Consider the following 54,338-nt stretch of genomic DNA (forward strand, 5'->3'; position numbering starts at 1 on the left):
CTTCGACTTTCAGCTTTTGGGCGGACTCATAGGAAACATACAGTTCTGGGATCGGAGCCAGGTTACTCAACATCGTCATCGCAATACTCTTGAGGCAGTGTGGTCAGTCAGTGATTCAGGTGCATTTCCGGGCCATGTGCCCCGGTCGTCAGTCGAAGTCCATATACATTCATGAAACAAAGGAGGATATGCGCGGTTTTTCCCCGGAATGGAAGGTTTTTCCGGGCCGGAACCGAAAAAGCGACGAAAATCCCGCCGGATGGGGACAATATCGTCAACCGGCGACGATCTGTTCTGGTGAGGTCAGAAGTTGGTCCAGATCCAGAGCGCGCTCGACGGGCAGGGCAGGGACGGGCTCGGTTACGCCCCGCAGCTGGAATAGACGCAGGTCAAGGCCATCGGTCTCAAACCCGGCCGCGCGCAGCACGGCTTCCGAGACCAACAGCTCGGCCCCGAGCGCCTTGGTTTCTCCTTCCAGCCGACTGGCGACGTTCACGGCGTCACCGATGATGGTCCGCGCGGCGTGGCCGGCAGCGCCGATTTCTCCCAACACAAGGTCGCCCAGGTGCAGGCCCATGCCGATGCGGATCTCGGGGCTGTTTTCCTGGGACAGCTGCTGGTTGAACTGCGCAAGCGCATGACTGATGTCGATCGCAGCTTTCAGGGCAGAACGGGCCGAGCTGGACGTGTCGGGTGTTTCGAACACGGCCAAAAGGCCATCGCCCATGTATTTGTCGACGACCCCGCCGTCTGCGGTAATGGCTGGAACAATGGCGTCAAAGAACCGGTTCAGCAGGAACACGATGTCATAGGGCAGTTGCCCCGTTGTGCGCGCAGTAAACCCGCGCATGTCCAGAAAAAGCACGGCCAGTTTTCGCTCTTGCCCCTGACTGGCATGTGCCCGCTGACGTCCACCATCCGGCCGGAAAACACGGAAAACCGTCAATGGGCTAGAGGGGCGGACCTGGCAGGCAAGGCGCGTGCGCTGTGTGGCCCCCACGGCTTTCAGGCTGCGGGCTTCGACCTCGCTGGGCGGTGGCAGTGACTCGGCGCCATCCTCGACGATGACACGGCAGGTGGTGCAGCGCCCCCGGCCGCCGCACAGTGCAGTATGCGGAATACCGTTGGCTTGTGACATCTCAAGCAGCGTCATGCCTTTCTCTGAGGTCACTTCTGGCCCATCGACATATCTGACGCGCACCGAGTGTCGTCTGCGCCAAAGCTTGCCTCCGAAATGGAACGCAAGAGCTGCAGCAAGCGCGATCCAGAAGGCCATCAAGGCGTTGTCCTTGACGCTGAACAAAACCTGGAACTCTTCGGGGCCGGGCCAGTTGTAATGCTCGATATACTGTTCGCGTAGATCCGGATCCGCAAAATCCATCCAGATGCGCCGCCCTTCGGTCAGCAAACCGGCCAGGGCAAAGCTTGGGATGAAGACGGCAACTCCGATCAGATAGGGTACGGTTTGGCGCCACCACGAAGTCAGTCGCAGCCAGATATGCAGTCCGATGCACCCGTGTATCCAGACGATCAGCATCAGCAGACTTTGCATCCAGATGGCCGAATTTGGCCACATCAGAATGATGATGTAGCCCATCTCGTCATTCACGTCGAAAACCTGATGCGCATAGCGTGTTTGGACGATGTGCGAGATCAGTTGCAGCGGAATGAGAAGGCCAAGAACGATCTGCAGGCCCGTATGAAAAGGCATTCGCAGGGTTCGGCGCTGGGCGATCGACACCAATGCCAGACCTGCATGTACGATCAGGGCAAGATACAGGACAGCGCTGCCAATCGAATGGCGCGTGACCGTTTTCCGAGAGTTCTGCATGTCATGCAGGTAGTCGGTGTGAAACAGCCCCAGCCCGATATTGATGAAGTGGAAGAAAGCAAAGACAAACAGCACAAGACCACTGATGATCCTGAGACGGGTCGCCCAACTGCCCTGCCAAAGGGGGGTGTTCAAAAGATCACCTGAAATCTGCCGCGCTCGGGGCAAGTCTGCTTTGCTGCGCGGTGCGGGTCAAGGTGCCAGAGGAGGGCGGTACGCAGCGCCGAAGACGCTGCGCGTCGCGGTCATTCCTGTTCGGCAAGGAACCGTTCGGCATCCAACGCCGCCATGCAGCCCATTCCGGCCGAGGTCACCGCCTGCCGGTACACATGGTCGGTCAAGTCGCCGGCCGCGAACACGCCGGGGATCGAGGTCTGCGTGGTGCCGGGCTTGGTTTTGACATACCCGCCCATATGGGTTTCCAGCACGTCCTTGACCAGTTCGTTGGCAGGTGCGTGGCCGATGGCGACGAACACGCCCTTGCAGGGGATCTCGGTGATTTCGCCCGTCTTGACGTTCTTCACCCGCACGCCTTCGACGCCCAGCGGGTTATCGGTGCCAATCACTTCCTCCAGCTGGTGGAACCACAGCGGCTCGATCTTGTCGTTCTTGAACAGGCGCTCCTGCAGGATCTTCTCGGCCCGCAGCTCGTCCCGGCGGTGGATCAGTGTGACCTTGCTGGCGAAATTGGTCAGGAACAGCGCTTCTTCCACGGCGGTGTTGCCGCCGCCGATTACCACGATCTCCTGTCCGCGATAGAAGAACCCGTCACAGGTGGCGCAGGCCGAAACACCGAAGCCCTTGAATTTCTCTTCCGACGGCAACCCCAGCCATTTGGCCCGTGCGCCGGTCGCCAGGATGACCGCGTCCGCAGTGTAGACAGTGCCGCTGTCGCCCTTGGCGGTGAAAGGACGCTTGGACAGGTCCAGGTCGTTGATGATGTCGCCGATCACCTCGCAACCCATGGCCTTGGCGTGATCCTGCATGCGCACCATCAGGTCGGGGCCTTGAACTTCGGTGTCGCCCGGCCAGTTTTCGACCTCGGTGGTGGTGGTCAGCTGGCCGCCCGGTTCGATGCCCTGCACCAGAATCGGGTTCAACATCGCGCGGCTGGCATAGACGCCCGCAGTGTATCCGGCAGGCCCCGATCCGATGATCAGAACCTTGGTGTGTCGTGTCTCGGCCATGGAACCCCCACTCGATTATTGCCTGAGCGCCGTCGTGGGCGCCGGGCTTCGATATAGCGACAGCATCGGTCGGCTTAAAGCCCCTTCGTCTCACGCGTACGTCATGTGGTTGCAAGGTGCCGGCTTGCCTGATCGACAGACAAAGATTATTGCGCTGGTGCGAAAGAATATTGCGCATGGCACCTACGCTGATATAAGAACCGAAAATTTCAGGAGCACCGCATGGTCACCACACGGCTGGACGAGATCGACCGAAAGATCCTTGCAGAACTGCAGGCAGACGGACGAATGACCAATGTCGAGCTCGCAAAACGTGTCGGAATCTCGGCCCCACCCTGCCTGCGGCGCGTCCGCACGCTGGAGGAGGCCGGCTTTATCCGAGGATACCACGCCGAGGTCAACGCCCGGGAACTGGGGTTCGAAGTTCAGGTCTTTGCGATGGTAGGCCTTGAAAGCCAGGCCGAGGCGGAATTGCGGGCGTTCGAAGACCGCTGCCGAGACTGGCCGCTGGTCCGGGAATGCCACATGCTGAACGGCGAGGTCGACTTCATCCTGAAATGCGTGGCCCCCGACCTCAGCAGTTTTCAACAGTTCCTGACGGGTGAGTTGCTGACCACGCCGAACGTGGCCAGCGTCAAGACTTCGCTTGTCATCCGCGGTGCAAAAGGCGAACCCGGCGTGCCGTTCGACGTATTGGAAGAACGGATGAACCGGACGGCGTAAAGCCGGCGCGTCTGGTTTGCGATGCGCATGGCGGCAGCACCGCCACGATGGCCAGAGAAATGGCCCAACTCAATAAAATCTGCATGTTGCCCCCCAAAATGCAGTGGTGATGGTAAAAGCTGTCACGCCGTGATGGCGTCGATCTCGCCCTCCCCGGCGCGCGCCATTAGCAGCGGACCGAAATCGTGCAAGGAATGGATATGCGCGAACAGGTTCAGGTAGATCGAGCGCAGCGAGTGGCTCATCATCCGGACCGCGTTCACGCCGGGATGATAGGTTTCGAACTGCAGCCCATCGACATTGATGACCGCGTGGCGCTCCAGGCAGATATGGAACAGCTCGACCGGAGTGGGCGGCTGCGTTTCGATCACGGACATGCCGTCCTGAAATTCGGCAACGGGTGTCAACATCGGCTGGCCACCTCCGAGATGCCTTAGATGCGCCGGCGTCGCCAGCAAGCGGGCTGCGGGGCCGGCAATGACGCCGGACAATGGTTTTTGCATGCCGAACGTGTCTGCCATGATGCGGGTCAAAGGGCGTGTCCGCCCGCGCGAGTCTTCGCGGCCAGGTACCAAAGTGACCGAGCCTTTCCACAACACCTTTTCGGATGCGCCGGTCTGGGTCAGGACCGTGTCGCCCGGCATCAAGTCCTCGATGGCGACCGGGCCGTGTTCCGTCTCGACCAGAGACCCACGTGAAAAGGCGCAGAACGCGTCTTCGAAAACGGGCAGCGCCGGTGCGATGTGGCGTGTCTGCGAAACTTCCCCGTTTTTCAGCAGTGCACTCACCTCGTATCGACGCAGTTGCGCCTTCTGTTTGGTGCCCGGACGCGGTGCTTCGCGCAGCAATGCCGAAGTGTCGACGGCATTCTGCGCGGCACGCGCCAGTGAATTTGGAATAGTCATATTATTCCGTTCCTTCCAATACGCCGAACAGGCGGGAAACATCCCCGTGCAGGCCCGCCTGACGGCTTGATTCTTTGTCTTGAAAAAAGTGCGCCACCTCCATGCGGGTACCGACATGGCCGCGCATGGCGAATGGATTTCGCATTCGTTTGGTCAACACAATGACCCCCCAGACAAACTCGTACACTGCGAACCTAATTGTCCGCACACAAACGCCCTGAAAAAACGTCGGCTGCGAATACCAGCCTCGGTTCACGCACCGGCCCAGAGCAGCGTCCGGCGCGCGTCTTGCCCTGTTGAGGCCGGCAGCTGGCCCCAGAGGGATTTCGTATCAGCGTCGCGCGGCCAACCGGCGCACAACCCTTGCAGAGTGACTGGAAACCCGCTTCCAGGGCATTTCCGGTTGTTGGTCCCTGGTGGCCGCGACAACGGCGCGAAGAAAGCGAGATTTCAACTTCATATTCATGTCCTGCTCGATGTTCGGGCCTAAGCCCTTTTCCCTTTGTAAAGCCAATGTGACGCGTCTTTGCGGCAGCGATGTGGCTGTTCCGGGATCAATTGAGGACAATGATGAAGTCTTGCGGCACCCCCTGAGTTCGGATGCCAGAAATCAGACGTTCGGAGAACGGATAACCATCTGAGCACTGGCAAAAATTAACAACGATTCTGATGACAGATAGACACAATAAATGTGGCGGAAAAGTGGCGCTTTCGCCTTAATTCGGTCGATCTTTACAATCGTATGGCGGAAATCAGGCGGCCGTAATCCGCCTCGCCGGCGTGGGTCGCGCGCCGGTAGGAATAGAACTTGTCGGGATCCGAATAGGTGCAATGCCGCGTCCATTCTGCCTGCCCGACGCCGGCCTGACGCAGCTTGTGAAGGCCAAAGGCCGGCAGGTCGAAATGCATCCGGTCGCCTTGCCCATTTGCAAAGAAACGCGCGTTGTCCTGGCTTTCCAAAAGGAAGTCTTCCAGAAACTCCGGGCCAACCTCGTAGGCGCGCTGCGAGATCGTCGGGCCGATGACGGCGATGATGTTTTTGCGATGCGCGCCCAGCGCCTCCATGGCGTCCAGCGTCGCCTCGAGGACACCGTCCAGAGCACCGCGCCATCCCGCATGTGCTGCCCCGATCACTTTCGCTTGAGGATCCGCAAACAGCACCGGCTGGCAGTCTGCCGTCAGGATCGTCAGCGCGAGGCCCGGCGTTGCGGTAACGATGGCATCGGCCCTTGGCTTCTCGCCTGCAATCGGCTTGTCGACGGTTATCACGTGCGGGGAATGTACCTGATGCACACCGACCAATGCATCCAGTTCAACGCCCATGGCCTCGGCTACTCTGCTCCGGTTCAGCGCGACCGCCTCGCTTTGGTCGGACGAGCCCGTGCCGCAATTCAGCCCGCTGAAGATACCGGACGAGGCGCCGCCTTTACGGCTGAAGAACCCGTGTCGAATCGGTGACAACAAATCCGAGGTCAGAATTTCCAGAGTCATGTCCCAAGTCCCGATGGTGGCATCGCAGTTTTCGGGTAGAGGCCCAGCACCTTGAGCAGGTTTCCCATTTCCTCTGGGTGCGTCAACCGCCGATGTGCACGAACCAGCGTTTCCAGTTTTGATCCGGTCAACGCGCTGGCCAGAGACTGTGCGCGTTGGGTGATGCCCAGACGCTCAAGAAACACACCCTGAGGCGTCAGCCGCGTATGGGCGCAGCCCGTCGCGCCCGCCGCTAATGCCAGCGTTTCAAAATCCACATGTGCAGTCAGGTCGGCCTGACCCGGTGTGGCGAGCGGATCGACGTATTCGTGCCCCTTGACGGCCTGCAACGTGTCGCCCAGCGAACGCCAGTCGCCATAGTCGATAACGAGAGCCATACCACCGTGGTTGCGGATGATGCGGGCTGTTTCGGTCACGATGGGAACCGCCGCGGCGCACAGCTCGACCAGATCACCGTCCCGTGTATCCTTGAGGCGCGTCGCCAAGGCCGCTTGCGTCGCCCTCGGGCCAAGGCCGAATGCCAGCTGATCGCTCTGCAGGCCCACAAGACGTTCGCACCAGCCGTCGCCGTCGCGCAGAAACTGGCGGATGGGCAACGCGTCGAAAAATTCATTGGCCACAAGAAACAGCGGAAGCTCTGGCAGATCGCCCACCGAAACGATCCAGTTCGGTGCGTGCGCATCCAGGGCCTCGGCCTGAAGTCCGCGCAGAACGGGCGAGGCTTCGAGCAATACCACCTGCGCGGCGTTGTGAAACCCGGGCACGCCCCGGGTGGCCCGCAGAATATCGGCCATGAGTGTTCCGCGCCCTGGGCCTAGCTCGGCCAGCGCAAACCGGTCGGGTCTGCCTTGATCAATCCAGCCCTGCGCGAGACAAAGACCAATCACTTCGCCGAACATTTGGCTGATTTCCGGAGCGGTGACAAAGTCTCCATGTGTGCCCAACGGGTCGCGGGTAGTGTAGTAGCCGTGCGTTGGATGCAGAAGGCATTCGGCCATGTAGTCCGCCACGCTCATCGGCCCGTCTTGCCGGATGCGGTCGGTCAGATGGCCAAGCAGGCTCATGCCACCCGCCGTGCCCGTAGGGCGAACCACAAGCCGACTGCGATCATCGGTACAGATAGGATCTGGCCCATCGTCAGGCCGTAGCCGCCCACATGCCACGCAAGTCCCAGCGGGTTTCCGGCCGAGACGAATTGCGCGTCGGGTTGACGAAAGAACTCGACGATGAAGCGCGAAGCGCCGTAGCCCGCCAGAAATACGCCCATGATGCGGCCGGGCCAATGAAATGCGCCGCGCCGATAGACCAGCCACAACAAAAGCAGGCCCAACAGCACGCCTTCCAGTGCAGCCTCGTACAACTGCGACGGGTGGCGGGCGCAAAGTCCGGCAGCGACATTTGCGCAATCCTGAGCTGCCGCGCCGGGAAAGATCACCGCCCAGGGCAGTTCGCTGGGTCGGCCCCACAGCTCGGCATTGACGAAATTGGCCAAACGGCCAAGCAACAGGCCGGGGGGGACCGTATGGGCGATCAGGTCGGCCAGCGAAAGCAAGGGGGCCGAATTGCGTCGCGCGAAGACCAGCGATGCGATCACCACACCCAGAAGGCCGCCGTGAAAGGACATGCCACCCTGCCAGACCTTAAGGATCTCAAGCGGGTGGGACAGGTAGTATTCGGGCTGATAGAACAGAACAAAGCCCAATCGCCCGCCGATGATGACCCCAAGGATGATCCAGGTGATCAGGTCCTCTAACTGGTCCGGTCTCAGGGGCGGGGATTGATCCGGCCACAAAGCGGGACGGCGCACCGCCATCACCGCCATGCGCCACGCGATCAGGATGCCCGTGATATAGGCCAGCGCATACCACCGCAGCGCGAACTCGATCCCGAAGGCGGAAATCGAGAACAGCTCGGGTGACAGATCGGGGAAATTCAAAACAGCTTGCATGTGCGTCTCATTGCCCGGGGTTGGCTGACCAAGTCAACCTTGAGACTGGGCTCTCTATCCCCCATATAGAAGGCATTCGCGATTCCGGAGTAGACACATGCAAACCCGCAACAAGTTTCTGGACGATATGTCCCAGTTGATGACCAACGCAATGGGCGTGGCGCAGGGTGCGCGGGAAGAGGCTGAAACGGCGATGAAGTCCTTGGTCGACCGCTGGCTGGCGGATCGCGACTTTGTAACGCGAGAAGAGTTCGATGCCGTCCGCGCGATGGCCCAGAAAGCGCGCGAAGAAAACGCGGCGCTGGAAGCGCGGATCGCCGCGCTTGAAACCAAGCTGGACAAATAAGCCCAGCCGCAGATCGGCATTTCAGAATTTTTGGCAAGACCCTACACCGCTCAACCCGCGCTGGGTTTTGCAGTGTGCAGAGTCTTGCCGCATTGCAAAAATAAATCAAGGCAAAGCTGCAGGGTGCGCCAATATTTTGGTGGCCGTTGCCAGCTGTCCACAACTTATTGCTGTTATCCCCAAGAATGGGGGTTGCCAGAGTCCCAGCCACAGCGCACCATATTTAGTACAGGCCTATGGGGGAAGCCCGGCTTGTAGAGCAGGCAACTAGCGCTGGGGCGCTGCCAGCCCCGAAATGCTAGGTATTAAGTGAGGTGGCACCATGGCACTTTCCGAGCAGTATTTCGAAGAAGACATTCATCCGATTGATATTGTCGAACATCTGGCTGAACACCACGATTGGGATTTCGACCGGATCGGAGACGACCAGATCGCCATGGCGGTCGAAGGACAGTGGCGCACCTACTCGATCACGCTGGCCTGGTCCAACTATGACGAGACTCTGCGGATGGTCTGCTCGTTCGAGATGGAGCCGCCCGAGGACCGGGTTTCTGATCTCTATGAACTGCTGAACCGCATGAACGACCAATGCTGGGCCGGCGCCTTCACCTACTGGGGCAATCAGAAGCTGATGGTCTACCGCTACGGCCTGGTGCTCAGCGGCGGGCAATCGGCCAGCCCCGAACAGATCGACACGATGATCACCGCCGCGGTCCTGAGCGCCGAGCGTTACTATCCTGCGATCCAGTTGGTAACCTGGGGCAACCGTACGCCCGAGGATGCGATGCAAGTCGCCATTGCAGAGGCTTACGGCCGCGCGTAAAGCTTTGCCCCAACCCGTAAAGGCAGGGGAGGGGCTATCATGGACATGTCACGCGTCGCGGATCAGGGGCTGGTTCTTCTGGGATGCGGAAAGATGGGGTCGGCCATGTTGGCCGGCTGGCTGGAACATGGCCTGCCAACCGCATCAGTATGGGTGATTGACCCCAACCCTTCCAACTGGCTCAGGGCGCAAGGGGTCAATATCAACACCCCACTTCCTGAAAGACCTGCCGTCGTGTTGGTTGCCGTCAAACCTCAGATGATGGGCGAGGCATTGCCGGCAATTCAGGCGTTGGGGGGCGGCGGAACCCTGTTCATCTCGGTCGCCGCCGGAACTTCCATCGCCACGTTCGAGCGTGTTCTGGGTGCTGGTACTCCGATCATTCGGGCCATGCCGAACACGCCTGCGGCGATCCGGCAGGGCATCACCGCGCTGATTGGAAATGCCAGCACGTCGGGCTCTGACATGACCCTGGCCGAAGATCTGCTTTCGGCCATCGGTGATACCGTGCGCCTGCAGGATGAGGCGCAGATGGACGCGGTCACCGGTCTCAGCGGCTCGGGCCCGGCCTATGTCTTTCATTTGATTGAGACGCTGGCCGCCGCCGGTGAGGCGCAAGGCCTTCCGCATGATCTGGCCATGCGCCTGGCCAAGGCGACCGTCGCCGGGGCAGGGGCTCTGGCCATGGCGTCCGAGGAAGATCCTTCGCAATTGCGCATCAATGTCACGTCACCCAACGGCACGACGCAGGCAGCACTGGAAGTCCTGATGCATGAACAGGATGGGTTTCCAAACCTGTTGCACCGTGCCGTAAAGGCGGCAACCGATCGATCCAAGGAGCTGTCCGGTGAGTGAAATTTCCTTCGACGACTTCCTCAAGGTCGACATTCGCGTAGGAGAGGTCATCCGGGCCGAACCCTATCCCGAGGCCCGCAAGCCCGCGATCAAAATGTGGATCGACTTCGGCGACGAGATCGGCGAGCGCAAGACCTCGGCGCAGGTTACCGCGCATTACACGCCCGAATCCCTTGTCGGCAAACATGTGCTGGCCGTGGTCAATTTCCCGCCGCGTCAGATCGGGCGGTTCATGTCCGAGGTTCTTGTTCTGGGTCTGCCGGACGAATCGGGCGAGATTGTTTTGATCGGTCCTGATGGCAAAGTTCCCGTGGGCGGGCGGATGCACTGATGAAGCTGTTGATCACCCGACCGATGACCCCCGCGGTCACGGCCCGCGCGCGGGATGAGTTCGACGTCGATATCCGAGATAGCAACGCACCGCTCAGCATTGATGAGATGGCGCGCGCATTGCGGGACTACGACGTGGTCGTTCCGACTTTGGGTGATGTCTTTTCGGCCGATGTCTTTGAAATGGTCACGGCTCCGCGGTGCAGACTGTTGGCCAATTTTGGGGTGGGTTTCAATCACATTGATGTGGCGGCAGCGCAGGCTGCTGGTGTTCGCGTGACCAACACACCGGGGGCGGTCACGGATGCAACGGCGGACATTGCCATGACTCTGCTGCTGGCAACGGCCCGCCGCGCGGGCGAGGGTGAACGGCTGGTCCGGTCCGGCAATTGGCAGGGCTGGCACCCGACCCAAATGCTGGGACAGCACGTCACCGGAAAATGGGTCGGAATCATCGGAATGGGACGGATCGGGCAAGCCATTGCCCGGCGCTGTCATTTCGGATTCGGGATGCAGGTCAGTTATCAATCCCGCACGCCCAAGGATCTGGATTTCCCTGCCGAGTTCGTTCCCGATTTGGCGGCCCTGGCTGCTGTGGCCGATTTTCTGGTCGTCGCCGTCCCCGGTGGTGTTGACACCTTCCACCTCATAGACGCTTCGGTTCTTTCAGCTATGCGGCCGTCGGCCATTCTGGTCAACATCGCTCGCGGAGAAGTCGTGGACGAAGCTGCACTGATCCATGCGCTGAATAACGGCCAGATCGCCGGGGCCGGGCTGGATGTCTACGAGTTTGAACCCGCCGTGCCGCAGGCGCTGCGCGAGATGGAGAATGTCACCCTGCTGCCGCATCTGGGCACTGCGACCGAGCAAGTGCGCACGGATATGGGGCACATGGCATTGGACAATGTGGCGGATTTTGTCGCCGGGCGACCGCTGCCAAATCTGGTCTAACTACCCACTGCCTCGCGCCAGTGTTTCCGGCAGAGTGAAACATAGGTCTCGTTTCCGCCGATCTGCACCTGCGCGCCTTGGGTGATGGTTTTTCCGTTTTCGTCCTGACGGATCACCATCGTGGCCTTTCGCCCGCATCTGCAGATGGTGCGGACCTCGCGCATTTCATCGGCCAGGGCCAGCAGAGCCGCTGATCCTGGGAACAGCTTGCCCTGAAAATCCACCCGCAACCCGTAGGCCAGAACCGGTACTTTCAGGTCATCCACCGCACGAGCCAATTGCCAGACCTGTTCTTCGGTCAGGAACTGCGCCTCGTCCACAAAAACACAGGCCACTGTCCCCTGATCAAGACGGTCTTGGATCATCGCGAACACATCGTCGTGGGGAGTGAACGTATCGGCCTGTTCCGAGATTCCGATCCGCGATGCGATGCGCCCCTGGCCCGCGCGCCCGTCAATGGCTGCGGTCATCAGATAGGTGTCCATGCCGCGCTCGCGATAGTTGTGCGACGCCTGAAGCAGCACCGTGGACTTGCCTGCGTTCATGGTTGAGTAGTTAAAGTACAGCTTGGCCATGGGCTGGGTCTAATCGGCTCACGCTGCGCGAGCAAGTCGTCAATGTCCTGAAAAAAATCGACGCCGCCATTGCAGTCGCAGAGGCCGAGCAGATGCTCTTGGGGATGGATAACCCCGCTTCCACAACAGCGACACCGCCGGCCACGAAATGGCCGAAACAGCGCAGGGCCTGAAATACTGCCCCACAAACACTCTTTACCGGCATTAACTGCCGCCACTCACTCACAAAACCCCCGCATATCTGAGGGATAGCCAACATATGACATTTCAATTATGACTCGAGTATGGGAAATTTCCCCTCCCTTTCCCCGGTGCGGACAGCCGGGCAAGAGGGCGCAGCGAACAAAGGTACAAAAATGGCAGATATCGGGGCCTATCTGAAAAAGCACACCGAAGCTTTGGTCAAGGACGTGGGGATCGAAGCAGCATGCGAGATCACAGGGAAATCCAAGGCCACATTAGGCCGGTATTACTCCGACAATCCCGAGCACAGTGACCGGTTCATGCCGGTGGATGCGGTTGCACGTCTGGAAAACGCGGCCAGCTACCCGCATGTGACCTCGGCCCTGGCGGACCTGAAGAACATCACCTTGTCCTATGATGAGCGTAATTCGACCGGTACGCGCACCGGGGGCGTCAATTCGGACGTGATCGCACTGAGCCAGCGGTTTGCGATGCTGATGACCGAATACCAGGCCGCAATCGAAGATGGCATCATTACCGTCAACGAAGCCAAGCGTCTGCTGAAAGAAACCTCGTTGCTGCAACAGGTTCTGATCGAGATGAAATTGCACCTCGAAGAGGAAAGCGTCAGCTGATTTAGTTTCCCGGCCAGCCGTCATGGGGCGGTGAAAAAGGCGATGTGCGCATCGCCTTCTTCAAGCTGAGCTGAAGTAGCTCTTAGCCTTAGTCAGTTTTCGTCGTCGTTGGCATTGTTCCCGCGTCCAGGGCTTGAGCCTTCGGACCCATTTCCGCCCCCGTTGTTGCCTTTGCCGCCGCCATTGTTGCCCTTGCCGCCGCCTTTCCCGTCACCGTTGTTGCCTTTACCGCCGCCGTGACCGCCACCCTTGCCGGGCTTGCCGTCACCATGGCCGGGCTTGCCGCCGCCCTTGCCGGGTTTGTCTCCACCCTTGCCGGGTTTGCCGCCGCCATCGCCAGGCTTGCCGCCGCCGTTGCCGGGATCATCATTCCCGCCGCCGTTGCCCGGATCGTCGGATCCGCCATCACCGGGGTCATCGTTCCCCCCGCCATTTCCGGGGCCGCTGTTTCCGCCGCCCGACCCGGATCCGCCGCCGGCGGATGGGCCGGTGCTGGATGCGGGTTGAAACCCGCTGGGGTCGTTTTCGCGGCCGTCAAAGCTGTTGGCGTTGGAAATCGATCCGGTCGGCAAATCGCTCAGCAGATTGGCCAGCCCCGGACATTGCTGCGAGGTATTGGCAAGAACCGACCCGAAATCTGCCCGTTGTTGCAGATGCAAGAGGAAACTGGGCGTAACCTGCGAACAGCCGCAAAGGGCCGCATAGTCACCATTGTTGGCTGCGATCCGTGCTGTGTTGGCGTTGCAGACCTGGGGCTCGGCCATGGCCGCGCTGGCTGCAGCAACCCCCAAAAACGGGGCGACAACCCAGGCCGCCATTCCTGACTTAGAACTCTTGAACATGGCGCACCTTTCTTAACCTAGCGTCACCTGACATGCGGAATTGCATGGCCTTCCAGATGGAGGCCGCGGGTTAAGCTGCGCTGTATCAATTCTGAAGAAGTGTTCAGGAATACAAAAACAGCCCGCCTGCGCGGGGCGAAATATTCGAGGTTATCGCTTGTTACGCCGGACGTGGACTGGCGGCGCCGGGGTGTCAGGCGTGGCGTTTGATGATGACGGACCCCACCGAATACCCTGCACCGAACGAGCAGATCAGGCCGACATCGCCATCCTGAAGATCGTCTGAATATTTGGAAAAGGCGATGATCGACCCGGCTGACGATGTATTGGCATAGTCCTGCAGGATGTTGGGCTGTTCGCCCGGCTCGGGCTCGCGCCCCAGAACCTTCTTGCCGATGAAATCATTCATCGTCTTGTTGGCCTGGTGCAGCCACAGCCGCTTGAGATCGCCGCTTTCGATCCCTTCGGAATCCATGTGGTCGCTGATGTGTTTGCTGACCATCGGCAGCACTTCCTTGAACACCTTGCGGCCGTTCTGCATGAACTGCATGTCGCGGCGGTCGGTCAACCCGTCGGGCCGGGTGCGCCGCAGAAAGCCGTTGTTGTTGCGGATGTTGTTGGAAAACTCGGTCGCGCAGCGGGTCGACAGGATCTCGAAATGCGGGCCTTTGGCATCTTCGATCCGTTCGATCAGTGTCGCCGTGGCCACGTCGCCGAAGATGAAGTGACAATCTCGGTCGCGCCATTCCAGGTGCCCCGAGCAGATCTCGGGGTTGACCACCAGCGCCGCCCGTACGGACCCTGAACGGATCATGTCGGCGGCGGCCTGAATGCCGAACGTCGCCGAAGAACAGGCCACGTTCATATCGAACCCAAAACCGGTGATGCCCAACGCGTTCTGGATTTCGACCGCAATGGCGGGATAGGCGCGTTCATGGTTCGACGCGGCACAAATCACCAGATCGACATCCGCCGCCGTCCGCCCGGCCTGGGCCAGCGCTTTGTTGCAGGCGTCCAGTGCCATTTCGGTCATGATGCCCGGCTCGTCATCGCTGCGCTGGCGCAGCAGGGGGTGCATCACGTCCGGGTCCAGCACGCCGGTCTTGTCCATGACGTACCGGTTCTCGATGCCGGATGCCTTGACGATGAACTCTTCCGAGGAATGCTGCATCGGCTCCATCTCGCCCGCGGCGATGGCATCGGCGTTGGCAGCATTCATCTTGTCGGCATAGGCGTTGAAGGCTTTGACCAGCTCGGCATTGGTGATGACGTTTTCGGGCGTGAAAACCCCGGTACCGGTGATTGCGGGCGTGTACATGTCGGGTCCTGAATGTTTCGGATTCGCCCAAAATGCAGTCACAGCGCCCCCAGATCAAGAGATGTTGACCCAAGGGAACGGCATAGGTTTGCGCAAATTCAACTTCACATCTTGAATAGTTCATAATCCGAAGTATATCACCGCTCGACTCGTGCGGAGAGCATCCATGACCAAAGACATCAGTGAACGGCTGGCCCGACTGACCCCTGAGATCCAGGCGATGATGGGCGTCTATGCGCTGTACTGGAAACTGGAAGAGAGTTTCGGCTGCATCGATACCGATCTCAACCATCAGGAATGCCACATGTTGATCAAGTTGGATCAGCCCAAGCGGATGGGAGTGTTGGCGGCCGACATGCTGACCGTGCCGTCGACCATTACGGCCACCGCCGATGCGCTTGAGGCGGCCGGTTATCTGACCCGCCAACAGGACCCCGATGATCGCCGTGCGTGGTTGCTGGTGTTGACTGACAAAGGTGCCGAGGCCCGCAACATGCTGGTCACCACCGCCGGTGAGCTGTTTCACCGTGCCTCTGGGTTGGATGACGAGGAAACCGCTCAATTTGCCCGGCTTGCCCGCAAGATCCGGGACAACATTCTGAAAACGGGAATACCCGAGGGATTGACGAAATGAAGCTGCTGACTTCGCTGGGCCTCGCCCTTGCCGTACTGGCCGCACCGCTTGCGGCGCAAGACGACACCAAGCCTGTAAAACTTATGGTGGTGCATGAGACCGCTCCCGGATTTTCACGCCAGTTCTTCGGGCGCGTGGCCGCGCGGCAGACTGTCGATCTGGCGTTTCAGGTCGCCGGACAGATCGTGGAACTGCCCGTCAACGAAGGATTCCAGGTGCCCAAGGGCAGCCTGATTGCAAAGCTGGACCAAGAGCCGTTCGAACTGGCACTGGAACGTGCGCGTCTTCAGAAGGATCAGGCTGACCGCACCGTGGCCCGCCTGTCGCGCCTGCGGGGGACGACTGCAAGTCAGGTCGCTGTCGATGACGCTGAAACCGCCGCCCAACTGGCTGCAATCGCGGTGCGTGACGCCCAGTACAACCTCGAGCACACGACCCTGACCGCGCCGTTCGATGCGCTGGTATCGCGGCGTGAGGTCGAGAACTTCACGACCGTGGCCGCCGGAACGCCGATCGTCCGGATCCACGATCTGTCCGAATTGAGGATCGAGGTCGATGTGCCCGAAATCCTGTTTCAAAGGACCAGCCAGGAAGATGGCATTTCCATCACGGCGAAATTCCCCGCAAGCGACGAGGTCTTCCCGTTGGAAATCCGCGAATTCGACGCCGAAACTTCGAGCGTTGGCCAGACGTTCCGGATTCAGTTCGGCCTCACGCCGCCGGAAGACTTGCGGGTGCTGCCCGGCTCGTCGGTAACCGTCAATGTTCAGGTCGATGACAAACGCACTGGCATCATCGTTCCCCCGACCGCGATTGTCGCCGACGCCGAGGGCAATCTGGGCGTTATGGTCTTTTCGCCGGTCGGTGCAGATGTCGGCACCGTGCGGCGTGTTCCCGTGACCATCGAACCAACCCAGACAGGGGACGTCCGGGTTCTGACCGGATTGTCGGACGGCGACGAAATCGTAGTGGCCGGCGGGTCCGTTCTGACCGATGGGCAGACCGTGCGCCGCTTTGCCGGCTTTGCGAACTAAAGGGGGCGAATATGAATATCGCACGCGCCTCGATCGACAGGCCGATCTATACGTGGCTGGTGATCCTGATCGCCTTGCTGGGTGGGATCTGGGGATTTTCGTCGCTCGGGCGGCTCGAAGATCCGGCCTTTACCATCAAGAACGCCGTAGTGTTGACCACGTATCCCGGTGCGACGGCTGAACAGGTGGCCGAGGAGGTCTCGGAACCTTTGGAATCTGCCATTCAGCAGATGGGCGAGGTCGATGTCATCACCTCGGTCAACCGTCCCGGTCAATCGCTGATCGAGGTCGAGATCAAGTCTACCTACGATGGCAGCGAATTGCCGGATATCTGGACCCGACTGCGCGCCAAGGTCCGGGATGCGGCGCGTGGATTGCCATCCGGTGTCAGCCAACCTTTTGTGAATGACGGGTTCGGTGACGTGTTCGGTCTTTTCTATGCGGTCACCGCGGAAGGGTTCAGCGACGCCGAAAAGCACGAATTGTCGACCTTCTTGCGGCGCGAGCTGCTGACCGTTGAAGGTGTTGCAGACGTTGAAGTGCAGGGCTTGCCAGATGAAGCCATTTTCATCGAGCCGGACCTGGCCATTTCGGTCAACCAGAATGTGCCGTTGCAGTCGATCAACGAAGCGATCGCCAACGCCAATTCGGTCCAGTCGTCAGGGACGCTCCGGTCAGACGACGATCGCACCACGATCCTGACGGCGGACGGATCGGACAGCGTGTCCGAGATCGCCGGGCTGTCGGTTGGCTCTCAGGGGCAAGTGATCAACCTCTTTGACATGGCTGATGTCTACCGGGCCCGCCAGACCGATCCTGACATCATGATCCGGTTCAACGGCGTCGAAGCCTTCACCCTGGGTATTGCCGGCCTGTCGACGGAAAACATCGTGGAGGTCGGAAAGCGCGTCGACGCCAAGCTGGCCGAGCTGGATGTGGAAATTCCCGCAGGCGTCGATGTATTGCCGATCTACCAGCAGCACGTCGTGGTCGAGCAGGCTTCGAACGATTTTCTTGTGAACCTGGCCATGTCGGTTGCCATCGTGGTGGCGGTGCTTGGAATATTCATGGGTTGGCGCGCGGCGGTCGTTGTGGGCTCGACCCTTTTGTTGACCGTTGTCGGGACCCTGCTGTTCATGGCGCTGTTTTCCATCGAGATGGAGCGCATTTCGCTGGGCGCGCTGATCATTGCGATGGGGATGCTGGTCGACAATGCCATCGTGGTGGCCGAGGGAATGCAGATCTCCATGCTCAAGGGGAAAAACTCGCGCGACGCTGCCGACGAGGCCGCGTCCAAGACCCAGATCCCCCTTCTGGGGGCCACGGTCATCGGAATCATGGCCTTTGCCGGGATTGGGCTCAGCCCGGATGCGACGGGCGAATTTCTGTTCTCGTTATTTGCGGTGATCGCGATATCCTTGCTGCTGAGCTGGGTGCTGGCCATCACAGCAACACCGTTGTTGGGGCATTATTTCTTCAAACAGGGCAAGGACGCGGATGTCGACGCCTATAGCGGCATCCTGTTCCGAACCTACGGGGCGATCCTGCGCTGGGCTTTGCGGTTCCGTTGGCTGGTGGTGGCCGGTTTGGTCGGGGTCACCGTGGTCTGCTATGCCGGCTTCGCGATGGTGAAACAGCAGTTTTTCCCGGACTCCAACACGCCGCTGTTCTTCGTCCATTACAAGCTGCCGCAGGGGACACCGATCGCGCGGACGAGTGCCGATATGCAAGTCTTTGAAGACTGGCTGGCCCAGCGGGATGATGTCGTCTCGGTCACCACCTTCGTGGGGCAGGGCGCGACGCGGTTCATGTTGACCTATTCGGCCGAGAAGCCCAACCCAAGCTATGGGCACATGATCATCCGGACGGAAACACTCGAGGACATTCCCGTCCTGCGTGCTGATCTGGAGGCCTTTGGTGAAACCCAATTCCCTGAAGGCGAATTCCGGACCAAGCGTCTGGTCTTCGGCCCCGGCGGCGGTACCCCGATCGAGGCGCGGTTCTCGGGCAGCGATCCGGTCGTCCTGCGGCAACTGGCCGACGAGGCGGTGCGGCGCATGTCGGCGGCGTCGCCAAATGCGCTGGACGTGCATCACGACTGGCGTGAAATGGAATTGGCGGTCCAGCCGATCTATGCGACCGAACGTGCGCAGACAGCCGGTGTCACCCGCGAAGACATCGCCGCCACCCTGCAGTTTTCGACGGACGGCATCACCGGCGGCGTGTTCCGCGAGAGGGACCGCCTGATCCCGATTATCTTGCGTCGCCCGGCGGACGGAGAATACTCGATTGTGGATCAAGTTGTGTATTCGGACCAGTCACAGAAATTCGTGCCGATCGAGCAGATGGTGGACGGGTTCCAGTACAAAGCGCTCAATACACTGGTGCATCGGCGCGATCGCGTTCTGACCGTCACGGTGGGCGCAGACATCCCGGCCGGCCTGACCGCGGCACAGGTTCATTCCGAGATTCGCGATGCGATCGAGGACATGGAACTGCCGCTGGGCTACAAGCTGGAATGGGGCGGCGAGTTCGAGGATTCCGGCAAAGCGCAAGCCAGCCTTGGCAAACAGTTGCCGCTGAGCCTTTTGATCATGGTTCTGATCTCGGTACTGCTGTTCAACGCGATCCGGCAACCGGTCATCATCTGGCTGCTGGTGCCGATGTCGGTGAATGGCGTGGTGATCGGGCTGCTGGGCACGGGCCTGCCATTTACATTCACCGCGCTTCTCGGGCTTCTCAGCCTGTCGGGGATGCTGATCAAGAACGGTATTGTTCTGGTCGAAGAGATCGACCTTGTCCGCGCCACGGGCAAGCCTCTGCGCGACGCGATCATCGAAGCCTCGGTCTCGCGTCTACGCCCGGTCATGCTGGCAGCGATCACCACGATCCTGGGGATGGCGCCGCTGCTGACCGACGCGTTCTTCGTGTCGATGGCAGTGACGATCATGGGTGGTCTGGCTTTCGCGACGATCCTGACCATGGTCGCCGCGCCGGTGTTCTACCTGCTGTTCTTCACTCGGGAAGAACAGCGCAGGCTGGCGGCCCAGACTGCATGATCCCAAAAAAAAGCCCCGGCGAAAGGCCGGGGCTTTTTGCTTGTCCGCTGCGGGCTTCAACCCTGTAGCGATTTGACCTCCACATCCCCTTCAGCCTGCGCCTTGATGGCCAGCGCGGCGGCATGGCTGGCCGCGGCCGTGGTGTAGTAGGGGATCTTGTCATACAGCGCGATCGAGCGGATGGCCTTGCTGTCCTCAACTGCCTGCGCGCCTTCGGTGGTGTTCATGACCAACTGGACCTGACCGTCCTTCAGCATGTCCACCACATCGGGGCGGCCCTCGTAGACCTTGTTGACCACGTCACAGGGCACGCCCTTGGACTCCAGCCATGTCTGTGTTCCGCGGGTGGCCACCAGCGAGAATCCCTGCTCGACCAGAACCTGCGCAGCCTCGATCATCGCCGGACCCTTGTCGGCATCCTTGATCGAGATGAAAGCCCGTCCCTTGGACGGCAGCACCATGCCCGCGCCCATCTGCGCCTTGAGGAAGGCCCGCGGGAAATCGCGGTCCCAGCCCATGACCTCACCGGTCGAGCGCATCTCGGGACCCAAGATGGTATCGACACCGGGGAAGCGGGCAAAGGGCAGCACCGCCTCTTTCACCGAGAACCAGGGCATGTCCGGGTCGGCCAGGGTCATCTGGTCGGCGATCTTGGTGTCCTGGCCTTCCTTGTAGGGTGGGCGTTGCGGGAAGTTCGACAGCGGCTCGCCCGCCATCACCCGCGCGGCGATCGAGGCAATGGCGCTGTCAGTCGCCTTGGCCACGAAGGGCACGGTGCGGCTGGCGCGCGGGTTGACCTCGATCAGGTAGATCTCGTCATCCTTGATCGCGAACTGCACGTTCATCAGGCCGACCACGTTCAGCGCCTTGGCCAGCTTGTAGGTCTGCTCCTTGATCTCGGCGATGATCTCTTTCGACAGCGAATATGGCGGCAGCGAACAGGCCGAGTCGCCCGAGTGCACACCGGCCTCTTCGATATGCTGCATGATGCCGGCCACATGGACATCCTTGCCGTCGCACAGCGCGTCCACGTCCAGTTCGACCGCCCCGGCCAAGTAGCTGTCCAGCAGCACGGGGCTGTCGCCCGAGACCACCACGGCCTCGTTGATGTAGCGCTTCAGCTGATCCATGTCGCGCACGATCTCCATCGCGCGGCCGCCCAGCACGTAGGACGGGCGGATCACCAGCGGGAACCCGATCTCTTCTGCAATCTCAAGCGCTTGCGCGTCGGTCGAAGCGATGCCGTTCTTGGGTTGTTTCAGGCCCAGATCGTTGACCAGTGCCTGGAACCGTTCGCGGTCTTCGGCCAGGTCGATCGCGTCGGGCGTGGTGCCCAGGATCGGAATACCTTCGGCCTCGAGCGCATTGGCCAGCTTCAGCGGGGTCTGACCACCGAACTGAACGATCACACCGTGCAGTGTGCCGTTCTGCTGCTCGGTCCGCAGGATTTCCATGACGTGTTCAAAGGTCAGCGGCTCGAAATACAGCCGGTCCGAGGTGTCGTAGTCGGTCGACACCGTCTCGGGGTTGCAGTTGACCATGATGGTTTCATAGCCCGCGTCGGTCAGCGCGAAACAGGCGTGGCAGCAGCAATAGTCGAACTCGATCCCCTGGCCGATCCGGTTGGGGCCGCCGCCCAGAATGACGACCTTCTTGCGGTCGCTTGGGCGCGCCTCGCATTCTACCTCGCCCATCGTTGGGGCCTCGTAGGTCGAGTACATGTAGGGCGTCTGCGCCTCGAACTCGGCGGCGCAGGTGTCGATCCGCTTGAAAACGGCGGTGACGCCCAGATTGTGGCGGGCGCGGCGCACGTTGGCCTCGTCGCGGCCGGCCAGATTGCCCAGACGCGCGTCGGTAAAGCCCAGCATCTTGAGCCGGCGCAGGCCGTCCTCGGTCATCGGCAGGCCGTCCTTGCGGACGGTGCGTTCCGCTTCGATGATCTCGCGGATACGGGCCAGGAACCACGGGTCGAACTTGGTGACGGCAAAAATTTCGTCGTCGGTCAGACCGTGGCGCATCGCCTGCGCGATGGTGCGCAAACGGTCGGGTGTCTGCTTACTGATGGCCTTGATGACATGTGCCTTGTCGTCGCTGCTTTCGACCGCATCCCATGGGCCGATGCTCAGGCCCGGAATTTCAACTTCGTCAAACCCGGTCAGGCCCGATTCCATCGAAGCCAGCGCCTTTTGCATCGATTCGTGGATGGTACGACCGATGGACATGGCTTCACCCACCGATTTCATCGCGGTGGTCAGGTAAGGCTCGGATCCGGGGAATTTCTCGAAAGCGAATTTCGGGATTTTGGTGACGACATAGTCGATGGTCGGTTCGAAAGACGCAGGCGTGACCTTGGTGATGTCATTGTCCAGCTCGTCCAGCGTGTAGCCCACCGCCAGCTTGGCGGCTATCTTGGCGATCGGGAAGCCTGTCGCCTTGGACGCCAGCGCTGACGAGCGCGACACACGCGGGTTCATCTCGATCACGACCATGCGGCCGTCTGCCGGGTTGATCGCCCATTGCACGTTCGATCCGCCCGTTTCGACGCCGATCTCGCGCAGAACGGCGATCGAGCCGTTGCGCATGATCTGGTATTCCTTGTCGGTCAGCGTCAGCGCAGGGGCCACGGTGATCGAGTCACCGGTATGCACGCCCATCGGATCGACGTTCTCGATCGAGCAGACGATGATCGCGTTGTCGGCAGTGTCGCGCACCACCTCCATTTCATATTCTTTCCAGCCCAGAAGGCTTTCGTCGACGAGGATCTGGTTCACCGGCGAGGCATCCATGCCCGAGCGGCAAAAGTGGATGTAATCCTCACGGTTGTAAGCCACACCGCCGCCGGTGCCGCCCAAGGTAAAGGCCGGGCGGATGATCGCGGGCAAGCCGATGTTTTCCAGCTCGTCCAGGGCCATTTGCACGCCGGCATCCAGGTCGGCAGAACCGTCGGCTTTTTTGGGGGCGGTGACGATGGTGGCCTTGGGGTTTTCAAGGCCCAGGCGGTCCATCGCTTCGCGGAACAGCTTGCGGTCCTCGGCCATTTCGATGGCCTCGCGCTTGGCCCCGATCATCTCGACGCCGAATTTTTCCAGCACGCCCATCTCCTCCAGCGCCAAGGAGGTGTTCAGGCCGGTCTGACCTCCCATCGTGGGCAGCAGGGCGTCAGGGCGTTCCTTTTCGATGATCTTGGCGACGACCTCGGGCGTGATCGGTTCGATATAGGTGGCGTCGGCCAGTTCGGGGTCGGTCATGATCGTGGCAGGGTTCGAGTTCACCAGGATGACCCGATACCCTTCCTCGCGCAGGGCCTTGCAGGCCTGGGCGCCGGAATAGTCGAATTCGCAAGCTTGCCCGATGACAATGGGCCCCGCCCCGATGATCATGATCGACTGGATGTCGGTTCTCTTCGGCATGGCCTGGCCCCTTCGATTTTGCACGAGTCGCGGGCGCCGCCCAAGCGCCCAAATTGTCGTGCGTTATAGGGACCCGGGCAAAAGGTGCAAGGGGGATCGGAAACGGAAGCGAAATTGCCGCTTTCCCCCCTTTCCCTTGGCACCGTATTCTCTATATGCCGCTGAACGGCAGATGAGGAAGCAATTGCGCATTCGTTTCGATCAGGGACCCGCCGGTCCGGGCACCGGTTTCGACCGGGCCGCCCAGGTGATCCGCGCCGACCGGGCGGAGCAGGTGCCCCAGGCATTGGCGGCGCTGGATGACGCGCGCGCGCAGGGCGGCTGGCTGGCCGGATATGCCAGCTACGAGCTTGGCTATGCGCTTGAGCCCAAGCTGGCCGCAAGGCTGCCCGCGACCCGTCGATTGCCGCTATTGTGCTTTGGGGTGTTCGACGGCCCGAGCGTGCAGGACCTGCCGTTCGGTGCGGCCGGGCTGACTGCGTTCCAGCCACGTTGGAGCGAGGCGCGCTATGCCGAAGCCTTCCGCGCCGTGCATGATGCGATCGGGGCCGGGGACATCTATCAGGCCAACCTGACCTTTCCCATCGACCTGGAAACCGAGGGCGACAGCGCCGCGCTCTATGCCGCGCTGACCGCCGGACAGCCGGTCGGTCATGGAGCGCTGGTGCAGCAGGACGGGCTGCCCGATCTGCTCAGCCGCTCGCCCGAGCTGTTCTTCCGCACCGATGCCGCCGGGATGATCGAGACCCGGCCGATGAAGGGCACTCAGCCGCGCAGCGCCGATCTGGCCGAGGACGCCTGGCGGCGCGATTTCCTGTCCTCGGACGAAAAGAACCGGGCCGAGAACCTGATGATCGTGGACCTGCTGCGCAATGACATCAGCCGCGTGGCGCTGCCGGGAACCGTTCACGTGCCCGAGCTGTTCAAGGTCGAGACCTACGCCACCGTGCATCAGATGGTGTCGCTGGTGCAGGCGCGGCTGCAGGTGGGGGCCGGGCTGTCCGACATCCTGAGGGCGCTGTTTCCCTGTGGCTCGATTACCGGGGCGCCCAAGATCCGTGCGATGGAGATCCTGTCGGATCTGGAGCCTTGGCCGCGCGACATCTACTGCGGCACGATCGGCTGGGCCGCCCCGGACGGGCGGTCGGAGTTCAACGTCGCGATCCGGACCTTGATGGTCGAGGGCAATCGGGCCACGTTGAACGTCGGCGGAGGCGTCGTCTGGGACAGCACCGCCGCGTCGGAATATGAGGAAGCGCTATGGAAAGCCCGGTTCGCGCACCAACTGAGCCTGATTTCCGCCTGATCGAAACCTTTGCGTTTCGGCCCGGGCAGGGCTTTGTACGTGTGACCCGTCACCTGCGGCGCATGGCGCGGACTGCGGACTGGCTGGGTGTTCGGTTCGACGTGCGGCGCGTCGGCAAAGTGGTGGACGGTGTGTCCGGAGCGGACTCGCTGCGGTGTCGGCTGACGCTGGACTTGACCGGTGCACCCAAGATCACCACGGAGTCTTTGGCAGACAACCCGCCGGGCTGGACGGTGGGTCTGGCGACAACAAGGCTGACGTCCTCGGACATCTGGCTGCGCCACAAGACCACCCGCCGCGCGATCTATGATCAAGCGCGGGCGGAATTGCCCGACGGCGTGGACGAGTTGTTGTTCCTGAACGAACGGGATGAACTGTGCGAGGGCACCATCACCAACCTGTTCGTCGAAACGGAAGACGGGCGCCTGCTGACACCTCCGGTTGCCGCGGGCCTGCTGCCGGGCATCCTGCGCGAGGAGTTGCTCGAAACCGGACACGCTGCCGAGGCGGTCTTGACCCTGCATGATCTGGCCGCCGCGCACCGGGTCTGGATGGGCAATTCCTTGCGCGGTTTGATATCGGCCAAAGTGATGCTGCCATGAGCGACCGCAGCTCTGCGCGTGGATTGCAGGTATCGAACCTGCGCCTGAAGGCTGAATTCGTGGCGTTCTATGTCGCGGTTCCCTTGCTGATCGCGGTTCTGTTTCCACCCGACTGGATGTTTCTGGCTCTGTTCTTCTTCACCGCCATCGGAATCGCCCTGCTGCACCGCACTCCGGGCTTTTCCTGGGCCGAGCTGCGCTATGGCTGGCGCAACTGGCGCTGGGCCGAGGTGATCGGGTTTTCATTGGCAATGGCGGCAATCTGTTCGGCCCTGGTGATGGCTACGCGCCCCGATGCGGCCTTTTTCCTGCTGCTGAACCGGCCCGAATTTCTGGCCGTGATCTGGCTGGGCTATCCATTGCTGTCAGCACTGCCGCAAGAACTGCTGTTCCGCACGCTGTTCTATCGCCGCTATCACGCGATCCTGCCCGACGGCGCGGCCTTGCCGTTGCTGAACTCCGGGCTGTTCGCCTTTGCCCACCTGATGTACTGGAGCTGGATCGTCACCGTGATGACATTCGCGGGCGGGCTGCTGTTTTCATGGGCCTACCGCAAGCGCGGGTCGTTCTTCTATGCGGTGCTGCTGCACGCGATCGCGGGCAACATCATCTTTGCCGCCGGGCTGGGCGTGTTCTTCTATTCCGGCAACGTGCAGCGCCCGTTCTAGGTGCTTTACTCCGCGGCATCGCGCATGTCCTGATCGGGCTGATACAGATAGTCCCGCGTCAACGGCGCCGCGTCGCGGCGATGGCCCAGCTGCAGTTGGAACACGGTCTGGTCGCGCTCTTCGAACACCAGGATGCAGGCGGTCAGATAGAACCGCCACATGCGAATGAACCGGTCATCATACATCGCGCGCACTTGGTCCAGGTTGGTCTCGAACCGGTCGCGCCAGGCGCGCAGGGTCAGGGCATAATGCAGCCGCAGGCTTTCGACATCCAGAAACCACAAGCCGGTGCGCGCCACGGGTTTGACGATTTCCTCGAGCGACGGGACATAGCCGCCCGGGAAGATGAATTTGTTCAGCCAGGGCGACTGGCCGGTGGGCGGCCCGTTGCGGCCGATGGAATGGATCAACGCCACACCTTCGGGCTTCAACAGGGCTGCGACCCGGTCGAAATAGGTGCGCAGCTGTGGCGCGCCCACATGCTCCAGCATCCCGACCGAGACGATCCGGTCGAACGGATCCTGCATCTGCCGGTAGTCCATCAGCCGAATGTCGATGCGGTCGGCCAGCCCGGCCTGCTCCACCCGCGCGGTCGCGGTGCGGTGCTGGTTCTGCGACAGGGTCAGCCCCGTCACCTGCACGCCGTGGTCACGCGCCAGCGTCAGGGCCAGCCCGCCCCAGCCGCAGCCGATGTCCAGCACCCGCATGCCGGGCTCCAGGCACAGCTTGCGCGCGATATGCGCCTTTTTGGCGGCTTGCGCCTGTTCCAAAGTCATCCAGGGCTGCTGGAAATAGGCGCAGCTGTACTGCATGTCAGGGTCCAGCATCAGCTGGTAGAAGTCGTCGGACAGGTCATAGTGATGCGCCACGTTGCGCCGCGCCGAGCGGACCGAGTTGCGCTGCAGGATTGATCGCAGCAGATACCCGGCCCAGTCCTGGATCTGCTGCAGCAGGGGCAATGAACCGCTGGCCGCGCATCGAATCGCGATCCGCATGCCACTTTCCAGGCCGCCTTCATCGACGGTCAGGGTGCCGTTCATGTAGCCCTCGCCAAAAGCCATCTCGGGATTGCGCACCAAGCGCGCCATCAAAGCGGGGTCATGCAGGGTGATATGCGCCTCGGGCTGCGTGGCGTCGCCATAGGTGCGCGCCGTCCCGTCAGGATAGGTGATCCGCAGAGTTCCGCGGGTGATGAAACCCCGCAATACGCGATCCAAAACAGTTTGCCACATCGGCCGAACACCTCCTTGCTCAAGGGGCCTGGCTCCCGCGTGCCGGGAAAACTATTCGAGTTCACATGTCCAAAAGATAGCGATTTTTTCGAATTTGTCTGCATTCCGGGCTCCGATGGAGGCGCATCGTGCTCCAACCCTTGACTTCCCGACCCGATCGCGGTGTATCGGCGCGACGAATTCAGCGCCCGAAGGGATATCATCCATGCACGCCTATCGCAGCCACACCTGCGCCGATCTGACCGCCGCAAATGTCGGTGAAACCGTCCGCCTGTCGGGTTGGGTTCATCGGGTGCGAGATCACGGCGGCGTGCTGTTCATCGACCTGCGCGACCACTATGGCGTGACCCAGGTTCTGTGCGACGGCGACAGTGCTGCGTTCAGCGCGTTGGAGAAAGTGCGCTCGGAATGGTGCATCCGCATCGATGGCACGGTCAAGGCGCGCGACCCCGAATTGGTGAACCCCAAGCTGCCCACCGGCGAGATCGAGGTCTATGTCCGCGAACTGGAAGTGCTGGGCGCGGCCGAGGAACTGCCCCTGATGGTGTTCGGCGATCAGGAATACCCCGAGGAAACTCGCCTGCGCTATCGTTACCTGGACCTGCGCCGCGAGGCGATGCAGCGCAACATGGCACTGCGCTCGGACGTGGTGGCCAGCATGCGCCGCCGCATGTGGGATCAGGGCTTCCGCGAATATCAGACGCCGATCATCACCGCATCCAGCCCCGAGGGCGCGCGCGACTTCCTGGTGCCCTCGCGCCTGCATCCGGGCAAGTTCTATGCGTTGCCGCAGGCGCCGCAGCAGTTCAAGCAGCTGATCATGGTGTCGGGCTTTGACAAGTATTTCCAGATCGCGCCCTGCTTCCGCGACGAAGACCCGCGCGCCGACCGGTCACCCACGGATTTCTACCAGCTCGACCTCGAGATGTCGTTTGTCACCCAGCAGGACGTGTTCGACACGATCCAGCCAGTTCTGACGGGAATCTTCGAAGAATTCGGCGGTGGCCGGAAGGTTGATCAGGAATGGCCGCAGATTTCCTACAAAGACGCGGCGCTGTGGTATGGCACCGACAAGCCCGATCTGCGCAACCCGATCAAGATGCAGGTGGTGTCGGAACACTTCCGCGGGTCCGGTTTCGCAATCTTCGCCAAGCTGCTGGAACAGGAAGGCACCGAGATCCGCGCGATCCCCGCGCCGGGTGGCGGCAGCCGCAAGTTCTGCGACCGCATGAACGCCTTTGCCCAGAAAGAAGGTCTGCCCGGCATGGGCTATATCTTCTGGCGCGATCAGGGTGAGGGGATGGAAGCGGCCGGCCCGCTGGCCAAGAATATCGGCCCCGAACGCACCGAGGCAATTCGCCAGCAGCTGGGCCTTGAGGTCGGTGACGCGGCGTTCTTCCTGGGTGGTAAGCCCAAAGCCTTTGAAAAAGTCGCCGGCAAGGCGCGCGATGTTATCGGCGAGGAACTGGGCCTGACGGACAAGGACCGGTTTGCCTTTGCCTGGATCGTGGATTTCCCGATCTACGAGAAGGACGAGGAAACCGGCGAGATCGATTTCGAACACAACCCGTTCTCGATGCCGCAAGGTGGCATGGAGGCGCTGCAGGGCGACCCGCTTGAGGTCAAGGGCTATCAGTACGACCTGGCCTGCAACGGTTACGAGCTGGTGTCGGGTGCGATCCGGAACCACAAGCCCGAGATCATGCTCAAGGCCTTCGAACTGGCCGGCTACGGCGAGGACGAGGTCAAAAGTCGCTTTGGCGCGCTGTTCAACGCGTTCCACTATGGAGCTCCGCCGCACGGGGGCTGCGCCGCCGGCATCGACCGGATCGTCATGCTGCTTGCGGACGAGGCCAACATCCGCGAGGTCATGATGTTCCCGATGAACCAGCGCGCCGAAGATCTGATGATGCAAGCGCCGTCGGACCCGACTTCGGATCAGCTGATGGAACTGGGCCTGCGGGTCATCCCTCAGGAATGAGCCAAGGACCGTACCCAGAGTGTGAAAAACCTTTGGGTGCGGTCAAAACTACTGCGGTGGCGCGCAGCGAACTTTCCGCCAAGCACTTCAGTGCTTATCGGTGCCCGCGTTTTCCAAGTGGCTAAAATCCCTTGAACTTGAAATCAGTCCAGCCAGTTCGGCTGTTTTTCGCGGTTGGCGCGAATGGTCCGAGCGGACCTGCGGGTGTGCCAATACCACCAAGCGCAGAGCATGGCTGTTGTCACGAAATAGGCCAAGGTCATTCAGATCGCCTTTCGTCTTTCAAGACGGCTTTGGACAAGACCGGCAACGCGCGCAGCCAAAGCTGTTACCGGAGCGCCCTTGGCGCGCGAGGATGCGAGGTCATGGGCTGCTTGTTCCAGAACCGTATCCTCGGCATCTCGGGCAACACCGCGCAGGAATTGAGCGGCATAGTCCAGAGTGCGTGAATCCGCGGGCCCGGTCAGGACATCTGCGATATGCGCCATGTCATCCTGATAAGCCAGCGGATCGGGGCAGATCTGTTCGTCTTTGACGGATTGGAGCGTACCCGGGCGGCGGTCTTCGGGAAGGTTTTCCAGGATGGCCCTTTGGAAGCTGATTAGCGAATTCAACGGTTTCGCCAGAAACCCATCGGCTCCGGCTTGCAAGGCAAGCGTTTCGGCGCAGTCGTCGCCGGACATACCAAGGATGACGCTGATACGTGGGGAAACCGCGTTTAGTTCCGCGATCAGGTCTGCGCCAGAGCCGTCCGGCAGGCCCATGTCAACCACGATCACCGACGGGCGATAGATCTGAAGGTGCCTGCGCGCAGACCTCAGGCAATCGGCCCGGCGGATGCGGGCGCCGCTGTGCAGGCACATCAGTCGCATCGCATCACAGGCATAGCGACTGTCCTCGACAACCAGAATGGTCTGACCCAGCAAAGGCCTGGTGGCGCTGGGGGCGACGGCGGATGGGGCGAACGGCACCGAATCGTCCATGGCAGAACTCCTTTCAGCAGATGCCTCACGCTAGGAACTCCTGGCTAACACAGGGTTAACGCGCGTTTTGGCGCACTTGCCCTTTGACAGGGCAGCCCCCATAAACGCTGCAACGCAGAACAGAGGAGACCGCCATGATTGGCCGCCTGAACCATGTCGCCATCGCCGTGCCCGACCTCGAGGCCGCATCCGCCCAATACCGCAACGCGCTGGGCGCCAAGGTTGGTGAACCTCAGGATGAACCGGATCATGGCGTGACAGTGGTCTTCATCGAACTGCCCAATACCAAGATCGAGCTGCTGTACCCGCTGGGCGACGACAGCCCGATCAACGGCTTCCTGGAAAAGAACCCGGCGGGTGGCATCCACCATGTCTGTTATGAGGTCGAGGACATCATCGCCGCACGGGATCACCTGAAGGCGACCGGTGCCCGCGTTCTGGGAACCGGAGAACCCAAAATCGGCGCGCACGGCAAGCCTGTGCTGTTTCTGCACCCCAAGGACTTCAACGGGTGCCTTGTGGAGCTGGAGCAAGTCTGAGCCGGGCTGAGGAGGCGTCGAAATGACAATCACTGCTGCGCTGGTTTTGTTCGCCGTGATCTGGTTCATGACCTTGTTGGTCGTGCTGCCGGTCCGCATCAAGACGCAAGGCGATCTGGGCGACATCGTGCCGGGGACCCATGCGGGCGCTCCGGAAGTTCACCACATGAAGAAAAAGATCTGGATCACCACCGGTATTTCTATCGTGTTGTGGGCGGTGATCGCAGGGACCATTGTTTCTGGCGTGATTTCAGTTCGTGATTTCGACTGGTTGAACCAGATGGAACCGCGCGAGTAATCAGCGCTCGGCCTGTCGCGACAGCCCATGAAAGATATGCGTGAACGTTGCGGCTCCGATGATCGGAATGAAAAGGTTCACCAGCGGGACCGACAGGGGGATGGCCATCAAGGTTCCGGCGACCCAGATCGTCCCGGCATGGCGTGCCCGCAACGCCCGCGCACCGTCGCGCCCGATCCGGCGCATGGCCGCCAGCGTGAAATACTCCCGACCCAGCAAAAACCCGTTCATCCCCCAAAAGATGAACGGAGCGAGGGGTGTGAACAGCGCGTAAAGGACCAACGCCATTACGTTGGCCACAATCAAAACGCCCAAGAATCCCAGCGAGTCCAGCACCGCGTCCCAGATCGGGACGGACGGAACGGGGGGCAGGTTCGGGTAATGCCGGTCTTCAACGGCCTGTGCGACCTCATCCAGAAACATCGATGTGATGGCTGAGGCCACCGGCACCATCAGAAAGACCGGCAGAATCAGAACCAGAAAGATCCCTGAATAGTTCAGAACGTCGTTCAGCCACGGGACGTCGCCGACAAATGGCAGCGATATCTCCTGACCAGCAAGGGCGTTGATGCCCCAAATCGCAACCGCACAGGCAACAACAAGCAGCACAATCGTCAGGCCGACACCGCGCATTAGCACCGATCGGAATCGAGCATCTCCAAGCTGCCCCAAGGCCGCGAAGAACGCGTTGAGGATGATCATTCCGTCACCCACTCGGTGATCGCGGCCACGTCCGGGCGGGGCCTTTCGGGCGGCGTGGCCCCTTCGGTTGCGATGTAAATCAGTCCAGCAATGCGTTCATTGTGGGCCAGGCCCAAACCGCGTTCGCAGAATTCGCGGTCGTGCGACTGCCAACCTGAAAGCCAGTTGGCACCCCAACCCGCAGCAAGGGCTGCGTTGAGCAGTGCAAGGCAGACCGCCCCGGCCGAGTAGGTTTGTTCGATTCCAGGGATTTTCGGCGATGGTTTCTGCACTTCGATGACAGCAACAGCGAGATGCCCCATTTCGAACTGACTACGGGCCTTGGCAATGTCTTCGGGGCTTTTTCCCAGCGCAACGCCTCGTTCCTCGGTCAGATCGGCCAATCGCGGCATTGCGGCTTTTTCGATGACGATGAAACGCCAAGGTTCCAACTTGCCATGATCGGGGCTGCGAGCGGCTGCGATCAGCAACGGGATCAATTCGTCGCGGGTCGGCGCCGGGGCCATCAACGTCTTGGCGGGCCGCGACCTGCGCGACTGCAGGAACTCGAACGCAGCCGGGTTTTTCAGCGTCATATGTTAAATTCCTTTACATGGTTCTGTCGTATCTCGGGCAGACACGCGCCGGTTTCAAGGGCAAGATGTAAAACTGTTGCATATTGTGCCACCCGGCACGGTCCAAATGCGGAAGAGAATGTGATGGCAAAACCGAAACTGCGAAACCTGCCGGACCTTGCGCATCTGGCGCGACCCGGGCAATCGATTCCCGTGCGGGTGACTCCCAAAGCTGCGCAGGACCGGATTTCTTTCGACGGGGCGACAGTGCACATCGGTGTCACCGCCGTACCCGAGGATGGAAAGGCGAACCAGGCCGTGGTCAAGCTGCTGGCCCGGGCCATGGGTGCCTCACCGTCAGCTTTGACGCTGAAAAAAGGCCATACAGGGCGCGACAAGGTCTTTGTCTATGATCCCTAGGCCGGTGTCTCCCTGATCTGATAGACCCCTTCGGGCAGATCCAGAGCAGCGGCAAGATCGCGCACCTGTTCGGGCGAAAGGGTGATTTTCTGCATCTGGTCCGTTCGGGGGTCCAACTGCTCGATCGTTACGCACTCGGCGAAACTGTTGATCACCACGTCTTCTTGCAAAGGCTCCGGGCCTTCGTCCACCAAGGTAATGACTGTCGAGTCGAATTCATGCTCAATCGAAAACATGTTCCCAGACTGCCCAGCCTGCGATTGCAATGCAACCCGCTGATTGGGTTTCGGGCTGTGGTCAGGGGGGCCACATCGCGCTAAGCTTTCCTGCCGGCACGAACAGAAAGGATCCGGAATGCACCGCCTCAGGTTTTTGCTGGTCTTGGTTGTGTCCGCGTGCACTGCGGGCGGGTTCATTGCGGTTGATGATTGGTCACCATCCTTGCCCGAACTGCGCGACTCGGCACTGACGTTTCAGCAGGTCAGCAGGTCGGTCGGGGCGGCGGCGCAAAAAGTCTGTCAGCGCGAGACACGGGGGCAGAACTGCGATTTCGGCATTCTGATCGACACGGATCCGTTTGCCGAGCCAAATGCGTTCCAGACGTTGGACAAGGATGGGCGCCCGTTCATCATTTTCACGCAGGAAATGGTCAAGTCGACGCAGAACGCTGACGAGATGGCGTTCGTAATGGGACACGAGGCGGCGCATCACATCCTGGGCCACATCGCCCGGCAGGTAAAAAACGCCAAGGAAGGGGCTCGAATTTTCGGAGAACTGGCTGAGGCGCAAGGCGAGGACGCGGCCGGAATTGAACGTGCCCAGAAGCTGGGTGCCGAGGTCGGAGTTCAGAGCTATACGAAAGAATTCGAGCTGGAAGCGGACAGGATGGGAACTTTGATCACCTACTCGGCCGGGTACAACCCGCTGGTCGGCATGGCCTATTTCAGCCGGATTCCCGATCCGGGTGACCGCTTTCTGGCGTCTCATCCGCCCAATGCCAAGCGCATCGAAGTTGTTCTGGAAACAGCCGCCCAGCTAGGCCTGACCCAATGACCCAGATCCAGCGGATGGGGGTCGTTCTGACGGACCGAGGCTCGAAATACGCGGTGAGTGGTGCGCCAGTTAGGTCGCGGGATGAGGTCGATGCGGTGTTGCGCGACCTTAAATCGGACAAGGCATATGCCAAGGCGACCCATAACACGTGGGCCGCGATTTTGCCGACCGGCGCTCTCAAGGCCGATGATGGCGAAACTGGTGCGGGGATGGTCATATTGCGCATGTTGGAACGCGCCGGTGTGCAGGATCACCTGGTCATTGTGACCCGGTGGTATGGCGGCAAAAAACTGGGCGGCGATCGTTTCAGGCGGGTCCAGGACGCCACACGGGCCTACCTGGACGACCTGGGGGTCGTCTCTTGACCTGAATCAAGGGCGCCGTCGGGTTATAGCGCTAGGGTTCTTTTCAGCGAGACAGCGAAAGGAACTCGGATGTCCAGACGCGAAGAATTGCGCCGCCACGCCGCTTTGGTGGATCGAATGGCCCTGAAACTGGGCGTTGACCTGCAGGAGGCCGCAATCGGCGGTTCGGTTTCCATCGACGAAATCACCGACGCGGTGCTGCGCTGTACAGGCTGTACAAACCCCTATCACTGCGACCGCGCGTTGGCGCTTCAAAACAGCGACGGACGGCCACCGGAGTATTGCCGAAACCAGGATTTGCTGGCCAGGCTTGCACCCTAGCGCGGACGGGCAGAACCATGAACGTGCTTGGCCAGACCATGAAGCATGTACGCCTTGTTCTGCGGATGGGGCAGGCGACCGGCGTTGACCTTGTAGATGCCCATCTCACGGGTCGGCTCAGTCCCGACGAATGGGCGCGCATGGTGGGACGGTGCCGGGGCTGCGAGTGGGCTTGCGACTGTAGCGACTGGCAGACGCACCGAGGTGACAGGGTTGAGGCCCCGGAGACATGTCCGAACAGGAACCGATTCGCCAAACTTAAGACGCTGCAGAATCAGGAAAAACAATGAAACTTGTGCGACTCGGAGACATAGAAAAACACTTCTGGCTGACGCGGTCGGTTGCGCGCTGCATGGAAATCTCGCTGTCCGAAGCCATCGCCGAAGGGCGGCTGACCGCGCAGGGATACAGCGAAATGGTGACCCGTTGTCGAGCCGCTGACTGCAGCGAAAGATGTGCCGTCTGGCTTGCGTGCCAACAGAGCCGGGCGACCGCCGCCCCGGAATTTTGCGCGAATGCCAAGGCTTTGAATGCGCTGACCTGATTGGCCTAAAGCTTGGAATGGCTTCCGTCGCACAGCGGCGGATTAGCGGTTTGCTTGCATCCGCAGAAGAAGACCTTCTTGCTTGATTCTGCTACATATTTTACCGGATCGATCCCGGTTTCCTTGTGCGAACCGTCGCAGAATGGCTGACGTTTGGAGCGTCCGCAAGCGCACCAGAAGTAGCTTTTGCCTTCAGTCACCTCGATGGGGTAGGGCGATTTCTGGGCGATTTGAGATCCTTTTGGCATTCTGGCGCTCCGGCTGTTGAAAGGGACATCCGAGAGCTTAGCCCAACGCAGAGAAATGTGTAGTTCGCGCGTCCCGGTCCGGCGGTGGCACGTCGCGGTGCAAGCGTGGATTCGCCTCTGATCACACGGATGTGACCGTATCTGTTGCCAGAAAGCCGAACTGCCCGTATCCTTAGCCTGGCCCCGAAAAGTTGGGCAATATCAGAAAAGTATTAAAGGATTGATGGACATGAAACTGAAATTCGCTGCCGCCGGCGCCTTTGTTTTGATCCTGACTGCTTGCTCGCAGCAGGAAGAGCCCACCCCGGTTTACGTTCAGCCAAGCTATGACAAATATGGCTCGCCCAGCTGTTCGGCAGGCTATGAACTGGCCACCACCGAGGCCGGCCAGACCGTGTGTAACCCGGTCACTCAATAAGCTTTTTGCAGACGGTCCCGATTTGGGGGCCGTCTGCCTTCGTCCGCCGGATGGCGGTTCAGCGCACCAGCTTCCCCCACAGATCGTATTCACCAGCCTCGTCGACCTGAACAAGGACGATGTCACCGGGTTTCAGGTTTTCGTGACCGTCGTCGATGAATAGGTTGCCGTCGATCTCGGGCGCGTCTGACTTGGTGCGGCAGGTGGCGGCTTCGGCATCCACCTCATCCACGATCACTTGGATCCTCTGGCCCACTTTCGACGCCAGTTTCGCTTCGGAAATCGCCTGGGCCTTTTGCATGAAGCGCTCCCAGCGCTCTTGCTTGATCTCATCCGGGACGTGATCCGGCAAGTCGTTCGAGCGGGCCCCTTCAACGTTTTCGTATTGGAAGCACCCGACGCGATCCAACTGCGCCTCGTCCATCCAATCCAGCAGGGTCTGGAACTCGGCCTCGGTCTCCCCCGGGTAGCCGACAATGAAGGTCGATCGCAGCGTGATGTCGGGGCAAATCGCGCGCCAGGCGGCGATCTCGTCCAGTGTCTTGGCGCCGGCAGCGGGGCGCGCCATTCGTTTCAGAACGTCCGGATGCGCGTGTTGGAACGGGATGTCCAAGTAGGGCAAAAGGTTGCTGCCTGCATCCGCCATCAGCGGGATCAACTCGCGCACATGTGGATAGGGGTAGACGTAGTGCAGTCGTATCCACGCATCCAGTTGGCCCAGTTCGCGGGCCAGGTCGGTAATGTGGCTGCGCACCTCCCTGTCTTTCCAGGGGTTCACGTCGTATTTTCGATCCAGGCCAAAGGCCGAGGTGTCCTGGCTGATCACCAGCAATTCGCGCACACCGCTGTCGACCAGTTTCTCAGCCTCGCGCAGAACGGCGTGGGCCGGTCGGCTGGCCAGTTTTCCGCGCATATCCGGGATGATGCAGAACTTGCACTTGTGATTACAGCCCTCGGATATCTTGAGATAGCTGTAGTGGCGCGGGGTCAGCTTCACGCCCGAAGCCGGCAACAGATCCAAATACGGATTGGGATCAGGCGGAACGGCGGCGTGAACGGCATCCAGCACCTGTTCATACTGGTGCGGCCCGGTCACGGCCAGGATACGGGGATGATGTTCGCGGATGTAGTCAGGTTCCGCGCCCAGGCACCCGGTCACGATGACCTTGCCATTTTCCACCAGCGCCTCGCCGATTGCTTCGAGGCTTTCGGCCTTGGCGCTGTCCAGAAACCCGCAGGTGTTCACGATCACGGCATCCGCACCTGAATAGTCGGGCGAGATCCCGTATCCTTCGGCGCGCAGGCGCGTCAGGATGCGCTCGCTGTCGACCAGTGCCTTGGGACATCCCAAGGACACCATTCCGATGGTGGGTTGGCCGCTGCGCGGTGCGTCGATGATCCGGGCTGCGGGTGCCAGATCGGGGCGTAGGTTTGGCGGGTTGGTGCTCATTGCGCGGCATATAGTGGGGAAATCTTCCCCTTGCAAATCCTTCGCACGCGAGGAACATCGAAGCTGAGGCAAAAAGCCGGCAAGGCAGAGAGCAAATCATGAAGTGGCTGATACGCATTCTATTCATTCTGGTTGCGGTCGCGGGGCTGGTGATCGGGGCGTTGCTTTTGATGCCCGGCGACAAGCTGGGCAAAATCCTCGCCGAACAGGTCAAGGCACAGACCGGACGTGAGCTGACGTTGTCCGGTGATGTCCGCCTGTCCTTTTGGCCGGTTCTGGGAATGGAAACCGGGCCGGTTACGTTTGGGAACGCGCCCTGGGCCAGCTCTGAACCGATGCTGAGCGCGCAAAGCCTGGCGGTTGGCGTGGACGCATCAGCGCTGTTGGCGGGGGATGTGCGCATCCGGCGCGTCGTGGCCGAAGATCCGGTCTTGCGGCTGGAGCTGTCACAAGGGCGGGGCAACTGGGAAATGTCGGCGCCGCAAACCGGAGCGTCAAACACGGGCTCTGGCAATGCAGATGCGCCCGCACCCAACTCTGCGGCACCGGCCGAGACCGGAACCGTGACCCTTGACCAACTGGAGCTCAGCAACGCGCGTCTGGTTTATGTGGAAAACGGTGTCCCTCAGATGGATTTTTCCGGGGTCGATCTGAAGGCCAGTTGGCCCGATGTCACTGCGCCGATGAAGATGAGTGCATCAATGCTGGTGCCCGGTGGCGCGGTTGAGGTTGATCTGGAAATTCCTGATTTACCTGCCTTCTCCAGTGGTGCGGTGACGCCATTGGTTCTTGGCCTGACAGCGCCGGGCGGAGAGATCAGCTTTGACGGGCGCGTCAACTTGGCCGGTGAAATGGACGGCAAAACTCATGTCCGGACCACAAACACCGACGCGATGCTGGCCGCTTTTGGTCAGGGTGGGGTGTCAGTCCCCATGGGACTTGGACGGGTCGCGGATGTGTCCGGCCATATGACCTACACCAAGGATGGGCGCATTTCCTTGCGGGATATGCGGGCCGTTCTGGATCAGAACAGTTTTGATGGTGCCGCCGATATCGTTATCGCAAGTCCACCGAAGATTACTGCGCGACTGAGTACTGGTGACCTTGATCTGACGCAGGCAACAGCCGGCAGCGCGCCCAGCAGCGGCGGCGGCACGGGCGGAGGAGGCAAACAGGCGCCCGAAGGCTGGTCCCAGGCGCCGATCGACGCGTCACCCCTTTCCTTGGCAAATGGAACGATCCGGTTGAAAGCCAATTCGATCGCTATTCCGGATATGACCTTTGGCCCCAGCGATCTGAGCCTCAGCCTGGATCGGTCGCGTGCGGTTCTGAAAATGGAACCGGCCACGCTGTTTTCCGGAAAGCTGACTGGAGAAGTCGTTGCCAACAACAGAAACGGACTGTCGGTCGGGGGCAACCTGACCGCCACCGGTATCGACCTCAAGCAGGCTTTGACCACATTGGGCGGTGTCGAACGTCTGTCCGGTACAGCGTCCGGAACACTGCAATTCCTGGGGGTGGGGCAAACCGAAGCGCAGATCATGCGCTCGCTCAGCGGCAAGGGCAGCCTGGACGTCGGCAAGGGGGTGATCTCCGGGTTTGATCTGGATCGTTTGATGGGGCGCGGCGAAGGCAGTGGAGGAACCACCGTCTTCAACAGCCTGACTGCCACCTACACGATTCAGGACGGTAACCTGACGAACAACGATCTTCTGATGCAGCTTGACAATTTCCGTGCCGATGGCGCGGGCCGCGTCGGGCTGGGCGCGCGCGATATCGACTATGTGTTCACGCCGGTCGCACTGCGGGCGAACGGCGGCAATGGCATTGCCGTGCCCGTGCGGATCAAGGGGCCGTGGAGCGATCCGTCGATCAAGCCCGACCTGAGCAAGGTGATCGAAGCCGCGACGGAAGAGAAGCTCAAGGAACTGGAGCAGGACGCGAAGGACAAGGCGCTGAAGAAGGTGGGAGAGGAGTTGAATACAACCATCTCCGACAGCGAACAGGTCGAGGATGCACTGAAGCAGAAGCTTGAGGACGAGGCCAAGAAGGGTTTGCTGAAACTGCTCGGACGGGATTGAGAAAGGGGCGCTGCAGCACCCCTTACTTGCTCAGATCGTCTGGTCGTAGTCGCCCACACCCGGCTCGGTGCGGATCACGGCATCGATATCGGCGAAAATTGCCCGCATCTCATCTTCGCTCTCGCTGCTTTCGCAGACCACCACCAGGTTGGGCGTGTTCGAAGACGCCCGGACCAGGCCCCAACTGCCATTGTCGAGGATGACGCGGGCACCATTGACGGTCACGACTTCCTTGATCGGCCGACCGGCTAATGTTTCACCCGCCTCGGCCTTGGCAACGAGCTTGTCCACCAAGCGGGCGAGGATGTCATACTTTTCGGTATCGGCAGCATAGGGCGACATGGTCGGGGTCGACCATGTCTTGGGCAGGGCGCGGCGCAGATCGGACATGCTCTGTCCCGGGTTGCGGTCCATCAGTTTGCAGATTTCCACCGCGACCCGCATTCCGCAGTCGTATCCGCGCCCGATTGGCTCGGCCAGAAAATAATGGCCCGACTTTTCGAACCCGGCCAACGCCCCGATTTCCTTCACGCGCCGTTTCATGTGGCTGTGGCCGGTTTTCCAGTAATCCGCCTTGACGCCATAGGCCTGCAGTTCGGGATCGCTGGCGAACAGGCCGGTCGATTTCACGTCGGCCACGAATGTCGCGCCGGGATGCAGCTTGGCCAAATCACGCGCCATGATGACACCGACCTTGTCGGCAAAGATCTCCTCGCCCTCGTCATCGACCACACCGCAGCGATCGCCGTCTCCGTCAAACCCAAGCGCCAGGTCCGCCCCGCTGGCTTTGACGGCGTCAGCCATGTCGTGCAACATCTCCATCGCTTCGGGGTTCGGATTGTAGTTGGGGAAGGTGTAATCCAACCGGTTGTGGCTGGGCACGACCTCGACCCCGATCCGCTCAAAGATCTCGGGGGCAAAGGCAGATGCGGTGCCGTTCCCTGTCGCGCACACCACCTTGAGGGGGCGTGACATTTTGAAATCACCGACCAGATCGTCGATATAGGCCTCTTTCACGCCGTCCACGAATTCATAGGACCCGCCGGGGCGTGCCACGCCTTCGCCGTTCAGCACGATGTCGCGCAGCTCGGCCATTTCGTCAGGGCCGTGGGTCAGAGGGCGGTCAAAGCCCATCTTCACCCCGGTCCAGCCGTTGGGGTTGTGGCTGGCCGTCACCATGGCGACCGCAGGAACATCCAGGTGGAATTGGGCGAAATACGCCATCGGGCTGAGCGCCGGGCCAATATCCTTGACCTGGATGCCGGCCTGCATGAGGCCCAGAATCAACGCATTCTTGATCGCCAGAGAATAGTCGCGGTAGTCGTTGCCGACCGCGATTACCGGCTCGATCCCACGCTTGTGCATCTGAGTTCCCAAACCAAGACCAAGAGCCGTCATCCCCGGCAGGTTGATCTCGTCAGGGTATTTCCAGCGGGCATCATATTCACGAAACCCGGTGGGTTTGATCATCGCATCGCGCAGAAAGCTCCAGGTGTTCGGGGTCACCTCGGGGATTGGTTTGGTCATGGAAAATCTCGATCGTTAAATCTGAACTGGGTTGGCCTTGGCCAGGGCATCGAAACGCATCAATGTGTCAATCAGTTGGCCCATCTGGTCCAACGGGATCATATTCGGCCCGTCAGACGGCGCCGTGTCCGGATCCTGATGCGTTTCAATGAACACGGCACCAACGCCCAAGGCCACGGCCGCGCGGGCCATTACCGGTGCAAATTCCCGCTGTCCGCCGGACGAGCCGCCTCGGCCACCGGGCTGCTGAACGGAATGGGTTGCATCCATGACAACCGGATACCCGGTTTGCGCCATTTGCGGCAGCGATCGCATGTCGGCGACAAGCGTATTGTAGCCAAACGAGGTTCCGCGCTCGGTCAGCAGGATGTTGTGGTTGCCCGTGCTTTCGATCTTTTCGACGATGTTCGGCATTTCCCAGGGGGCCAGGAACTGACCCTTCTTGACGTTGACGGCCTTGCCTGTTTCTCCGGCTGCCAGCAGCATGTCTGTCTGGCGGCACAGGAAGGCCGGGATTTGCAGAATATCCACCGCCTCGGCCGCGATGGCGCATTGCGCTTCGGTGTGGACATCCGTCAGGACCGGAATACCCATCGTTTTGCGAATGTCATCCAGCACCTTCAGCCCGGCCTCGATCCCCATGCCGCGTTTCCCGGACAGGGACGTGCGGTTGGCTTTGTCATATGAGGCCTTGAACACATACTGTGCCCCCGCGGCTTCACAGGCTTCTTTCATCCTTCCTGCGATCATCTGTGCGTGATCCGCCGTTTCAAGCTGGCAAGGGCCCGCGATGATGGTCAGCGGAAGGTCGTTGCCAACGGTGACGTTGGCTATTTTTACATGTTTCATGAGCTCTACGAGGATACCTGTTCACGAAGGACTGACGTAGTCAGCGAAATCATCAGGTAGATACCAGCAAACAACAGGAAAGCCAAAATCGTATTTTCGAACTTTCGCGGATAGGTGGGCTCCTGACTGGCGACCGGGTTCACGGAAACGGTGAGGTATCGAACCTTGCGGTTGGCCTCGGTCCGGGCGGTTTCCATTTGCTGCATGGCCGATTGCAGCATCATGTCCCGTGCGGCCAGATCGGCCTGTGCCATCTGGATCCGAACGCTCAACCGCGCCAGCGAGTTTTCGCCGGCGGAGGCGTCCAGCATCTCGGCATTGAGCTCTTCGAGCACGGCCTCAAGCCGGTTGATATCGGCTTGGACACCGTCGACCTTGGCTTTGTTCGGCCGAAGGTTGTCCAGCAACGCCGCCAGTTCCAATTCCTTGTCTTGAAGCTGTATCTCGATCTCGTTGATGCGGGCGCGCAGCCCGGCAATCACGTTTTCGGGGTCCAGAACGGCACCCTGCAGTTGCAGTTCGATCAGCGCTTCCTGGGCTTTGCGCCGTTCTTCCTGAGCGTCCTCGAAGGACTGCAGAGCATCCCGCATCTGATCTTCGCGCTTCAGTTCGGTGAGGCCGTTGATCTTTTCTTCGGCGTAGGAGATCAGCAGATTTGACAGGTCGACGGCAGTGTCCGGGTCGGGTGCTGCAACCTCCATCCGAATGATACCGTCGCTGGGGTCATAGCCTATTGTGACCATGCGCTTGTACAGTTTGAACGCCTCTTCCAGCGTGGCGTCCTGAGGCAGTCTTTGAATCGGATCTATCCAGTCCTGCTTGAAAATCTCGGCAAAACCAGTGTCCCGTTCCAGACGGTTGAGCGCATCCTTGGATTCAAGGAACTCCTGGGTCGCGACCGAGTCCTGCGTGGTTGCGTATTGCGTCCCGGCCAAAAGCCCGCCGATCTCACCAGCTCCGCCATCTGCCTGTAGAATGGAAAACGCGGACTCGCTGGCGTACATCGGAGTGGCTATGCGATAGAAGTAATAGCCGACAATAATCGTGGGCAGCAGAACAAAGGCGAATAGACGTGCAAACAGACCAAACAGCTTTCGTCTGCGCCGACGGGCAATGTCTTTTTGAATCTGGCCGATTTCGAATTCGCGCCGCTGTGCCGGGCTCCATTCGGGGCCGGGAAGGGTCTGTTGCTTTTCTTTCACCGTTTGCGGCAGCTGGATCGTGACCTTGTCTTTCGGCTGGTCTTCCGCATCCGCGGTATCGGAAGAACCCGCCGCAAAATCCAGAAGGTTGGAGCGCGGAAACGGATCGATCCCCTTCTTTCGTAGCAGACGGACGGAATCGTAGTCCGACGTCGCGGCCAGACCGTGTTTCTGCGCCATGCGTCGGGCTATGCGCAGCTGACGACCGGTCAATCCTTCTTTCTTGATGGCATCCAGCTCGGTTCCCGCCGGGGCTTCCTCGGCCGGTTGGGTTGCTTTTCGGATGCGCGAAATCGCCTCGGCACGCGCCTCTACCGTGCCTTCGGCCTGCGAGGCATGGTTCGGGTCGTATTTCTTAACCTTGGGTTTGGTAGTCATATAGCTGCATCGCCTCTTCCAAGGAGTCAAACATATGAAGCTGCCCATCCACAAGCACGGCGGCCTGGCGGGCGAATTTTTCGAGGGTTTTGGGATTATGTGACACAATCACCAAAGTCGTGGTTCGCAAGCGTTCCTGCAGGATTGAACCCGCTTTTTTGTTGAATTCGACATCGGTGGTGGCAGGCATACCTTCGTCGATCAGGTACATGTCGAAATCCAGGGCCAGCATCAACGAAAAGGTGAAACGGGCGCGCATGCCGGCTGAGTATGTCGCCAAGGGTTGGTTGAAATACTCGCCCAAGTCGCACATCCAGCTGCAGTAAGCCTCGACATAGTCGGGGTCCATTCCATAAATCTTGGCGATGTAACGGGCATTCTCGAGCGCGGACATCTTCTTGGAAACGCCGCCGGCAAAGCCCATGGGGAAAGACACCCGACACTCTCGGCGGATCACACCTTCATCGGGTTTTTCGAGCCCGGCCATCATGTTGATAAGCGTGGTTTTTCCGGTGCCGTTCGGGGCCAGAACGCCAAGTGATTTTCCCAGCTCGACCCGGAACGAGACCCTGTCCAGGATCACCTTGCGGCGAGTCCCGGTCCAAAAGGACTTGCTGACATTCTCGAACTCAAGCATTCACGGCCTGCTCATGTTTTTGCTTTGGGTGCGGCCACCGGTGGCTGTCTGACGGCCGGATGTTCTACCGCTCCATGTTGGCCACATTATGTCGAAATATGAAACAAATGTTCAATGCGCGTTCGAAACGCCTGGCCACAATTGTGGCGCACAGAGCCGACAACTGGATCGGTTTGCGGGAACGACTATGATCCATCCTAGGATTGCAGAAAGCGCCAAAGGGCTGGAGATCAGGTGAAGCAACTTGCTGAGGAAATCAGATCGTGCCGGTTGTGCGCCGACCGCTTTGCTGCGACTGCAACCGCGCATCAGCCGCGCCCGGTGGTGTGGTTCCGCCCCGGTGCGCGCATCCTGATTGCAGGGCAGGCACCCGGGGCACGGGTCCATGAGAGCGGCCGACCGTTCACCGACCCCTCAGGCGACCGGCTGCGGGATTGGCTGGGGTTGGAGGAAGAACAATTCTACGATCAGGCGCGGGTTTCGATCGTTCCGATGGCGTTTTGTTTTCCGGGGTACGATGCGCGAAAGGCGGACTTGCCGCCGCCGGCGATCTGCAAGAAGACCTGGCATCACAGGGTGATGAGTGAACTTGGCGATGTTCCGTTGACCATCCTTGTCGGTGGCCACGCGCATAAATTCCATCTGGGCGCACAAGCTTCGGTGACCGATACGGTGCGCAATTGGCAACAGCACGCGCCGCGGGTATTTGCCTTGCCTCATCCGTCATGGCGCAATACGGCATGGATGAAGAAAAATCCCTGGTTCGAAACGGACCTGTTGCCGGTGCTGCGTGCCCGGGTCAAAGAGGTGATGGATGACTGACACGACCGCGCTGGACATTGCGCATGCCCAGATGGAGGCCGACCCTCAGAGCGATGCCGCGCGGCTGAGGTTTTTCGAACGGCTCGCGGACAACGAACTGTTTCTGTTGCTGACCGAAGAGGCGCGAGACGAAAACATCTCGCCCGAGCTGTTTGACGTGGCAGATGGTCGGTTTGTGCTGGCCTTTGACCGCGAAGACAGACTGGCGCAGTTTGCGGGCCGTCCTGCTCCATATGCCGCTCTGTCCGGACGTGTTCTGGCGGGAATGCTTGCAGGGCAGGGCATTGGGTTGGGGCTAAACCTCGAGGTGGCGCCGTCGTCGATGCTCATCCCCGCCGAAGCGTTGGCCTGGCTTGCGGAAACCCTCAGCCATGCCCCGCAAGAAGTGCAATCCCGTGTGACGGAGTTCCTTCCGCCCGCGGGGTTGCCCGACATTTTGCTGACGGCGCTGGACACCAAACTGGCCACAGCTTCAGGTCTGGCCTCCGCCGCATATCTCGCCGGAACCCGCGCCGAGGGCGGTGGGCAGGGTCATCTTCTTGGTTTCGTGGACGCGGTGCCCGGTGCCCAAACGGCCTTGGCCAAAGCGGTGTCCGAAGCTCTGACATTTTCGGGGATTGAGGCTGGTGCCTTGGATGTCGGTTTTTTCGCGGCCAGCGATCCTGCCGCCACAGCATTGGCGAAAGTGGGCCTGCGATTTGATATCCCCGAGCCTGTGCGCGCCTCCGGGTCCCGACCAGCGCCCGGAAGCGACCCGGACAGTCCCCCGATCTTGAAGTGAAGTCAAGGTTTCGGCGCAGGGATGATTTGCTCCCTGCGCCAAATGAACAGATTTATTCGGCAGCTGTCTCCAGCTTGTCCTGCGTACGGGTTTCGAAGTCGCTTGCGTTATGCCGTTCGCGCAGTTGGGTGTGCAACTCTCCGAAGGCGCGGTTGACCATGCGGCCCCGCTTCACGGCTGGCCGCGCGTCAATCTCTTGCGCCCATCGCATGACGTTCTTGTAAGACGTCACATCAAGGAACTCGGCCGCGTCGTACAAACGACCCAGAGCAAGTTGCCCATACCACGGCCAGATTGCCATATCAGCGATCGAATAGTCCGAGCCGGCGATAAAGGTTTTGTCGGCAAGCTCGCGGTCCAGAACATCCAGCTGGCGTTTGGTCTCCATCGCAAAGCGGTTGATCGGGTATTCCCATTTCTCTGGCGCATAAGCGTAGAAATGCCCGAACCCACCACCCAGATAAGGCGCGCTGCCCATCTGCCAGAAAAGCCAGTTCATCACTTCTGTGCGCTCAGGGACGGATGCGGGTAGGAATGCTCCGAACTTTTCGGCCAGATGGACAAGGATGGAGCCGCTTTCAAACACCCGTATCGGCGCTTCACCCGAGCGGTCCATAAGGGCGGGGATTTTCGAGTTCGGGTTGATCGCGACAAAATCCGAGCCGAACTGATCGCCGTCACCGATATTGATCAGCCATGCATCATATTCTGCACCTGTGTGACCCAGGGCCAAAAGCTCTTCCAGCATGACCGTCACTTTCACCCCGTTGGGCGTTGCAAGCGAATACAACTGCAAGGGATGTTTACCGACGGGCAATTCCTTGTCATGGGTCGCCCCTGCGATGGGGCGGTTGATATTCGCGAAACGCCCTCCGCTTTCACTATCCCATGTCCAGACTTTTGGTGGGGTGTATGTGGTGGTGTCGCTCATCTTCTGCCTTTCGTCCCAGAGCCGAGCCGCGCCCGGCCCGACAAGAGTTAGTGTTGCAGAACAAGAACGCCAACCCCCGACGTGGCGGCTGTTCTGTAACAATTGCGGCAAGACTGCTCACGTTTGCTCGTCAATGGTCACAGCGGCGTTAACGGGTCTTCGCCGACGGAGGGAATTGCTTATTGTCTCTGCAGACAGCCACTCTGGCCCTGCAACCCGTCAAGACACGAGGACATGAAACATGAACAGATTTGCTCTGACCTTTGCTGCTGCAATGGCGTTGGCCGTGCCCGCCTTTGCCGGCCCGCAATATGTCGATGGGACCGGCTTCGCCGTGTCCGGATATGATGTGGTGGCCTACCGTGGGCTTGCACAGTCGCCGATCGGACAGTCGCAGCCCGAAGGCGTGCGCGGACGGTCGGATATCACTGCGGAATACAACGGGGCGACCTGGGCTTTTGCGAGCGAAGAAAACCGCGCGAAGTTCCTTGAAAACCCCGCGTTCTATGCGCCGCAATATGATGGCCATTGCGCCTATGGCGTGTCCAAGGGTGGCAAGGTTCCCGGCAACCCCAACCTTTGGCGGATCGTTGACGACAAGCTGTATCTGAACATCACCGATGTCGTGGTCGGATTCTGGGAGGAAGACGTCCCGGGCAACATCAACCTTGCTGAGGGGAACTGGCCGGGGCTCGAGGGCAATGACGCTTCGACCAACGTGATCCCGAAATTCACGTCCGAGGGCCCGATCGCGAACTGACGTTACGCGCGTTGCAGGCCCGGCAGACCCGCCGGGCCTTTTTCAATGCTTGGTCTTCAACAAGCCTGCCAGAACTGTTCCCGAGTGGCCTGATCCGCCTCGAACCGGATCCGGACGCTGCGCGCGCCGGGAAACTTGCGTTCTCGAATGGTGTCGGGAACAACGACCTCGCCCGCTCCGCCATTCTTGGCCTGGAAGGACAGTATCTCGGTTTCGACCGTCCGAAAGCCGGCAAGAACGGATGTCGGCAGGGCAACGCGGTTTTCACCTTCGCAAACCGGCGTCGCAACGAAATAGGTCAGGTCGCGGCCATAGCATCCGATCGCCTCTGGTACATGGTCCGAATTGCGCGTCGATAGCGGGCAATCTTCCGCGCTGGTCTCGCCAAAGGATAGGGCGCGACTTGGATCGAGCAGCTTCAGGCAGGCGGAAATATCCTTCTCGTCCAGCTCTATGATACGCTTTCTGAGTTTCGGGCGTCGCGGTTGGGCCGGCCCGGCGCCTTTTCCTGCCAACCCGTTTTTGCGCAGATAGTCATAGGCCGACTTCGCCTGCGCAAACTGATTGCAGTCGCCGCCTGTATGGTCGGGATGTGCATGAAAGGCGATGTCACGCCACGCATTCCGGATGTCCGATGCGGTGGCGGTCTGATCAAGGCCCAAGACGTGCAGTGCATCTACGCGAGCCTGAATTTTCTCGACTGGCTCCATACCAAAATCACTCGATAAAACAACTGTCTCCTATTTTCCGGAGCCTTGAGTTTCTGTCAAATTTTCCAGTGAATTGGTAGGATTGGCGGGGACAGTGCGCCGTTGCAGGGGGAATTGTTCGCACCTTACAAAGGGCCGCAGGTGGCAATCCCCCTTTGGCCAGTGCAAATGCAAGGAACAGTCAGGCGACGTTTTGTAGATCGGCTTTGGGCGTGATCCCAAGGGCAAAACACACATCGCGGGTCAGTTCGGGGCGGTTCAGCGTATAAAAATGCAGCTTGTCCACGCCTTCGTCGATCAGGTCCGAACACAGCTCGGTGCATAGCGCGGTGGCCAACAGGTCGTGCCGGTTGTCACGGATTGCTTTGTCAAAGGCCTGATCGACCCAGTCCGGCACCTGCGCGCCACAGCGTTTGGCAAATTTCTTGGCACCGGCCCAGTTCTCGATCGGCAGGATGCCCGGCACGATCGGCTTGTCGATCCCGGCCTTGGCGCAGGCATCGCGAAAGCGCAAAAAGGTTTCGGCTTCGAAGAAGAATTGCGTCAAAGCCTCGTCTGCGCCGGCGTCCAGCTTGGCTTTCAACCAGTCGATGTCAGCCTGTGCATGTGGCGCTTCGGGGTGAATGTCTGGATAGGCACCGACGCGGATGGTGAAGCTGCCGGTTTCCGCAAGTGCTGCGATCAATTCGACCGAGTGGGCGAACCCATCGGGGTGCGGGACGAACCGTTGCTGCCCCTTGGGTGGGTCGCCGCGCAACGCAACGATGTCGGTGACGCCGGCCGCGGCAAAGCTGTCGGCAATGGCCAAGGTCTCGCTGCGTGAAGCGTCGATACATGTCAGATGGGCCGCGACTTTCAATCCCGAGGATTTGTGCAACGTCGCCACCGCGTCGCGGGTCAATTCACGGGTGGTGCCCCCCGCTCCATATGTGACCGAGACAAAACGGGGTGCCAGTGGCGCCAGTGTCTGAACCGTATCCCACAGGCGAAACGACGCTTCGAGCGTCTGAGGCGGAAAGAATTCGAAGGAAATCTCGGGCTGGGTCATGGCAGTCTCGCAGGTTGTGTTGCGGCTCTTGTGCCATGGAGTTCTTTGTGAGACAAACTCATATTATTCAAGAACAACATGAACGACGCGAAAGATGCATATCGAATTTCGACACCTGCGCACGATCAAAGCCATCCATGAATGTGGTGGGTTGGCCCGTGCGGCGGATCAACTGAACATCACTCAGTCTGCGCTCAGCCATCAGATCAAAGGGCTGGAGGATCAGGCCGGCGTCGAGCTGTTCCTGCGCCGGTCGAAACCGATGAAACTGTCGGCCGCTGGGCTGCGCCTTCTGCGTCTGGCCGAGCAGATTCTGCCGCAGGTCGAAGCGATGCAGGAGGAGTTTTCCTCGCTGCGCGATGGGCGCACGGGACGGATGCACATCGCGATCGAGTGCCACGCCTGTTTCGAGTGGCTGTTCCCGGTGCTCGAGGCCTTCCGCAAGTCGTGGCCGGATGTCGATGTCGATATCCGGCCAGGTCTGGCCTTTGACGCGCTGCCCGCGCTGCAGAAGGAAGAGGTCGATCTGGTCGTCTCCTCGGACCCCGAAGATCTGCCGGGGGTCGAGTTCATCGAGTTGTTCGACTACAATCCTGTTTTTGTCGCCGCCTCGACCCACCCTCTGGCCGAGAAAGCGTATATCGAGGCCGAGGATTTTCGCGGTCAAACGCTGATCACTTATCCGGTCGAACGCACGAGGCTTGATATCTTCAGCCAGCTTCTCATCCCGGCCCGCGTTGAGCCTGCTGCGATCCGGCAAGTCGAGTTGACCGCCGTGATCCTGCTGCTTGTGGCGTCAAACCGTGGAATATCCGTTCTGCCCGACTGGGTGGTGCGCGAGGTCAAGTACAACTCGGACTATGTGACCCGCCCGCTGACCAAGGATGGCATCACGCGTCGGCTGTATGCCGCAGTGCGCACCGAGGACATGGAAAAACCCTTTGTGCAGGAATTGGTCAAGCTGGCCAGCCTAGAGGCGCGCAAGCTGCAGCAGCAATAAGGTTTTGGCCACGCGGGAAACGGCATGCTGCTATGCGCATCATTCCTCTTGGCAAGGGGGCGTTGCGCCAGTATACGCGCGGTTTGACCGGACAGGAGCCTCGGAACTATGGTTGGCAGTGCAAATCTCAACATCATGATCAAGGCCGCGCGCAAAGCGGGTCGATCGCTGGTAAAAGACTTTCGCGAAGTCGAGAACCTGCAGGTGTCGATGAAGGGCGCGGGCGATTTCGTCTCGAAGGCCGACATTGCAGCCGAGAACATTCTGAAAGAAGAACTTCTGGGCGCGCGTCCCACCTACGGTTGGCTGGCTGAAGAAGGTGGTGTGATCGAGGGCGAAGACCCGACCCGGCGTTGGATCGTTGACCCTCTGGACGGGACGACCAATTTCCTGCACGGGCTGCCGCACTGGGCGGTTTCGATCGCCCTTGAACACAAGGGCAAGATCGTCGCGGGCGTCATCTACGATCCCGCGAAGGACGAGATGTTCTTTGCCGAAAAGGGCGAGGGTGCCTGGATGAACGACATGCGTATCCGCGTGTCGAGCCGCAGCCGGATGATCGAATCGATCTTCTCGACCGGTTTGCCGTTTGGTGGCCGCTCGGACCTGCCTGCCACGTTGCAGGACCTGGCCCGTCTGATGCCTGCCTGCGCGGGTGTGCGCCGCTGGGGTGCAGCTGCGCTGGATATGGCCTATGTTGCCGCTGGCCGCTACGAAGGCTTCTGGGAGCGTCGCCTGAACGCCTGGGATCTGGCCGCTGGCATCATCATCGTGAAAGAGGCGGGTGGGTTCGTTCAACCGTTGAACCCCGAAGGCAGCATTCTGTCCGACGGGGAAGTCATCTGCGCCAACGAACCGATTTTCGACCAGTTCGCCAAGGTGATCCGCGGCTGATCCGCCTATACGGCGGCTGGAAACGACCAGAACCAATTTCTAAGTTCGCGCGGCCGAATTGGCCGGGCGTTTTGTTTCAAAGCCGTACAGTACCCGCCAAGCCTGCCTCAGAGGCCAGCCGCGCAGCCACGGACGCCACGGCCAGGTCCTGCAACCCGACCCCGGTCCCATCGAACAGGGTGATCTGGTCAGCCTTTGTTCGGCCGGGATGATCGCCATTGATCACCGCTCCAATCGGCGTGATGGCGTCAGGATCCAGCGTGCCGGAAGCCACGGCATGTTGCGCCTCACCGATGGTGACGGACTGGGCAACCTCGTCGGTGAAGACCTGAGCCGAAGCAACCAGTTCGGGGTCGACTTCCATCTTGCCCTTCGTGTCGGTACCCATGCAGGCCAGATGCGTTCCGGGCTTGATCCAATCGCGCATCAACAACGGTTCGAACGCCGATGTGATCGTGATGATGACGTCGGCCTGCGCCCCCAGTTCCCGCTGCGAGACGGATTCGAAATCCAGTCCGATGTCCTGCGCGACGGCGGCCAGTTTCGGAAGCATTTCGGGATGGGGATTCCATGCCACCACCTTTTCGAAGTCGCGTTGCTCGGCGGCGGCGCGCAACTGAAAGGCCGATTGATGGCCCGCGCCGACCATGCCAAGCACCTTGGCGTCCCTGCGGGCCAGGTGCGCGATCGACACTGCCGAGGACGCAGCCGTGCGGATAGCCGTAAGATAGTTTCCACCGACCAGCGCGGAAGGTTGCCCGGTATCGGGATCGAACAGGATGACGGTGGATTGGTGGTTGGTCAGCCCGCGATTGGAGTTTCCCGGCCAATAGCCACCAGATTTGACACCCAGAACCAAGCCTTCGGCGTCAAAGCCGGATTTGAACCCATATACGGCGCCGGCATGACCCAGCCCTTCGCGGATGACGGGGAAGTTGCGCGCTCCGCCTCGTGCCATCGCTGAGAACACGTCTTGGATTGCGTCAAACGCCAGCTTGCGGTTGACCAGCTGCTTGCATAGGTCTTCGCCAACGATCTGTATCAGATTGGTTTCAGCGTTCATCTCGTCCCTCATGATCAAAACGCCTTGCCGCGAGCAGAGACCGGCCACAGGGTCTCGACCCTTCCGTTGCGCACGCCGACATACCAGTCGTGCACGTTGCAGGTCGGATCGCAGTGCCCGGGGACCAGACGCAACTTGTCGTTCACCCGCAACACGCCGTTGGGGTCTCCGATCACACCGTGTTCGTCCGAACATTTCAGGTATTCGACATCATCGCGGCCAAAAATCACCGGCAAACCGCTGTCTATCGACTGTGCCTTGAGCCCTGCGTCGCAGATCGCCTTTTCCGGTTTGGCGTGGCTCATGACACTGGTGAGTATGAACAAGGCGTTTTCCCATTCGCCCTGATCGATCCTTTGGCCATTCCGGTCCAGAATCCGCCCATAGTCGGCATCCATGAACGCGTAGGACCCGCACTGCAATTCGTTGTAAACGCCCGAATTGCTTTCGAAGTAATAGGATCCCGTCCCGCCGCCCGAGACCAGTTCGCACTCAATCCCGTCCGCCTTCAACCCGTCGACGGCGTCCCGCACCATGGCGATTGCTGCATCCAGTTTTTCTTTTCGCGCGTCATAGCTGTCGAGATGTTGCATCGCGCCCTGATAGGCTTGAAGGCCGGTGAACTTCAGGTTCGGTGCCGCCTCGACCGCGCGGGCAATGGTTATGACGTCAGCCGTACTGGTCACCCCACAGCGCCCCGCGCCGCAGTCGATCTCGACCAGGATCTCCAGCTGCGTTCCGTGGGTCTGCGCCGCAGAGGACAGCTCGGGCACATTCTCAATGTCGTCAACGCAGACCAGCGTTCGCGCGCCCAGCTGCGGCAACCGAGCCAAGCGGTCAATTTTGGCCGGATCGCGCACCTGGTTGGACACAAGGATATCCTTGATCCCGCCACGCGCAAAAACCTCGGCCTCCGAGACCTTCTGACAGCACACACCAACTGCGCCGCCCAGTTTTTCCTGCAGGCGCGCGACGTCCACAGACTTGTGCATCTTGCCATGCACCCGATGGCGCATGCCGTGCGCTTTGGCGTAGTCGCCCATTTTGCGGATGTTCCGCTCCAGCGCGTCGAGGTCCAGTATCAGGCAAGGAGTCTGGATTTCGCTCTCATCCATGCCGATTGCTGCGGGGATGTCGAAGCCGACGTCCAATTGATCGATGTTCACGGGTCTGTTCATCCTTCTCCTCCTTGCCCGGCCAGCCAGGGCAGCTTGTCCAAATCCACATTGCCGCCGGTCAGGATCACGCCGACGCGTTTGCCTCGAAAAACCTCGGGGTTGTTGAGAATGGTTGCCAACGGAACGGCCGAAGATGGCTCAATCACCAGTCGCAGGTGTTTCCAGGCCAGTTTCATTGCCGCCACGATTTCGTCTTCGGAGGCCGTGAAGATGTCGGCAACGTTCCGCGACACGAAGTGCCAAGTGTTTTCCTTGAGCGGAACCAGCAGGCCGTCGGCCACCGTCTTGGGTGCGTCGTCGGCGATGATCCGACCGGCTTTGAAAGATCGGTATGCGTCATCAGCCTGCTGAGGTTCCGCGGCATAGATCGCGACATCAGGGGCCAGATTTGATACTGTCAGGCACGTGCCGGACACCATACCGCCGCCGCCGATCGGAGCGATAACGGCATCAAGCCCACCTGTTTGTTCCAGCATCTCGGCCGAGCACGTGGCCTGTCCTGCTATGACACGCGGATCGTTGTAGGGGTGCACGAATTCGCCACCCGTTTTGGCCTGCACCTGGGCAAAGGTCGCTTCGCGCGATGACGTCGATGGCTCACATTCGGTGATCGTGCCGCCAAACCTGCGGACCGCGTCCTTTTTGGCCTGAGGTGCGGTGCGCGGCATGACGACGTTGCAGGGAATGCCGCGCCGACCGGCCGCATATGACAGGGACAGTGCATGATTCCCGCTGGAGTGGGTGCAGACGCCCTTGCCGGCGATCTCGTCGGGCAGTCCAAATACCGCATTGCAGGCGCCGCGGACCTTGAAGGCTCCGGCCTCCTGCAGGTTCTCGCACTTGAAAAAGAGCCGTGCGCCGGTTTGTGCGTTCAGATACTCCGACGACAGAACGGGTGTACGCCGGATATGTGGTTTGATCCGTTCATGCGCTGCGCGCATGTCGTCGATCGTCAGCTCTGCAGCCGAAAGCGTGTCCAACATACCGATCTCCTCAGGCTGCTGCGCGCGAGCGGTTGGTGCCGTTCGCACGGAAGTATTCCTGCGCTGCCGCCACGCCGCTGCCCAGTTGTATCGGGTAGTTCAGATCGGCCATCGCCATCTCGATCGTGGCAAGGCCGGAAAGAACCATGACGTCCGTCAGGCTGCCAAGGTGCCCGATGCGAAACGCCTTGCCGTTCAACTGCCCCAGGCCGATCCCGAAGGACACTCCATAGATGTCATAGGCATGGTTAGTCAGGACATTGCTGTCGAACCCATCGGGTACATAGACTGCGCTGACAGTGTCCGAGTAGAGGTCCGGCGATTGAGCGACCAGGCTCAAACCCCAGGCGTCGACGGCCCGACGCACGCCTTCGGCCAGACGGAAGTGACGGGCGTAGACGTTGTCCAGGCCTTCTTCGAACAAAATGGATAGGCTTTCCTGCAGCCCGCAGATCAGTTGCAACGGCGGCGTGTATGGAAACCCGCCCGAGGCATTGGCGTCCAACATGTCCCGAAAGTCGAAATAGGTGCGGGGCAGCCGCGCACCATCCATCGCTGCCAGCGCCTTGGGGCTGACGCACAGGATTGCCATTCCAGCGGCCAGCATGAACCCCTTTTGCGACCCCGAAACCGCAATATCGACGCCCCAGCCATCGAATTCGAACGGCATCGAGGCCAGTGAACTGACGCAATCGACCAGCAGCAGGGCAGGGTGCGCCGAGGCATCCAT

Annotated in this window: 59 protein-coding genes (2 of these 59 only partly in view); 29 read left to right on the forward strand and 30 right to left on the reverse strand. The window is 60.4% G+C overall.

The genetic code is table 11. From position 1 onward, the window contains the following. From ACR0EF_RS01350 to trxB, 3 genes are all read right to left on the reverse strand, one after another. A protein-coding gene (locus ACR0EF_RS01350) for a bifunctional sulfate adenylyltransferase/adenylylsulfate kinase (protein WP_170371700.1) crosses the window boundary here: on the reverse strand, nucleotides 1-79 show its start. 1,640 nt of this gene lie to the left of the window's left edge; only the first 79 of its 1,719 coding nucleotides appear in the window; its start codon is at nucleotides 77-79; the stop codon falls past the left edge of the window. A 195-nt stretch (nucleotides 80-274) separates the two neighbouring features. Next, nucleotides 275-1,966 (reverse strand): adenylate/guanylate cyclase domain-containing protein, encoded by a 1,692-nt coding sequence (locus tag ACR0EF_RS01355; RefSeq protein WP_170371698.1) that lies wholly within the window; start codon nucleotides 1,964-1,966, stop codon nucleotides 275-277. A gap of 110 nt (nucleotides 1,967-2,076) precedes the next feature. Continuing rightward, a complete protein-coding gene (gene trxB / locus ACR0EF_RS01360; RefSeq protein ID WP_170340585.1) occupies nucleotides 2,077-3,018 on the reverse strand; it encodes a thioredoxin-disulfide reductase in 942 nt (313 codons plus the stop codon). A gap of 222 nt (nucleotides 3,019-3,240) precedes the next feature. Between trxB and ACR0EF_RS01365 the strand changes: the two genes are divergently transcribed. After that, on the forward strand, nucleotides 3,241-3,741 hold the full coding sequence (locus ACR0EF_RS01365; RefSeq protein WP_170371696.1) for an Lrp/AsnC family transcriptional regulator: 501 nt from the start codon (nucleotides 3,241-3,243) through the stop codon (nucleotides 3,739-3,741). Between the two features lie 122 nt (nucleotides 3,742-3,863). Here the strand turns inward: ACR0EF_RS01365 and ACR0EF_RS01370 are convergent, their stop codons facing one another. The 5 genes from ACR0EF_RS01370 to lgt all read right to left on the reverse strand — a co-directional run bounded on the left by ACR0EF_RS01370 (nucleotide 3,864) and on the right by lgt (nucleotide 8,085). Next, nucleotides 3,864-4,646, reverse strand: coding sequence for a Hint domain-containing protein (locus ACR0EF_RS01370; protein ID WP_170371694.1), 783 nt, complete (start codon nucleotides 4,644-4,646; stop codon nucleotides 3,864-3,866). A gap of 1 nt (nucleotide 4,647) precedes the next feature. Then, a complete protein-coding gene (locus tag ACR0EF_RS01375) occupies nucleotides 4,648-4,833 on the reverse strand; it encodes a hypothetical protein (RefSeq protein WP_170371692.1) in 186 nt (61 codons plus the stop codon). 545 nt (nucleotides 4,834-5,378) lie between these two features. Continuing rightward, a complete protein-coding gene (gene pgeF / locus ACR0EF_RS01380) occupies nucleotides 5,379-6,137 on the reverse strand; it encodes a peptidoglycan editing factor PgeF (protein ID WP_170371690.1) in 759 nt (252 codons plus the stop codon). Then, nucleotides 6,134-7,201, reverse strand: coding sequence for a class I SAM-dependent methyltransferase (locus ACR0EF_RS01385; protein WP_170371687.1), 1,068 nt, complete (start codon nucleotides 7,199-7,201; stop codon nucleotides 6,134-6,136). The genes pgeF and ACR0EF_RS01385 overlap by 4 nt, the downstream gene beginning before the upstream one ends. Then, on the reverse strand, nucleotides 7,198-8,085 hold the full coding sequence (gene lgt / locus ACR0EF_RS01390) for a prolipoprotein diacylglyceryl transferase (RefSeq protein ID WP_170371685.1): 888 nt from the start codon (nucleotides 8,083-8,085) through the stop codon (nucleotides 7,198-7,200). The genes ACR0EF_RS01385 and lgt overlap by 4 nt, the downstream gene beginning before the upstream one ends. A 97-nt stretch (nucleotides 8,086-8,182) precedes the next feature. Here lgt and ACR0EF_RS01395 point away from each other — a divergent pair, with 97 nt between their 5' ends. The 5 genes from ACR0EF_RS01395 (at nucleotide 8,183) to ACR0EF_RS01415 (ending at nucleotide 11,390) form a co-directional block, all read left to right on the forward strand. Beyond that, nucleotides 8,183-8,431 carry an accessory factor UbiK family protein gene (locus ACR0EF_RS01395; RefSeq protein WP_170357147.1) on the forward strand — a complete coding sequence of 83 codons (249 nt, stop codon included), beginning with the start codon at nucleotides 8,183-8,185 and terminating at the stop codon, nucleotides 8,429-8,431. A gap of 322 nt (nucleotides 8,432-8,753) precedes the next feature. Beyond that, nucleotides 8,754-9,254 (forward strand): type III secretion system chaperone family protein, encoded by a 501-nt coding sequence (locus ACR0EF_RS01400; protein WP_093964674.1) that lies wholly within the window; start codon nucleotides 8,754-8,756, stop codon nucleotides 9,252-9,254. A 39-nt stretch (nucleotides 9,255-9,293) separates the two neighbouring features. Further along, nucleotides 9,294-10,109 carry a pyrroline-5-carboxylate reductase gene (gene proC / locus ACR0EF_RS01405; protein ID WP_170371683.1) on the forward strand — a complete coding sequence of 272 codons (816 nt, stop codon included), beginning with the start codon at nucleotides 9,294-9,296 and terminating at the stop codon, nucleotides 10,107-10,109. Continuing rightward, a complete protein-coding gene (locus ACR0EF_RS01410; RefSeq protein ID WP_170357149.1) occupies nucleotides 10,102-10,440 on the forward strand; it encodes a tRNA-binding protein in 339 nt (112 codons plus the stop codon). Before proC ends, ACR0EF_RS01410 begins: the two co-directional genes overlap by 8 nt. Beyond that, nucleotides 10,440-11,390, forward strand: coding sequence for a 2-hydroxyacid dehydrogenase (locus ACR0EF_RS01415; protein WP_170369632.1), 951 nt, complete (start codon nucleotides 10,440-10,442; stop codon nucleotides 11,388-11,390). Before ACR0EF_RS01410 ends, ACR0EF_RS01415 begins: the two co-directional genes overlap by 1 nt. Here ACR0EF_RS01415 and ACR0EF_RS01420 read toward each other — a convergent pair. Further along, nucleotides 11,387-11,965, reverse strand: coding sequence for a thymidine kinase (locus ACR0EF_RS01420; protein ID WP_170369629.1), 579 nt, complete (start codon nucleotides 11,963-11,965; stop codon nucleotides 11,387-11,389). The genes ACR0EF_RS01415 and ACR0EF_RS01420 overlap by 4 nt on opposite strands. 356 nt (nucleotides 11,966-12,321) lie before the next feature. On the opposite strand from ACR0EF_RS01420, the gene ACR0EF_RS01425 reads away from it, so the two are divergent. Further along, nucleotides 12,322-12,783, forward strand: a complete 462-nt coding sequence (locus tag ACR0EF_RS01425) for a hypothetical protein (protein ID WP_093965032.1) — start codon at nucleotides 12,322-12,324, stop codon at nucleotides 12,781-12,783. Nucleotides 12,784-12,875: 92 nt separating this feature from the next. Here ACR0EF_RS01425 and ACR0EF_RS01430 read toward each other — a convergent pair whose 3' ends face one another. Both ACR0EF_RS01430 and ACR0EF_RS01435 read right to left on the reverse strand, forming a co-directional pair. After that, a complete protein-coding gene (locus tag ACR0EF_RS01430; protein WP_170369627.1) occupies nucleotides 12,876-13,625 on the reverse strand; it encodes a hypothetical protein in 750 nt (249 codons plus the stop codon). Between the two features lie 193 nt (nucleotides 13,626-13,818). Continuing rightward, nucleotides 13,819-14,943, reverse strand: a complete 1,125-nt coding sequence (locus ACR0EF_RS01435) for a beta-ketoacyl-ACP synthase III (protein ID WP_170369625.1) — start codon at nucleotides 14,941-14,943, stop codon at nucleotides 13,819-13,821. A 166-nt stretch (nucleotides 14,944-15,109) separates the two neighbouring features. Between ACR0EF_RS01435 and ACR0EF_RS01440 the strand changes: the two genes are divergently transcribed. Genes ACR0EF_RS01440 through ACR0EF_RS01450 form a run of 3 tightly spaced genes read left to right on the forward strand, consistent with a single transcriptional unit; the run spans nucleotide 15,110 to nucleotide 19,670 of the window. Next, nucleotides 15,110-15,577 (forward strand): MarR family winged helix-turn-helix transcriptional regulator, encoded by a 468-nt coding sequence (locus ACR0EF_RS01440; protein WP_170371681.1) that lies wholly within the window; start codon nucleotides 15,110-15,112, stop codon nucleotides 15,575-15,577. Further along, nucleotides 15,574-16,611: an efflux RND transporter periplasmic adaptor subunit gene (locus ACR0EF_RS01445; RefSeq protein ID WP_170371678.1), complete on the forward strand. Its 1,038-nt coding sequence runs from the start codon at nucleotides 15,574-15,576 to the stop codon at nucleotides 16,609-16,611. The genes ACR0EF_RS01440 and ACR0EF_RS01445 overlap by 4 nt, the downstream gene beginning before the upstream one ends. A gap of 11 nt (nucleotides 16,612-16,622) precedes the next feature. Then, complete coding sequence (locus tag ACR0EF_RS01450) at nucleotides 16,623-19,670, forward strand: efflux RND transporter permease subunit (RefSeq protein ID WP_170371677.1); 3,048 nt, start codon at nucleotides 16,623-16,625, stop codon at nucleotides 19,668-19,670. A gap of 56 nt (nucleotides 19,671-19,726) precedes the next feature. On the opposite strand, the gene carB is transcribed toward ACR0EF_RS01450, so the two are convergent. Next, nucleotides 19,727-23,080 (reverse strand): carbamoyl-phosphate synthase large subunit, encoded by a 3,354-nt coding sequence (carB, locus tag ACR0EF_RS01455; protein ID WP_170364784.1) that lies wholly within the window; start codon nucleotides 23,078-23,080, stop codon nucleotides 19,727-19,729. Between the two features lie 172 nt (nucleotides 23,081-23,252). Between carB and ACR0EF_RS01460 the strand changes: the two genes are divergently transcribed. From ACR0EF_RS01460 to ACR0EF_RS01470, 3 genes are read left to right on the forward strand one after another with little or no spacing between them, the layout of a single operon-like run. Further along, entirely contained in the window at nucleotides 23,253-24,386 is a 1,134-nt protein-coding gene (locus tag ACR0EF_RS01460) for an aminodeoxychorismate synthase component I (protein WP_170369619.1), read from the forward strand. Further along, nucleotides 24,341-24,988: an aminotransferase class IV family protein gene (locus tag ACR0EF_RS01465; protein WP_170371674.1), complete on the forward strand. Its 648-nt coding sequence runs from the start codon at nucleotides 24,341-24,343 to the stop codon at nucleotides 24,986-24,988. Before ACR0EF_RS01460 ends, ACR0EF_RS01465 begins: the two co-directional genes overlap by 46 nt. Then, nucleotides 24,985-25,656: a CPBP family intramembrane glutamic endopeptidase gene (locus tag ACR0EF_RS01470; protein WP_170340622.1), complete on the forward strand. Its 672-nt coding sequence runs from the start codon at nucleotides 24,985-24,987 to the stop codon at nucleotides 25,654-25,656. Before ACR0EF_RS01465 ends, ACR0EF_RS01470 begins: the two co-directional genes overlap by 4 nt. A 5-nt stretch (nucleotides 25,657-25,661) precedes the next feature. Here ACR0EF_RS01470 and ACR0EF_RS01475 read toward each other — a convergent pair whose 3' ends face one another. Beyond that, nucleotides 25,662-26,888: an SAM-dependent methyltransferase gene (locus tag ACR0EF_RS01475; RefSeq protein WP_170371673.1), complete on the reverse strand. Its 1,227-nt coding sequence runs from the start codon at nucleotides 26,886-26,888 to the stop codon at nucleotides 25,662-25,664. A gap of 205 nt (nucleotides 26,889-27,093) precedes the next feature. On the opposite strand from ACR0EF_RS01475, the gene aspS reads away from it, so the two are divergent. Further along, the gene (aspS, locus tag ACR0EF_RS01480; RefSeq protein WP_170340627.1) at nucleotides 27,094-28,869 is read left to right on the forward strand and encodes an aspartate--tRNA ligase; all 1,776 of its coding nucleotides are present in this window, start codon (nucleotides 27,094-27,096) and stop codon (nucleotides 28,867-28,869) included. 263 nt (nucleotides 28,870-29,132) lie between these two features. Here the strand turns inward: aspS and ACR0EF_RS01485 are convergent, their stop codons facing one another. Continuing rightward, entirely contained in the window at nucleotides 29,133-29,852 is a 720-nt protein-coding gene (locus ACR0EF_RS01485) for a response regulator (RefSeq protein ID WP_170340629.1), read from the reverse strand. A gap of 134 nt (nucleotides 29,853-29,986) precedes the next feature. Here ACR0EF_RS01485 and mce point away from each other — a divergent pair, with 134 nt between their 5' ends. Next, entirely contained in the window at nucleotides 29,987-30,391 is a 405-nt protein-coding gene (gene mce / locus ACR0EF_RS01490) for a methylmalonyl-CoA epimerase (protein ID WP_093964690.1), read from the forward strand. A gap of 22 nt (nucleotides 30,392-30,413) precedes the next feature. Continuing rightward, a complete protein-coding gene (locus ACR0EF_RS01495) occupies nucleotides 30,414-30,689 on the forward strand; it encodes a DUF1467 family protein (RefSeq protein ID WP_170340631.1) in 276 nt (91 codons plus the stop codon). Here ACR0EF_RS01495 and ACR0EF_RS01500 read toward each other — a convergent pair whose 3' ends face one another. Then, nucleotides 30,690-31,391: an EI24 domain-containing protein gene (locus ACR0EF_RS01500; RefSeq protein ID WP_170340634.1), complete on the reverse strand. Its 702-nt coding sequence runs from the start codon at nucleotides 31,389-31,391 to the stop codon at nucleotides 30,690-30,692. It abuts the gene before it with no gap. Next, nucleotides 31,388-31,966, reverse strand: coding sequence for a nitroreductase family protein (locus ACR0EF_RS01505; RefSeq protein WP_170369610.1), 579 nt, complete (start codon nucleotides 31,964-31,966; stop codon nucleotides 31,388-31,390). The genes ACR0EF_RS01500 and ACR0EF_RS01505 overlap by 4 nt, the downstream gene beginning before the upstream one ends. A gap of 123 nt (nucleotides 31,967-32,089) precedes the next feature. Between ACR0EF_RS01505 and ACR0EF_RS01510 the strand changes: the two genes are divergently transcribed. Further along, nucleotides 32,090-32,365, forward strand: coding sequence for a DUF167 domain-containing protein (locus ACR0EF_RS01510; protein ID WP_170371671.1), 276 nt, complete (start codon nucleotides 32,090-32,092; stop codon nucleotides 32,363-32,365). Here ACR0EF_RS01510 and ACR0EF_RS01515 read toward each other — a convergent pair. After that, nucleotides 32,362-32,601, reverse strand: a complete 240-nt coding sequence (locus tag ACR0EF_RS01515) for a hypothetical protein (RefSeq protein ID WP_093964694.1) — start codon at nucleotides 32,599-32,601, stop codon at nucleotides 32,362-32,364. The genes ACR0EF_RS01510 and ACR0EF_RS01515 overlap by 4 nt on opposite strands. Before the next feature lie 205 nt (nucleotides 32,602-32,806). On the opposite strand from ACR0EF_RS01515, the gene ACR0EF_RS01520 reads away from it, so the two are divergent. The 5 genes from ACR0EF_RS01520 (at nucleotide 32,807) to ACR0EF_RS01540 (ending at nucleotide 34,648) form a co-directional block, all read left to right on the forward strand. Beyond that, the gene (locus tag ACR0EF_RS01520) at nucleotides 32,807-33,418 is read left to right on the forward strand and encodes a M48 family metalloprotease (protein WP_254433924.1); all 612 of its coding nucleotides are present in this window, start codon (nucleotides 32,807-32,809) and stop codon (nucleotides 33,416-33,418) included. After that, nucleotides 33,415-33,783, forward strand: a complete 369-nt coding sequence (locus ACR0EF_RS01525) for a YigZ family protein (RefSeq protein WP_093964696.1) — start codon at nucleotides 33,415-33,417, stop codon at nucleotides 33,781-33,783. Before ACR0EF_RS01520 ends, ACR0EF_RS01525 begins: the two co-directional genes overlap by 4 nt. 69 nt (nucleotides 33,784-33,852) lie before the next feature. Beyond that, a complete protein-coding gene (locus ACR0EF_RS01530) occupies nucleotides 33,853-34,104 on the forward strand; it encodes a DUF6455 family protein (protein WP_170357168.1) in 252 nt (83 codons plus the stop codon). Nucleotides 34,105-34,121: 17 nt separating this feature from the next. Continuing rightward, nucleotides 34,122-34,394, forward strand: coding sequence for a DUF6455 family protein (locus tag ACR0EF_RS01535; protein ID WP_280525634.1), 273 nt, complete (start codon nucleotides 34,122-34,124; stop codon nucleotides 34,392-34,394). Then, complete coding sequence (locus ACR0EF_RS01540; protein WP_170357169.1) at nucleotides 34,391-34,648, forward strand: DUF6455 family protein; 258 nt, start codon at nucleotides 34,391-34,393, stop codon at nucleotides 34,646-34,648. The genes ACR0EF_RS01535 and ACR0EF_RS01540 overlap by 4 nt, the downstream gene beginning before the upstream one ends. Before the next feature lie 5 nt (nucleotides 34,649-34,653). Here the strand turns inward: ACR0EF_RS01540 and ACR0EF_RS01545 are convergent, their stop codons facing one another. Next, nucleotides 34,654-34,896: a CDGSH iron-sulfur domain-containing protein gene (locus tag ACR0EF_RS01545; RefSeq protein ID WP_170371668.1), complete on the reverse strand. Its 243-nt coding sequence runs from the start codon at nucleotides 34,894-34,896 to the stop codon at nucleotides 34,654-34,656. A gap of 229 nt (nucleotides 34,897-35,125) precedes the next feature. Between ACR0EF_RS01545 and ACR0EF_RS01550 the strand changes: the two genes are divergently transcribed. Next, complete coding sequence (locus ACR0EF_RS01550) at nucleotides 35,126-35,314, forward strand: hypothetical protein (protein ID WP_244952318.1); 189 nt, start codon at nucleotides 35,126-35,128, stop codon at nucleotides 35,312-35,314. 58 nt (nucleotides 35,315-35,372) lie between these two features. Here ACR0EF_RS01550 and rimO read toward each other — a convergent pair whose 3' ends face one another. Further along, nucleotides 35,373-36,764, reverse strand: coding sequence for a 30S ribosomal protein S12 methylthiotransferase RimO (gene rimO, locus ACR0EF_RS01555; RefSeq protein WP_170371666.1), 1,392 nt, complete (start codon nucleotides 36,762-36,764; stop codon nucleotides 35,373-35,375). Between the two features lie 98 nt (nucleotides 36,765-36,862). On the opposite strand from rimO, the gene ACR0EF_RS01560 reads away from it, so the two are divergent. Further along, nucleotides 36,863-38,845 (forward strand): AsmA family protein, encoded by a 1,983-nt coding sequence (locus ACR0EF_RS01560; protein ID WP_170371664.1) that lies wholly within the window; start codon nucleotides 36,863-36,865, stop codon nucleotides 38,843-38,845. A gap of 30 nt (nucleotides 38,846-38,875) precedes the next feature. Here the strand turns inward: ACR0EF_RS01560 and ACR0EF_RS01565 are convergent, their stop codons facing one another. Genes ACR0EF_RS01565 through ACR0EF_RS01580 form a run of 4 tightly spaced genes read right to left on the reverse strand, consistent with a single transcriptional unit; the run spans nucleotide 38,876 to nucleotide 43,438 of the window. Then, complete coding sequence (locus ACR0EF_RS01565) at nucleotides 38,876-40,372, reverse strand: phosphomannomutase/phosphoglucomutase (RefSeq protein WP_170369599.1); 1,497 nt, start codon at nucleotides 40,370-40,372, stop codon at nucleotides 38,876-38,878. Between the two features lie 15 nt (nucleotides 40,373-40,387). Then, complete coding sequence (gene kdsA, locus ACR0EF_RS01570) at nucleotides 40,388-41,221, reverse strand: 3-deoxy-8-phosphooctulonate synthase (protein WP_170340066.1); 834 nt, start codon at nucleotides 41,219-41,221, stop codon at nucleotides 40,388-40,390. A gap of 5 nt (nucleotides 41,222-41,226) precedes the next feature. Further along, on the reverse strand, nucleotides 41,227-42,801 hold the full coding sequence (locus tag ACR0EF_RS01575; RefSeq protein ID WP_170371662.1) for a KpsE/RkpR family capsule polysaccharide export protein: 1,575 nt from the start codon (nucleotides 42,799-42,801) through the stop codon (nucleotides 41,227-41,229). Then, on the reverse strand, nucleotides 42,779-43,438 hold the full coding sequence (locus ACR0EF_RS01580; RefSeq protein WP_170371660.1) for an ABC transporter ATP-binding protein: 660 nt from the start codon (nucleotides 43,436-43,438) through the stop codon (nucleotides 42,779-42,781). The genes ACR0EF_RS01575 and ACR0EF_RS01580 overlap by 23 nt, the downstream gene beginning before the upstream one ends. A gap of 234 nt (nucleotides 43,439-43,672) precedes the next feature. Between ACR0EF_RS01580 and ACR0EF_RS01585 the strand changes: the two genes are divergently transcribed. Next, on the forward strand, nucleotides 43,673-44,260 hold the full coding sequence (locus ACR0EF_RS01585; protein WP_170371658.1) for a uracil-DNA glycosylase family protein: 588 nt from the start codon (nucleotides 43,673-43,675) through the stop codon (nucleotides 44,258-44,260). Then, a complete protein-coding gene (locus ACR0EF_RS01590; RefSeq protein WP_170371656.1) occupies nucleotides 44,253-45,041 on the forward strand; it encodes an SseB family protein in 789 nt (262 codons plus the stop codon). The genes ACR0EF_RS01585 and ACR0EF_RS01590 overlap by 8 nt, the downstream gene beginning before the upstream one ends. Before the next feature lie 52 nt (nucleotides 45,042-45,093). On the opposite strand, the gene yghU is transcribed toward ACR0EF_RS01590, so the two are convergent. Next, nucleotides 45,094-45,972, reverse strand: coding sequence for a glutathione-dependent disulfide-bond oxidoreductase (gene yghU, locus ACR0EF_RS01595; protein WP_170371654.1), 879 nt, complete (start codon nucleotides 45,970-45,972; stop codon nucleotides 45,094-45,096). A gap of 241 nt (nucleotides 45,973-46,213) precedes the next feature. Here yghU and ACR0EF_RS01600 point away from each other — a divergent pair, with 241 nt between their 5' ends. Further along, nucleotides 46,214-46,732: a YHS domain-containing (seleno)protein gene (locus ACR0EF_RS01600; RefSeq protein WP_170340669.1), complete on the forward strand. Its 519-nt coding sequence runs from the start codon at nucleotides 46,214-46,216 to the stop codon at nucleotides 46,730-46,732. Between the two features lie 56 nt (nucleotides 46,733-46,788). On the opposite strand, the gene ACR0EF_RS01605 is transcribed toward ACR0EF_RS01600, so the two are convergent. Together ACR0EF_RS01605 and metF are read right to left on the reverse strand one after the other, a co-directional pair. After that, nucleotides 46,789-47,442: a J domain-containing protein gene (locus ACR0EF_RS01605; protein WP_170371652.1), complete on the reverse strand. Its 654-nt coding sequence runs from the start codon at nucleotides 47,440-47,442 to the stop codon at nucleotides 46,789-46,791. Nucleotides 47,443-47,623: 181 nt separating this feature from the next. Further along, on the reverse strand, nucleotides 47,624-48,490 hold the full coding sequence (gene metF / locus ACR0EF_RS01610; protein WP_170340673.1) for a methylenetetrahydrofolate reductase [NAD(P)H]: 867 nt from the start codon (nucleotides 48,488-48,490) through the stop codon (nucleotides 47,624-47,626). A gap of 94 nt (nucleotides 48,491-48,584) precedes the next feature. Here metF and ACR0EF_RS01615 point away from each other — a divergent pair, with 94 nt between their 5' ends. Next, entirely contained in the window at nucleotides 48,585-49,490 is a 906-nt protein-coding gene (locus tag ACR0EF_RS01615) for a LysR family transcriptional regulator (protein ID WP_170340674.1), read from the forward strand. Nucleotides 49,491-49,598: 108 nt separating this feature from the next. Then, nucleotides 49,599-50,384: an inositol monophosphatase family protein gene (locus ACR0EF_RS01620; RefSeq protein WP_170340678.1), complete on the forward strand. Its 786-nt coding sequence runs from the start codon at nucleotides 49,599-49,601 to the stop codon at nucleotides 50,382-50,384. 76 nt (nucleotides 50,385-50,460) lie between these two features. Here the strand turns inward: ACR0EF_RS01620 and bhcD are convergent, their stop codons facing one another. The 4 genes in view from bhcD to bhcA are tightly spaced (at most 14 nt apart) and all read right to left on the reverse strand, a layout consistent with a single transcriptional unit that may run on beyond the window. Further along, nucleotides 50,461-51,447 (reverse strand): iminosuccinate reductase BhcD, encoded by a 987-nt coding sequence (bhcD, locus tag ACR0EF_RS01625; protein ID WP_217354726.1) that lies wholly within the window; start codon nucleotides 51,445-51,447, stop codon nucleotides 50,461-50,463. 14 nt (nucleotides 51,448-51,461) lie between these two features. After that, the gene (gene bhcC / locus ACR0EF_RS01630) at nucleotides 51,462-52,625 is read right to left on the reverse strand and encodes a 3-hydroxy-D-aspartate aldolase BhcC (protein WP_170371648.1); all 1,164 of its coding nucleotides are present in this window, start codon (nucleotides 52,623-52,625) and stop codon (nucleotides 51,462-51,464) included. Then, nucleotides 52,622-53,608 (reverse strand): beta-hydroxyaspartate dehydratase BhcB, encoded by a 987-nt coding sequence (gene bhcB / locus ACR0EF_RS01635; protein WP_170371646.1) that lies wholly within the window; start codon nucleotides 53,606-53,608, stop codon nucleotides 52,622-52,624. Before bhcB ends, bhcC begins: the two co-directional genes overlap by 4 nt. 10 nt (nucleotides 53,609-53,618) lie before the next feature. Next, a protein-coding gene (bhcA, locus tag ACR0EF_RS01640) for an L-aspartate--glyoxylate aminotransferase BhcA (RefSeq protein WP_170371644.1) crosses the window boundary here: on the reverse strand, nucleotides 53,619-54,338 show its 3' portion. Its footprint extends 471 nt past the window's final position; only the last 720 of its 1,191 coding nucleotides appear in the window; the start codon falls outside the window, past its right edge; its stop codon occupies nucleotides 53,619-53,621.

Source organism: Ruegeria sp. CG8, assembly GCF_056537165.1.

Coding starts and splice junctions, on each gene's coding strand:
- trxB (WP_170340585.1), bottom strand. CDS start 3,018: ATGGCCGAGACACGACACACCAAGGTTCTGATCATCGGATCGGGGCCT.
- ACR0EF_RS01365 (WP_170371696.1), top strand. CDS start 3,241: ATGGTCACCACACGGCTGGACGAGATCGACCGAAAGATCCTTGCAGAA.
- ACR0EF_RS01370 (WP_170371694.1), bottom strand. CDS start 4,646: ATGACTATTCCAAATTCACTGGCGCGTGCCGCGCAGAATGCCGTCGAC.
- pgeF (WP_170371690.1), bottom strand. CDS start 6,137: ATGACTCTGGAAATTCTGACCTCGGATTTGTTGTCACCGATTCGACAC.
- ACR0EF_RS01385 (WP_170371687.1), bottom strand. CDS start 7,201: ATGAGCCTGCTTGGCCATCTGACCGACCGCATCCGGCAAGACGGGCCG.
- lgt (WP_170371685.1), bottom strand. CDS start 8,085: ATGCAAGCTGTTTTGAATTTCCCCGATCTGTCACCCGAGCTGTTCTCG.
- ACR0EF_RS01395 (WP_170357147.1), top strand. CDS start 8,183: ATGCAAACCCGCAACAAGTTTCTGGACGATATGTCCCAGTTGATGACC.
- ACR0EF_RS01400 (WP_093964674.1), top strand. CDS start 8,754: ATGGCACTTTCCGAGCAGTATTTCGAAGAAGACATTCATCCGATTGAT.
- proC (WP_170371683.1), top strand. CDS start 9,294: ATGGACATGTCACGCGTCGCGGATCAGGGGCTGGTTCTTCTGGGATGC.
- ACR0EF_RS01415 (WP_170369632.1), top strand. CDS start 10,440: ATGAAGCTGTTGATCACCCGACCGATGACCCCCGCGGTCACGGCCCGC.
- ACR0EF_RS01420 (WP_170369629.1), bottom strand. CDS start 11,965: ATGGCCAAGCTGTACTTTAACTACTCAACCATGAACGCAGGCAAGTCC.
- ACR0EF_RS01425 (WP_093965032.1), top strand. CDS start 12,322: ATGGCAGATATCGGGGCCTATCTGAAAAAGCACACCGAAGCTTTGGTC.
- ACR0EF_RS01430 (WP_170369627.1), bottom strand. CDS start 13,625: ATGTTCAAGAGTTCTAAGTCAGGAATGGCGGCCTGGGTTGTCGCCCCG.
- ACR0EF_RS01435 (WP_170369625.1), bottom strand. CDS start 14,943: ATGTACACGCCCGCAATCACCGGTACCGGGGTTTTCACGCCCGAAAAC.
- ACR0EF_RS01440 (WP_170371681.1), top strand. CDS start 15,110: ATGACCAAAGACATCAGTGAACGGCTGGCCCGACTGACCCCTGAGATC.
- ACR0EF_RS01445 (WP_170371678.1), top strand. CDS start 15,574: ATGAAGCTGCTGACTTCGCTGGGCCTCGCCCTTGCCGTACTGGCCGCA.
- ACR0EF_RS01450 (WP_170371677.1), top strand. CDS start 16,623: ATGAATATCGCACGCGCCTCGATCGACAGGCCGATCTATACGTGGCTG.
- carB (WP_170364784.1), bottom strand. CDS start 23,080: ATGCCGAAGAGAACCGACATCCAGTCGATCATGATCATCGGGGCGGGG.
- ACR0EF_RS01460 (WP_170369619.1), top strand. CDS start 23,253: ATGAGGAAGCAATTGCGCATTCGTTTCGATCAGGGACCCGCCGGTCCG.
- ACR0EF_RS01465 (WP_170371674.1), top strand. CDS start 24,341: ATGGAAAGCCCGGTTCGCGCACCAACTGAGCCTGATTTCCGCCTGATC.
- ACR0EF_RS01470 (WP_170340622.1), top strand. CDS start 24,985: ATGAGCGACCGCAGCTCTGCGCGTGGATTGCAGGTATCGAACCTGCGC.
- ACR0EF_RS01475 (WP_170371673.1), bottom strand. CDS start 26,888: ATGTGGCAAACTGTTTTGGATCGCGTATTGCGGGGTTTCATCACCCGC.
- aspS (WP_170340627.1), top strand. CDS start 27,094: ATGCACGCCTATCGCAGCCACACCTGCGCCGATCTGACCGCCGCAAAT.
- ACR0EF_RS01485 (WP_170340629.1), bottom strand. CDS start 29,852: ATGGACGATTCGGTGCCGTTCGCCCCATCCGCCGTCGCCCCCAGCGCC.
- mce (WP_093964690.1), top strand. CDS start 29,987: ATGATTGGCCGCCTGAACCATGTCGCCATCGCCGTGCCCGACCTCGAG.
- ACR0EF_RS01495 (WP_170340631.1), top strand. CDS start 30,414: ATGACAATCACTGCTGCGCTGGTTTTGTTCGCCGTGATCTGGTTCATG.
- ACR0EF_RS01500 (WP_170340634.1), bottom strand. CDS start 31,391: ATGATCATCCTCAACGCGTTCTTCGCGGCCTTGGGGCAGCTTGGAGAT.
- ACR0EF_RS01505 (WP_170369610.1), bottom strand. CDS start 31,966: ATGACGCTGAAAAACCCGGCTGCGTTCGAGTTCCTGCAGTCGCGCAGG.
- ACR0EF_RS01510 (WP_170371671.1), top strand. CDS start 32,090: ATGGCAAAACCGAAACTGCGAAACCTGCCGGACCTTGCGCATCTGGCG.
- ACR0EF_RS01515 (WP_093964694.1), bottom strand. CDS start 32,601: ATGTTTTCGATTGAGCATGAATTCGACTCGACAGTCATTACCTTGGTG.
- ACR0EF_RS01525 (WP_093964696.1), top strand. CDS start 33,415: ATGACCCAGATCCAGCGGATGGGGGTCGTTCTGACGGACCGAGGCTCG.
- ACR0EF_RS01530 (WP_170357168.1), top strand. CDS start 33,853: ATGTCCAGACGCGAAGAATTGCGCCGCCACGCCGCTTTGGTGGATCGA.
- ACR0EF_RS01535 (WP_280525634.1), top strand. CDS start 34,122: ATGAACGTGCTTGGCCAGACCATGAAGCATGTACGCCTTGTTCTGCGG.
- ACR0EF_RS01540 (WP_170357169.1), top strand. CDS start 34,391: ATGAAACTTGTGCGACTCGGAGACATAGAAAAACACTTCTGGCTGACG.
- ACR0EF_RS01545 (WP_170371668.1), bottom strand. CDS start 34,896: ATGCCAAAAGGATCTCAAATCGCCCAGAAATCGCCCTACCCCATCGAG.
- ACR0EF_RS01550 (WP_244952318.1), top strand. CDS start 35,126: ATGAAACTGAAATTCGCTGCCGCCGGCGCCTTTGTTTTGATCCTGACT.
- rimO (WP_170371666.1), bottom strand. CDS start 36,764: ATGAGCACCAACCCGCCAAACCTACGCCCCGATCTGGCACCCGCAGCC.
- ACR0EF_RS01560 (WP_170371664.1), top strand. CDS start 36,863: ATGAAGTGGCTGATACGCATTCTATTCATTCTGGTTGCGGTCGCGGGG.
- ACR0EF_RS01565 (WP_170369599.1), bottom strand. CDS start 40,372: ATGACCAAACCAATCCCCGAGGTGACCCCGAACACCTGGAGCTTTCTG.
- kdsA (WP_170340066.1), bottom strand. CDS start 41,221: ATGAAACATGTAAAAATAGCCAACGTCACCGTTGGCAACGACCTTCCG.
- ACR0EF_RS01575 (WP_170371662.1), bottom strand. CDS start 42,801: ATGACTACCAAACCCAAGGTTAAGAAATACGACCCGAACCATGCCTCG.
- ACR0EF_RS01580 (WP_170371660.1), bottom strand. CDS start 43,438: ATGCTTGAGTTCGAGAATGTCAGCAAGTCCTTTTGGACCGGGACTCGC.
- ACR0EF_RS01590 (WP_170371656.1), top strand. CDS start 44,253: ATGACTGACACGACCGCGCTGGACATTGCGCATGCCCAGATGGAGGCC.
- yghU (WP_170371654.1), bottom strand. CDS start 45,972: ATGAGCGACACCACCACATACACCCCACCAAAAGTCTGGACATGGGAT.
- ACR0EF_RS01600 (WP_170340669.1), top strand. CDS start 46,214: ATGAACAGATTTGCTCTGACCTTTGCTGCTGCAATGGCGTTGGCCGTG.
- ACR0EF_RS01605 (WP_170371652.1), bottom strand. CDS start 47,442: ATGGAGCCAGTCGAGAAAATTCAGGCTCGCGTAGATGCACTGCACGTC.
- metF (WP_170340673.1), bottom strand. CDS start 48,490: ATGACCCAGCCCGAGATTTCCTTCGAATTCTTTCCGCCTCAGACGCTC.
- ACR0EF_RS01615 (WP_170340674.1), top strand. CDS start 48,585: ATGCATATCGAATTTCGACACCTGCGCACGATCAAAGCCATCCATGAA.
- ACR0EF_RS01620 (WP_170340678.1), top strand. CDS start 49,599: ATGGTTGGCAGTGCAAATCTCAACATCATGATCAAGGCCGCGCGCAAA.
- bhcD (WP_217354726.1), bottom strand. CDS start 51,447: ATGAACGCTGAAACCAATCTGATACAGATCGTTGGCGAAGACCTATGC.
- bhcC (WP_170371648.1), bottom strand. CDS start 52,625: ATGAACAGACCCGTGAACATCGATCAATTGGACGTCGGCTTCGACATC.
- bhcB (WP_170371646.1), bottom strand. CDS start 53,608: ATGTTGGACACGCTTTCGGCTGCAGAGCTGACGATCGACGACATGCGC.